This is a genomic window from Ideonella sp. sgz306126 (assembly GCF_056032705.1).
This window is the reverse complement of sequence record NZ_JBVYWP010000002.1, coordinates 555996-612362: the sequence shown is the minus strand read 5'-3', so window position 1 is coordinate 612362 and position 56367 is coordinate 555996. Positions and strand designations below refer to the sequence as shown.

The 56367-nt window shown below is 71.3% G+C and carries 51 protein-coding genes (2 of these 51 running past the window's edge); 27 read left to right on the top strand and 24 right to left on the bottom strand.

Going from position 1 to position 56367, the window contains the following annotated elements:
• From AC0N04_RS07300 to AC0N04_RS07245, 12 genes are all read right to left on the bottom strand, one after another.
• Positions 1-561: the 5' portion of a Gfo/Idh/MocA family protein gene (locus AC0N04_RS07300; protein WP_474280019.1), read on the bottom strand. It extends 480 nt beyond the left edge of the window; 561 of the gene's 1041 nt are visible here — the first part of the coding sequence; the start codon lies at positions 559-561; its stop codon lies off the left edge, out of view.
• An 11-nt stretch (positions 562-572) separates the two neighbouring features.
• Positions 573-1982, bottom strand: a complete 1410-nt coding sequence (locus tag AC0N04_RS07295) for an MFS transporter (RefSeq protein WP_474280017.1) — start codon at positions 1980-1982, stop codon at positions 573-575.
• Positions 1983-2027: 45 nt separating this feature from the next.
• Complete coding sequence (locus tag AC0N04_RS07290) at positions 2028-2939, bottom strand: sugar phosphate isomerase/epimerase family protein (protein ID WP_474280015.1); 912 nt, start codon at positions 2937-2939, stop codon at positions 2028-2030.
• Positions 2940-2952: 13 nt separating this feature from the next.
• The gene (locus AC0N04_RS07285; protein WP_474280013.1) at positions 2953-3852 is read right to left on the bottom strand and encodes a 4-hydroxyphenylpyruvate dioxygenase; all 900 of its coding nucleotides are present in this window, start codon (positions 3850-3852) and stop codon (positions 2953-2955) included.
• On the bottom strand, positions 3849-4937 hold the full coding sequence (locus tag AC0N04_RS07280) for a Gfo/Idh/MocA family protein (RefSeq protein ID WP_474280010.1): 1089 nt from the start codon (positions 4935-4937) through the stop codon (positions 3849-3851). The genes AC0N04_RS07285 and AC0N04_RS07280 overlap by 4 nt, the downstream gene beginning before the upstream one ends.
• Positions 4938-5107: 170 nt before the next feature.
• Positions 5108-6238, bottom strand: a complete 1131-nt coding sequence (locus tag AC0N04_RS07275; protein WP_474280008.1) for a porin — start codon at positions 6236-6238, stop codon at positions 5108-5110.
• Positions 6239-6376: 138 nt separating this feature from the next.
• The gene (locus AC0N04_RS07270; RefSeq protein ID WP_474280006.1) at positions 6377-7129 is read right to left on the bottom strand and encodes an ABC transporter ATP-binding protein; all 753 of its coding nucleotides are present in this window, start codon (positions 7127-7129) and stop codon (positions 6377-6379) included.
• 4 nt (positions 7130-7133) lie between these two features.
• A complete protein-coding gene (locus AC0N04_RS07265; RefSeq protein WP_474280004.1) occupies positions 7134-7895 on the bottom strand; it encodes an ABC transporter ATP-binding protein in 762 nt (253 codons plus the stop codon).
• A 2-nt stretch (positions 7896-7897) separates the two neighbouring features.
• A complete protein-coding gene (locus AC0N04_RS07260) occupies positions 7898-8878 on the bottom strand; it encodes a branched-chain amino acid ABC transporter permease (RefSeq protein ID WP_474280002.1) in 981 nt (326 codons plus the stop codon).
• A gap of 4 nt (positions 8879-8882) precedes the next feature.
• Complete coding sequence (locus AC0N04_RS07255; protein WP_474280000.1) at positions 8883-9758, bottom strand: branched-chain amino acid ABC transporter permease; 876 nt, start codon at positions 9756-9758, stop codon at positions 8883-8885.
• Positions 9759-9846: 88 nt separating this feature from the next.
• Positions 9847-10998, bottom strand: a complete 1152-nt coding sequence (locus AC0N04_RS07250; RefSeq protein WP_474279998.1) for an ABC transporter substrate-binding protein — start codon at positions 10996-10998, stop codon at positions 9847-9849.
• Between the two features lie 42 nt (positions 10999-11040).
• Positions 11041-11895, bottom strand: coding sequence for a shikimate dehydrogenase family protein (locus AC0N04_RS07245; protein WP_474279996.1), 855 nt, complete (start codon positions 11893-11895; stop codon positions 11041-11043).
• Between the two features lie 184 nt (positions 11896-12079).
• Here AC0N04_RS07245 and AC0N04_RS07240 point away from each other — a divergent pair, with 184 nt between their 5' ends.
• From AC0N04_RS07240 to fae (AC0N04_RS07205), 8 genes are all read left to right on the top strand, one after another.
• Positions 12080-12838: an IclR family transcriptional regulator domain-containing protein gene (locus AC0N04_RS07240; RefSeq protein WP_474279994.1), complete on the top strand. Its 759-nt coding sequence runs from the start codon at positions 12080-12082 to the stop codon at positions 12836-12838.
• A gap of 191 nt (positions 12839-13029) precedes the next feature.
• Positions 13030-14157 (top strand): beta-ribofuranosylaminobenzene 5'-phosphate synthase family protein, encoded by a 1128-nt coding sequence (locus AC0N04_RS07235; RefSeq protein ID WP_474279992.1) that lies wholly within the window; start codon positions 13030-13032, stop codon positions 14155-14157.
• Between the two features lie 31 nt (positions 14158-14188).
• Positions 14189-15094: an NAD(P)-dependent methylenetetrahydromethanopterin dehydrogenase gene (locus AC0N04_RS07230; protein ID WP_474279990.1), complete on the top strand. Its 906-nt coding sequence runs from the start codon at positions 14189-14191 to the stop codon at positions 15092-15094.
• Between the two features lie 7 nt (positions 15095-15101).
• Positions 15102-16277, top strand: coding sequence for an ATP-grasp domain-containing protein (locus AC0N04_RS07225; RefSeq protein ID WP_474279988.1), 1176 nt, complete (start codon positions 15102-15104; stop codon positions 16275-16277).
• A complete protein-coding gene (mch, locus tag AC0N04_RS07220) occupies positions 16274-17272 on the top strand; it encodes a methenyltetrahydromethanopterin cyclohydrolase (protein WP_474279986.1) in 999 nt (332 codons plus the stop codon). The genes AC0N04_RS07225 and mch overlap by 4 nt, the downstream gene beginning before the upstream one ends.
• Positions 17269-18219: an ATP-grasp domain-containing protein gene (locus tag AC0N04_RS07215; protein ID WP_474279984.1), complete on the top strand. Its 951-nt coding sequence runs from the start codon at positions 17269-17271 to the stop codon at positions 18217-18219. The genes mch and AC0N04_RS07215 overlap by 4 nt, the downstream gene beginning before the upstream one ends.
• A gap of 5 nt (positions 18220-18224) precedes the next feature.
• Entirely contained in the window at positions 18225-19130 is a 906-nt protein-coding gene (locus AC0N04_RS07210; protein WP_474279982.1) for a triphosphoribosyl-dephospho-CoA synthase, read from the top strand.
• A gap of 132 nt (positions 19131-19262) precedes the next feature.
• Entirely contained in the window at positions 19263-19772 is a 510-nt protein-coding gene (gene fae / locus AC0N04_RS07205; RefSeq protein WP_474279980.1) for a formaldehyde-activating enzyme, read from the top strand.
• 121 nt (positions 19773-19893) lie between these two features.
• Here the strand turns inward: fae (AC0N04_RS07205) and AC0N04_RS07200 are convergent, their stop codons facing one another.
• On the bottom strand, positions 19894-20328 hold the full coding sequence (locus AC0N04_RS07200) for a dihydroneopterin aldolase (RefSeq protein WP_474280520.1): 435 nt from the start codon (positions 20326-20328) through the stop codon (positions 19894-19896).
• Between the two features lie 261 nt (positions 20329-20589).
• Between AC0N04_RS07200 and AC0N04_RS07195 the strand changes: the two genes are divergently transcribed.
• From AC0N04_RS07195 to AC0N04_RS07175, 5 genes are all read left to right on the top strand, one after another.
• Positions 20590-22578, top strand: coding sequence for a sigma-54-dependent Fis family transcriptional regulator (locus AC0N04_RS07195; protein ID WP_474279978.1), 1989 nt, complete (start codon positions 20590-20592; stop codon positions 22576-22578).
• A 14-nt stretch (positions 22579-22592) separates the two neighbouring features.
• Positions 22593-23216 (top strand): flavoprotein, encoded by a 624-nt coding sequence (locus AC0N04_RS07190; protein WP_474279976.1) that lies wholly within the window; start codon positions 22593-22595, stop codon positions 23214-23216.
• Entirely contained in the window at positions 23195-24601 is a 1407-nt protein-coding gene (locus AC0N04_RS07185) for a DUF6513 domain-containing protein (protein WP_474280518.1), read from the top strand. The genes AC0N04_RS07190 and AC0N04_RS07185 overlap by 22 nt, the downstream gene beginning before the upstream one ends.
• Before the next feature lie 94 nt (positions 24602-24695).
• Positions 24696-25298, top strand: a complete 603-nt coding sequence (locus AC0N04_RS07180) for a DUF447 domain-containing protein (RefSeq protein WP_474280516.1) — start codon at positions 24696-24698, stop codon at positions 25296-25298.
• Complete coding sequence (locus AC0N04_RS07175; protein ID WP_474279974.1) at positions 25295-26005, top strand: (5-formylfuran-3-yl)methyl phosphate synthase; 711 nt, start codon at positions 25295-25297, stop codon at positions 26003-26005. Before AC0N04_RS07180 ends, AC0N04_RS07175 begins: the two co-directional genes overlap by 4 nt.
• A gap of 46 nt (positions 26006-26051) precedes the next feature.
• On the opposite strand, the gene AC0N04_RS07170 is transcribed toward AC0N04_RS07175, so the two are convergent.
• From AC0N04_RS07170 to AC0N04_RS07160, 3 genes are read right to left on the bottom strand one after another with little or no spacing between them, the layout of a single operon-like run.
• Entirely contained in the window at positions 26052-26645 is a 594-nt protein-coding gene (locus tag AC0N04_RS07170) for an amino acid kinase family protein (protein ID WP_474279972.1), read from the bottom strand.
• Positions 26646-27770 carry a hydantoinase/oxoprolinase family protein gene (locus AC0N04_RS07165; RefSeq protein ID WP_474279970.1) on the bottom strand — a complete coding sequence of 375 codons (1125 nt, stop codon included), beginning with the start codon at positions 27768-27770 and terminating at the stop codon, positions 26646-26648.
• Positions 27757-28734 carry an ATP-grasp domain-containing protein gene (locus AC0N04_RS07160; protein WP_474279968.1) on the bottom strand — a complete coding sequence of 326 codons (978 nt, stop codon included), beginning with the start codon at positions 28732-28734 and terminating at the stop codon, positions 27757-27759. The genes AC0N04_RS07165 and AC0N04_RS07160 overlap by 14 nt, the downstream gene beginning before the upstream one ends.
• 30 nt (positions 28735-28764) lie before the next feature.
• Between AC0N04_RS07160 and AC0N04_RS07155 the strand changes: the two genes are divergently transcribed.
• The 8 genes from AC0N04_RS07155 to AC0N04_RS07120 all read left to right on the top strand — a co-directional run bounded on the left by AC0N04_RS07155 (position 28765) and on the right by AC0N04_RS07120 (position 37630).
• On the top strand, positions 28765-29481 hold the full coding sequence (locus AC0N04_RS07155) for a HisA/HisF-related TIM barrel protein (protein ID WP_474279966.1): 717 nt from the start codon (positions 28765-28767) through the stop codon (positions 29479-29481).
• Positions 29482-29724: 243 nt separating this feature from the next.
• Positions 29725-31008, top strand: a complete 1284-nt coding sequence (locus AC0N04_RS07150; protein WP_474279964.1) for a molybdopterin-binding domain-containing protein — start codon at positions 29725-29727, stop codon at positions 31006-31008.
• Between the two features lie 185 nt (positions 31009-31193).
• The gene (locus AC0N04_RS07145) at positions 31194-32894 is read left to right on the top strand and encodes a formylmethanofuran dehydrogenase subunit A (protein WP_474279962.1); all 1701 of its coding nucleotides are present in this window, start codon (positions 31194-31196) and stop codon (positions 32892-32894) included.
• On the top strand, positions 32894-33838 hold the full coding sequence (fhcD, locus tag AC0N04_RS07140; RefSeq protein ID WP_474279960.1) for a formylmethanofuran--tetrahydromethanopterin N-formyltransferase: 945 nt from the start codon (positions 32894-32896) through the stop codon (positions 33836-33838). Before AC0N04_RS07145 ends, fhcD begins: the two co-directional genes overlap by 1 nt.
• 16 nt (positions 33839-33854) lie before the next feature.
• Positions 33855-34670: a formylmethanofuran dehydrogenase subunit C gene (locus AC0N04_RS07135; protein WP_474279958.1), complete on the top strand. Its 816-nt coding sequence runs from the start codon at positions 33855-33857 to the stop codon at positions 34668-34670.
• A 30-nt stretch (positions 34671-34700) separates the two neighbouring features.
• Positions 34701-35234, top strand: coding sequence for a formaldehyde-activating enzyme (gene fae, locus AC0N04_RS07130; RefSeq protein WP_474280514.1), 534 nt, complete (start codon positions 34701-34703; stop codon positions 35232-35234).
• On the top strand, positions 35221-37173 hold the full coding sequence (pabB, locus tag AC0N04_RS07125) for an aminodeoxychorismate synthase component I (protein ID WP_474279956.1): 1953 nt from the start codon (positions 35221-35223) through the stop codon (positions 37171-37173). The genes fae (AC0N04_RS07130) and pabB overlap by 14 nt, the downstream gene beginning before the upstream one ends.
• Before the next feature lie 136 nt (positions 37174-37309).
• Positions 37310-37630 carry an EthD family reductase gene (locus AC0N04_RS07120; RefSeq protein WP_474279954.1) on the top strand — a complete coding sequence of 107 codons (321 nt, stop codon included), beginning with the start codon at positions 37310-37312 and terminating at the stop codon, positions 37628-37630.
• 112 nt (positions 37631-37742) lie between these two features.
• Here AC0N04_RS07120 and AC0N04_RS07115 read toward each other — a convergent pair whose 3' ends face one another.
• The 4 genes from AC0N04_RS07115 to dnaA form a co-directional block, all read right to left on the bottom strand.
• Complete coding sequence (locus AC0N04_RS07115) at positions 37743-39113, bottom strand: MATE family efflux transporter (protein WP_474279952.1); 1371 nt, start codon at positions 39111-39113, stop codon at positions 37743-37745.
• Between the two features lie 245 nt (positions 39114-39358).
• Positions 39359-41941: a DNA topoisomerase (ATP-hydrolyzing) subunit B gene (gene gyrB / locus AC0N04_RS07110; RefSeq protein WP_474279950.1), complete on the bottom strand. Its 2583-nt coding sequence runs from the start codon at positions 41939-41941 to the stop codon at positions 39359-39361.
• A gap of 123 nt (positions 41942-42064) precedes the next feature.
• The gene (gene dnaN / locus AC0N04_RS07105; RefSeq protein WP_474279948.1) at positions 42065-43201 is read right to left on the bottom strand and encodes a DNA polymerase III subunit beta; all 1137 of its coding nucleotides are present in this window, start codon (positions 43199-43201) and stop codon (positions 42065-42067) included.
• A gap of 143 nt (positions 43202-43344) precedes the next feature.
• On the bottom strand, positions 43345-44856 hold the full coding sequence (dnaA, locus tag AC0N04_RS07100) for a chromosomal replication initiator protein DnaA (RefSeq protein ID WP_474279947.1): 1512 nt from the start codon (positions 44854-44856) through the stop codon (positions 43345-43347).
• 343 nt (positions 44857-45199) lie between these two features.
• On the opposite strand from dnaA, the gene rpmH reads away from it, so the two are divergent.
• Genes rpmH through yidC form a run of 4 tightly spaced genes read left to right on the top strand, consistent with a single transcriptional unit; the run spans position 45200 to position 47924 of the window.
• Complete coding sequence (gene rpmH / locus AC0N04_RS07095; protein WP_439387549.1) at positions 45200-45337, top strand: 50S ribosomal protein L34; 138 nt, start codon at positions 45200-45202, stop codon at positions 45335-45337.
• 26 nt (positions 45338-45363) lie between these two features.
• Positions 45364-45903, top strand: a complete 540-nt coding sequence (gene rnpA, locus AC0N04_RS07090) for a ribonuclease P protein component (protein WP_474279946.1) — start codon at positions 45364-45366, stop codon at positions 45901-45903.
• A 33-nt stretch (positions 45904-45936) separates the two neighbouring features.
• Positions 45937-46269: a membrane protein insertion efficiency factor YidD gene (gene yidD, locus AC0N04_RS07085; protein ID WP_474279944.1), complete on the top strand. Its 333-nt coding sequence runs from the start codon at positions 45937-45939 to the stop codon at positions 46267-46269.
• Positions 46266-47924: a membrane protein insertase YidC gene (gene yidC / locus AC0N04_RS07080; RefSeq protein WP_474279943.1), complete on the top strand. Its 1659-nt coding sequence runs from the start codon at positions 46266-46268 to the stop codon at positions 47922-47924. The genes yidD and yidC overlap by 4 nt, the downstream gene beginning before the upstream one ends.
• A gap of 112 nt (positions 47925-48036) precedes the next feature.
• Here yidC and AC0N04_RS07075 read toward each other — a convergent pair whose 3' ends face one another.
• From AC0N04_RS07075 to AC0N04_RS07065, 3 genes are all read right to left on the bottom strand, one after another.
• Entirely contained in the window at positions 48037-49227 is a 1191-nt protein-coding gene (locus tag AC0N04_RS07075) for a hypothetical protein (protein WP_474279941.1), read from the bottom strand.
• A gap of 108 nt (positions 49228-49335) precedes the next feature.
• On the bottom strand, positions 49336-52044 hold the full coding sequence (locus AC0N04_RS07070) for a serine/threonine-protein kinase (RefSeq protein ID WP_474279940.1): 2709 nt from the start codon (positions 52042-52044) through the stop codon (positions 49336-49338).
• A 30-nt stretch (positions 52045-52074) separates the two neighbouring features.
• Positions 52075-52563: an ECF-type sigma factor gene (locus AC0N04_RS07065; protein ID WP_474279939.1), complete on the bottom strand. Its 489-nt coding sequence runs from the start codon at positions 52561-52563 to the stop codon at positions 52075-52077.
• A gap of 155 nt (positions 52564-52718) precedes the next feature.
• Between AC0N04_RS07065 and mnmE the strand changes: the two genes are divergently transcribed.
• Together mnmE and AC0N04_RS07055 are read left to right on the top strand one after the other, a co-directional pair.
• The gene (mnmE, locus tag AC0N04_RS07060) at positions 52719-54104 is read left to right on the top strand and encodes a tRNA uridine-5-carboxymethylaminomethyl(34) synthesis GTPase MnmE (protein ID WP_474279938.1); all 1386 of its coding nucleotides are present in this window, start codon (positions 52719-52721) and stop codon (positions 54102-54104) included.
• 164 nt (positions 54105-54268) lie between these two features.
• Positions 54269-54736 carry a cyclic nucleotide-binding domain-containing protein gene (locus AC0N04_RS07055; RefSeq protein ID WP_474279937.1) on the top strand — a complete coding sequence of 156 codons (468 nt, stop codon included), beginning with the start codon at positions 54269-54271 and terminating at the stop codon, positions 54734-54736.
• 27 nt (positions 54737-54763) lie between these two features.
• Here the strand turns inward: AC0N04_RS07055 and AC0N04_RS07050 are convergent, their stop codons facing one another.
• Positions 54764-56367: the 3' portion of a monovalent cation:proton antiporter family protein gene (locus AC0N04_RS07050; RefSeq protein ID WP_474279936.1), read on the bottom strand. It continues 397 nt past the right edge of the window; only the last 1604 of its 2001 coding nucleotides appear in the window; its start codon lies beyond the right edge, outside the window; it ends in the stop codon at positions 54764-54766.

Below are 56367 nucleotides of genomic sequence, written 5' to 3'. Positions count from 1 at the left end.
CAGCGGGTAGCTGCCGGCGTCCAGCAGCGCGCCGCCGCCCAGCTCGGGCTGCAGGCGGATGTTGCCCTGCGGCCGGGCCAGCGTGAAGCCGAAGCTGGCCTGCACCGAGCGCACGCGACCGATCGCACCGCCGTGCAGCAGGGCCAGCAGGTCGCCGGTCTGCGGCTGGAAATAGTAGGGGAAGGATTCGAGCAGCATCACGCCATGCCGTTCGGCGGCGGCGAACATCGCCTGGGCCTGCTCGCGGCCCAGTGCCAGCGGCTTCTCGCACAGCACGTGCTTGCCGTGGCGCGCCGCCTCGATCGCCCATTCGGCGTGCAGGCTGTTGGGCAGCGGCAGGTAGATCGCATCGACCTCGGGATCGGCCAGCAAGGCCTCGTAGCTGCCGTGCGCGCGGGCGATGCCCAGCGCCGCGGCGAAGGCCTGGACGGTGGCGAGCTGGCGGCTGGCCGCCGCCACCACCCGCACCGCCGGGCTGGGCGCGACGTCGCGGACGAACTGGCGCGCGATGTGGGCGCAGCCGAGGATGCCGATGCGCAGGGCGGGGCGTGAGGCGGCCATGCGGGCGGCCCTCAGGTGAACAGCTTCGAGCCGTTGCCGTCGAGCAGCGAGCGGGCGCGCAGGCGGTCGTATTCGGCCTTGGGCACCGGCACGGCGCCGAGCCGGCCCAGGTCGTTCATGTGGATGCGGTAGGTCTCGCGCGCCGACCAGGCGGCGGCGGCGGCCACGATCGTCACCAGCAGCGTGATCGCGCCGACGACGAACGGGATGTTGGCGGCCCCCGGCGGCGCGACGGCGGCGAACATCGCCGGCATCAGCGCCGTGATCAGGGTGCCGACGTTCTGCGAGATCGCCATCGCCGAGACCCGGCTGCGGGTCGGGAACAGCTCGGGGTAGAAGCTCGGGAAGATCGCGTTGTAGCCCTGGTAGACCACGCCCCACATCAGCAGCGACATGACGATGGCCAGCCCGACGCTGTGGATGCTGATGGCATACAGGTAGCCGAAGGACAGCAGGCCCGAACCCAGCGCGCCGGCGATCATCGGCTTGCGCCGGCCGATCTTGTCGGACCAGTTGCCGACGAACGGGATCACCACCACCGCCAGCAGGTTGCCCAGCACCGGGATCCACAGGTAGACCGCCTTGTCGAAGCCGATGCCGTAGCCCGGCTGCACCGCATAGGCGGCGCCGAAGATCGTCGCCACCACCGGGATGACGTTCATCAGCGACATGCAGACCACGCGCAGCATGTCGGGGCCGCTTTCGGTGAAGGCCTGCACCACCGGCGCGCGCGGCAGCTTGCCCTGCTCGTCCTCCTCGGCGAAGGCGGGGGTCTCCTCGACCTCGCGGCGAATGTAGTAGCCAATCAGGATGACCACGAAGCTGAGCAGGAACGGCACGCGCCAGCCCCAGCTGTTGAACGCGTCCTTGGGCAGCCAGGCGGCCAGCGGCAGGAACACCGCGGCAGCCAGGATCTGGCCGGCCTGCACGCCTTGCAGCGTGAAGCTGGCGAAGAAGCCGCGCCGGCCGAACGGGGCGTGCTCCAGGATCATCGAGCTGGCGCCCGAGATCTCGCCCGCAACCGCGAAGCCCTGCACCAGACGCAACACCACCAGCAGCGCCGGCGCCAGCATGCCGACCTGGGCGTAGGTGGGCAGCAGGCCCACCGCCATGGTCGATGCACCCATCATGAACATGCACAGGATCAGCACGTTCTTGCGGCCGTGCGTGTCGCCCCAGTGGCCCAGCACGAAGGCGCCGATCGGCCGCGCGACATAGCCGACGCCGTAGGTCGCCAGCGACGCGATGATCGCCAGCTTGGGATCGCCCGCCGGGAAGAACAGCTGCGGGAAGATCAGCGACGCGGCGGTGGCGTAGATGAAGAAGTCGTAATACTCGAGCACCGAACCGATCCAGCCACTGGCCGTGGCTTTCCTGGCTTGATGGGTGCCGTGGGGTTCGGCGTGGTCGGTCGTGTTCATGAGGGTCTCTCCTGGTTTGGGGGCGGTGCGGGCAGGGGCCCGGACTCAACCCACGGCGCGCAGCCGCATCGCGCCCGGCAGGGGCACCGAGCGGCGCAGCACGCCTTCGGCCAGCCACAGCGCGCTGGCGTGCGCCCGCTCGGCCACGTAGGGCAGCGGCAGTTGCTGGTAGTCGTCGTTGAAGACTTCGAAGCTGTAGTCGCCGCGGTAGCCCAGCGCGTCGAGCTTGCGCACCAGCGCAGCCAGCGCCTGGCTGTGCACGCCCTCGCCGGGGAAGACGCGGAAGTGGCGCGCGGTGTCCATGCGCTCCTGCGGCGTGCGGGTCTCCTGCCACATGAAGTCGGCCAGCTGCACCAGGTAGATCTTGGCCGGATCGATGTCGTCCAGCAGTTCCAGCGCGGTGTTGGTGGCGAAGATGTGGTACGAGTCGATGCCCAGCCCGAGGTTGGGGCAGTCGGCCAGCTCGACCGCTTCCCAGGCCTGGTGCACCTCGTTGATGTGGCGGCCCCAGGACAGGCCTTCGAACGCCACCTTGATGCCGTGCGGCAGCGCCAGCATCGCCAGCTTGCGCAGATCGCGCGCGATCGCGTCCAGGTCGCCGGCGGCGTGTTGCGAGGTCGAGCTGCAGGCCAGCAGCACCTTGGCGCCGAGCGCGCGCGCCATCAGGATCATCTGCTTGGCGACGTCGACCTTGTAGGCGTGCAGGTGGCCGTCCAGGCCCTCGAAATCGCGCAACACCTGGAAGCCGGTGACGCGCAGCCCGCTGGCCTTGACGGCGGCCACGGCGGCTTCGATGCCCTGCGGATGGCCGACGAGGTCGCGCGCCGCCAGCATGATCTGGCCGAAGCCGGCCTGCTTCACCGCCTGCAGCCTGGCCTCCAGCGGGCCGGCCAGGGTGATGGTGTCCATGCCGAAATCGGCGACGTGCGCGCTGGTTTTCATGGCGGAAGGGTTCATGGCAAGGTCCGGTTCAACGCGGGTCCAGCACCAGCTCGAAGCTGACGCCGCCGGGCTCGGCGCGGGTCAGCGCGCCGCGCTGGTCGCTGTGCACGCCGCTGTTCGATTCGACGAATTCGACGCCGCGCGCGCGCAGCAGCGTCACGGTGCCCAGCACGTCGGCGGTGCCGAAGGCCACGCGTTCCAGCAGCTCCTCGGTGTCCACGTCCAGCGCGTCGGGCGCCGGCTCGATCAGCTGCCAGTACAGCGTGCCGCACGGGCTGGCCAGGATGCGGCCTTCGGTGAGCACGCCGAAGCTCTGGTCGGCCGGCAATTCGGAGAAGCCGAACAGCTCGCCGTAGAACGCGACCCAGTCGGCCAGGCGCTCGAAACCGATGTACTGCACCAGGCCGAACAGGTGCAGGCCGGCGAGCGCGGGCGGGCGGGTGTCGACCGTGGGGATGGGCACGAAGTCGACGTCGTAGATCGAGAACTCGCGCCAGCGGTCGACGAAGTAGATCCGGCTGTTGCCCACGCCGTGGATGGCCGGGATGTTCAGCTCCATCACCTCGACCCGCGTCGGCACCGCCCAGGCGCCGAGCGACAGCACGCGCTGGTAGGCGTCGGCCGCGTCGCGCACCCGGAAGGCCACCGCCGCGATCGCCGGCGCATCGCCCAGCGCCGGCAGGCCGGCCCGTGCCTGGCCGTCCTGCTCGCGGTGGGCGTTGACGATGATGTTCATCTCGCCCTGGCGGTAGAGCAGCACTTCGCGCGAGCGGTGGCGGGCCACCGGCCGGAACCCCATGCGTTCGAGCTGCTGGCCCAGGGCCTGCGGCCGGGCGGTCGTGTATTCGATGAATTCGACGCCTTGCAGCCCGAGCGGGTTGGGCATCTCGCCGAGGGTTTCGCGGGCAAGCGGAGAAGACTGGCTCATGGGGGGGTCTCGTCGGTTGGGGGTTCCAGCACCGCGCGTTGCGCACGGTCGAGTGCCGGGATGGTGATTCTGCGTCCGCTGCGGGCAGCGTCGCGCACCGCGAGGGTGACGCGCAGGCTGGCCAGCGCATCGGCCGCGCTGACCAGGGGCACGGCGCGGCCGCCGACCACGTCGCAGAAATGGTCGATCTGCCGCTGCAGCGGGTCCAGCGGCGGGGTCGGCAGCACCTCCTTGCGCATCGGCACGGTCCACGAGGCGGGCCCCTGGGCGCGCCACTGGGTCATCGTGGGCACCGCCAGCGAGCCCTCGGTGCCCGCCAGGAACAGGCAGTCCTGGCTGGCGTCGCGGGCGTAGGCCGGGTTCTCGCCGCCGGTCTGCTCCCAGCTGCGCACCGCGGCGGCGGTGTCGGACAGCACCAGCGTGCCGAGCGCGCCGCTGGCGAATTCGAGCACGATGGCGGCGGTGTCCTCGACCTCGTGGCCGCGCACCGCGCTCGACGCGCGCGCCTGCACCGCCACCACGTCGCCCGCCAGCCAGCGCAGGGTGTCGATCTCGTGGACCAGGTTGATCAGGATCGGCCCGCCACCGGCACGCCGGCGCCAGTCGACCTCGAAGTAGGCGGCGGGCTTGTGGAACAGCACGGTGGCGCTGACCGCCACCAGGCGGCCCAGCGCGCCGGCCTGGATGCGCTGATGGGCGAGGTGCAGGGCCGCGCTGTGGCGGCGGTGGTGCCCCACCAGCACCGGCACGCCGGTGGTGTCCACGGCGTCCACCAGCGCCTGCCCGGCCGCCAGCGTGTGGGCCACCGGCTTCTCGACCAGCACCGGCACGCCGCGGCGGATCAGCGCCAGCGCATGGTCGACGTGCAGGTCGTTGGGGGTCGCGATGATGGCGGCATCGGGCAGCGGCCCGGCCAGCAAGCCGTCCAGCGAGCGGTGCGTCGGCACGCCATGCTCGGCGGCCAAGGTGTCGGCGGCCGGGCCTGGGTCGACCACGCTGTGCAGGCCGCAGTTCGGCGACGCGGCGATGCGGCGGGCATGCTCGATGCCGATCAGGCCGGCCCCCAGCAGGGCGATGTGGATCATGGACGGGAGGCTTGCAATGAATGCTGAAAAAGGGTGGCGCAGCCGGGTGACCGCGCCACCGCAAACGGAACCTGCCGGGCAGGTTCACGGGCTCTCCAAGCGGTCATGCTTCGGTGCCGGCCCGCCGCGCCGGCTTCGCCGCGGCGGGCTCGCGCAGGAAGCGTCGTGCTTCAGAAGCGATGGACGATGCCGGTCTGGACGCCGGTGATGGTGCGGCCGTTGACGTCGGCGGCATTGCCGAACTGCGGGTTCAGCGCGGCCGAGCCGGCCAGGCGGAAGCCGGCGTTGGTGCCGTTGCGCAAAGTGTCGACCAGGGCCAGCAGCGTGGTGCGCTTGGACAGGTCGTAGTACGCGCCGATCGAACCGCCCGAGGCATCATGGCCGGCCCCCGAGGTGTCGGTGATGTGGCCCCACAGCGTGCCCACGCGCAGCTGCGGCGAGACGCGGTAGTCCACCGAGGCCTGCACGATGTGGTACATCGTGTTGACCGCCGGATTGGTCCCGGCCACCACGCCGCCGACGTTGCCCAGCACCGTGCCGCCGTTGTTGATCAGCGTGGCACCGCTGCCCGACGGCGCGCTGTTGTTGCTGCGGATGTAGACCAGGTAGACCTTGCCCCGGCCGTAGTCGTAGTTGGCGTACAGGTTGTCGTAGACCACGCTGGCGCCGTAGGTCGCCGCCGACGGGGCCTTGCCGCGCAGGCCGGCGTAGCCGACGCGGAACGGTCCGGTCAGGTAGTCGACACTGCCTTGATAGACCGCCTGGCTGAGCAGGCCGGCGGGGGTGCCGGCCAGCGCCACGTGGGCGTCGACCTGCACGCCGGCGATGCGCGGCGACTGGTAGGACAGATCGCTGTCGTAGCGCGACGGCACGCCGAAGCTGTTGACGATCGAGCCCAGCGTGCGGCTGGTGTAGTCGATGTAGTCGCCCTTGAAGAAGATCGAGCCGTTCTGGCGGCCGGCGCGGAATTCGCCGTACGGCGTGGCCATGCCGACCCAGGCCTGGCGGTCCCAGGCGCGCGAGCCGTCGGCGGCGGCGCCCGAGGTGCCGTACAGGCCGGCTTCGAGGTTGAACTTGGCCGCGTAGCCGGCGCCCAGGTCCTCGACGCCGCGGAAGCCCAGGCGGCTGCGCAGCAGCGCGCCGTCCTCGAGCGCCTTGACCGATGCGCCCGAGGTGCTGTGCATGTAGTTCAGGTATTCGTCGAACGAGCCGTAGACGGTCACGCTGCTTTGCGCTTGTGCGACACCGGCGCAGCACAGGGCGGCGGCGGCGAGGGCCAGGTGGGTGGGTTTGATCGACATGTCTGTCTCCGTTTCTCTGGGTTGGGCTGCGGTGCAGCAGGGTGGGGAACTCGGGGACGCCCGGGCGGCGGCAAGGCTGCGCCGGCACCGGCGACCACGGAGGGTCGCCGGCGGCACGGCGGGGCAGAAGGATTCAGGTCAGGGCGGTGCGGTGGCCGGTTGCGCCGCGGCGTGCGCGCCGCCCAGGAAAAGGCGCTCGATGTGGGGGTCGTTGAGCAATTCGTCGGCCGGCTTCTGCAGCACGCGGCGGCCCGATTCGAGCGCGATCGCCTCGTCGGCGATCTTCAGCGCGCTCTTGACGTTCTGTTCCACCATCAGCACGGTGGTGCCCTGCTGGGCCAGCTGGCGCAGCAGGCGGAAGACGTCGGCCACCACCAGCGGACTCAGGCCGATCGAGGGTTCGTCGATCAGCACCACCTTGGGCCGGATCAGCAGCGCGCGGGCGATCTCCAGCTGCTTCTGCTCGCCGCCCGACAGCGCCGACGCCTGGCTGTGCAGGCGTTCCTTGACGCGCGGAAACTGGTCCAGCACGCCGGGGATGCGCTCGTGGGTCGTCTTCATGCCCAGCGTGACGCCGCCGAGTTCCAGGTTCTGGTAGACCGTGAGCTGGCCGAACAGGTTGCGGCCCTGGGGCACGAACGCGATGCCGTGCTTGACCAGCAGGTCCTTGGCCGGCGCACCGGTGATGTCCTGGCCGTCGAGCCGGATCTGGCCCTGGCGCACCCGCAGCAGGCCGAACAAGGTCTTCAGCACGGTCGACTTGCCGGCGCCGTTCGGGCCCAGCAGCAGCGTGATCGCGCCGCGCCGGGCCTTGAAGCTCAGGTTGTTGAGAATCATGAAGTCGCCGTAGCCGGCGACGACATCGTCGAATTCGATCGCGTGGTCGCTCATCGCACTAGTTCCCCAGATAGGCGTCCAGCACCTGTTTGTTGGCGCGAATCTCGGCCGGCGTACCGACCGCCATCACCTGTCCCTCGACCATCACCAGGATGCGGTGGCACAGCTCCATCACGAAGTCCATGTTGTGTTCGATCACCACGAACGAGCTGGCCTTGCCGTCCGAGCGCGGGGTCTGGTTCAGGGTCTTGAGCAAGGTGCTGATGCCGCCCACCAGGCTGGGATTGACCCCGGCGCAGGGCTCGTCGAGCAGCACCAGGTCGGGGTCGCTCATGAAGGCCATCGCGATGTCGACCAGCTTCTGCTGGCCATAGCTCAGCTCGCCAGCCTTCTTGTGCGCCACGTGGCGGATGCGGAACAGGTCGATCAGCTCGTCGGCCTTCGCGCCCAGGCCCGAATCGCCGGGCGCGAACATGCGGCTGAACATCGAGCCGTGGTGTTCCTGGGCGGCGACGATCAGGTTGTCGCGCACCGTCATCTTGCCGAACACCTGCAGCGTCTGGAAGGTGCGGCCGACGCCGCGGTGGTTGAGCTGCAGCGGCGACAGGCCGGTGATGTCGCGGCCATTGAGTTCGATGCGGCCGGCGTCGGGCGTGATCTGGCCCAGCACGCTGTTGAACATCGTCGTCTTGCCCGAGCCGTTGGGCCCGATGACGCCGAAGATCTCGCCGGGCATCACCTCGAACGACACGCCGCCCACCGCCAGGATGGCGCCGTAGGACTTTTTCAGGTCAGTGACTTTGAGCAAAGGCGCAGTCATGGTCAGCCTTTCTGGAGCGAAGCGGCCGTCCGGCGCGCGGCCGAGGCCTCGCGGGCGTGGCGGCGGGCGGCGATGCGGCTGGGCAGGCTCAGCAGGCCGTCGGGCAGCCACAGCATCAGCAGCACCACGGCCGAGCCGAAGGCGAACAGGTACCAGGCCTGGGCGAAGCGCAGCCATTCGGGCAGCAGCACGCCGACCGCCGAGCCCAGCAGCGGGCCCAGGAAGTAGCCGGGCCCGCCGACCACCACCATCAGGTACATCATGATCGAGCCGCTGATCGCGAACGGCGCCGGCTCGATGAACTGCACCAGCGACGCGAACAAGGCCCCGGCGACGCCGGCATAGACCGCGCCGATCGCGAAGGACAGCAGCGTGTAGCGCCGGATGTTCAGCCCCAGGCTCTCGGCGCGAATCGGGTTGTCGCGCAGCGCGGTGAAGGCTTTGCCCCAGGGCGAGCGCAGCAGGCCCCACAGCAGCAGTCCCATCACCAGCGCGACGCCGAGCACGAAGTAGTAGTAGGCCAGCGCGTCGTCCAGCGCGAAGCCGAACAGCGACGGACGCGCGATGTCGTTGATGCCGAAGCTGCCGCCGGTCAGCCACTCTTCGTTGCGCATCACCAGCCAGACGGCGGTGTTGAAGCCCAGCGTGGCGAAGGCCAGGTAGATCGTCTGCACCCGCAGCGCCGGAAAGCCCAGCAGCAGGCCGATGACGAAGCACAGCAGCATCGCCACCGGCAGGCCGAGCCAGAAGCTGACGCCGGCGTGCATCAGGATGGCCACCGTGTAGGCGCCGATGCCCAGGAAGGCGGCGTGGCCGAGCGACTTCTGGCCGGCGTAGCCGACGGTGAGGTTCAGGCCCATCGTGGCGATGGTGAACACCACCCAGTAGGTGAACAGGTACACGCCGTAGCTCTTGAGCAGGGGCGGCGCACCCAGCATCAGCAGCACGGTGGCTGCGATCGCGATCTTGGGGAGCATCTTCATGGCATCAGACCTTGCGAATCTCTTTCTTGCCCATCAGCCCTTCGGGCTTGAACAGGATCACCACCATGAACAGCACCAGCGCCACCGCGTCCTTGTAGGCGGGCGACACATAGGCTGCGGCCAGGTTCTCGGCCACGCCGACGATCACGCCGCCGAGCAGCGCGCCGCGGGAGTTGTTGAAGCCGCCGATGATCGCGGCGAAGAAGGCCTTGTTGCCCAGGCTCTCGCCCATGTCGAATTTGGCCAGGTAGGTGGGCGTGATCAGCAGCGCGGTGGCGCAGGCCAGCAGCGCGTTGACGGCGAAGGTGTAGAACACCATGCGCGGCACGTTGATGCCCAGCACGGTGGCGCTCTCGGTGTTCTGGGCCACCGCCTGCATCGCGCGGCCGGTGACCGTGCGCGACAGGAACGCCTGGGTGCCCAGCACCAGCGCCAGCGACAGCGCGAGCGTGCCGATGTCGCTCATCGACACGGTGACGCCGCCCACATGGAACAGCCGCTCCGAGAACATCGAAGGGAAGGGAAAGGCCTCGGCGCTGTAGGCGGCGCGCACGCCGCTGCGCATCGCGATGGCCAATCCGATGGTCGCGACCACGATCGGCATCAAGCCGTGCTTGAGCAGCGGGTCGGCGATGCCGCGCTTGAAGCCCCAGCCCAGCACCAGCACCGCCACCGCGCAGGTCGCCACGAAGGCGGCCCACAGCGGCAGCCCCAGCGCGCCGAAGCCCAGCATGATGAAGGCCGGCAGCATCACGAACTCGCCCTGGGCGAAGTTCACCGTGCCCGAGGCCTGCCACAGCAGCGTGAAGCCCAGCGCGGCCAGCGCATAGATGCTGCCGGTGGCCATGCCGGAGATCAGCAGTTGAAAGAAATCGGTCATCGCGAGAACGGTCCAGGAGAGAGGGCGTGTCGGCCGGGGCGTGCGGCGGGACCGGCCCGCCGCACGCCCCGCGCCAGCGGGCGAGCGATTACTTGGAGGCGCCCAGCGGCGGCAGCGTGGCGAGGATCACCTGCTTGCCGTCCTTCACGCCGACGATGTAGCTCTCGCGGTCGAGGTCGCCCTTGTTGTCGAAGCTGACGTCCATCAGCACGCCCGGGTTCTTGGCGGCCGAGATCTTCATGCCGTGCAGCGCCTTGGCCACGGCCACGCGGTCGAGCTTGCCGACCTTCTCGATCGCCGCCTTCAGGATGTACACGCCGGTGTAGCCCTTGATGCCGTTGTGGTCCGAGATCGAGTGGTAGGCGCGGTAGTAGTCGGCCTTGAACTTCAGCATCAGCGGGTTCGGCGCGTCGACGGTCAGGCCCACGTGGGCGATGGCGCCGTTGGCGGCGTCGCCGGCCAGCTCGATCACCTTCTGGCCGGTCAGCGTGGTCTCGCCCACCATCGGCTTGGTCCAGCCCTGTTTGCGCAGCTCGCGCAGCACGTGGGCCGATTCTTCCTCGTTGGTGTAGAGGAAGGCCACGTCCGGGTTGGCCTGCTTGATCTTGAGCACCGGCGCCGAGAAGTCGACCTGGCCGGAGTCGGTCGAGATGTCGGCCAGCACTTTCACGCCGTTGGCCGCCAGCGCCTTGTCGATCGCGGCGCGGCCGTCCTTGCCGAAGTCGTTGTTGACGTACAGCACCGTGGCCGTCTTGGCCTTCATCGTGCCGCCGATGTAGCGCGCCACCTTGGGCATCGCGGTGTCCTGCGTGAAGCTGGTGCGGAAGATGTACGGGTCGCCGCGCTGGGTGATCGCCGCGGCCTCGCCGCCGGTGAAGTTCGGGATCTCGGCGCGCTGGGTCTCGGCCATGCTGACCAGGATCGATCCGGAGAACACCGGGCCGAAGACCGCGAACACGTTGTCGTCGACCGCCTTCTGGGCCAGGCCCTTGGCGATGCCGGGGTTCGATTGCGTGTCGGAGGTGCTGACCTCGATCTTGTGGCCGAGGATGCCGCCGGCGGCGTTGATCTCCTTGACGGCCATGTCCACGCCATTGCGGAAGTTCGTACCCGAGGTCGTGCCGGGGCCCGACAGTTCGACCAGGTCGGCGATCTTGATCGCCTGGGCCTGGGCGGCCGAGGCGGTGGCCAGGGTGGCCAGGGTGGCCAGGGCGAGCAGGTGGCGGCGGGGCAGGGTCATGGTGTCTCCTTGTGGTTTGACGGGGGAAAGGCGGGGTCCGGCTCAGGCCAGCGCGATCAGGTGCTGGCGGACGGGCTCCAGGTCAGCGGCGACGGCGCCGGCGAGGGCCTCGTAGCCGAAGAATCGAAGGTATTCGGGCACCTGCTGCGCCAGCATCTCGAAGCCCGGGTGCACGGTGACGCCCTGGCGGCGGCACGCGGCCTGCAAGGGCGTGCCGGCGGGCTTCATCAGGATGTCGACCACCGTGGCGGCGGGCGAGACCCGGTTCACGTCGAACGGCAACGGGTCGTCGGCGTTCAGGCCCAGCGAAGTCGCGTGCACGATCAGGTCGAAGCCGGCCGGGTCGGCCGAGGCCAGGGCGCGCAGCGGCGCCTGCGCACCGGCCTGGAGGGTCGCCGCCACCGCGGCCGCGCGGCCCGGGCAGCGGTCGTGCAGGGCCAGCTCGGCCAGCGGCCGCTCGGACAGGCTGGCGGCGATCGCCACGCCGGCGCCGCCCAGGCCCACCAGCAGCACGCGGCGGCCGTCCGGCGTGGCGCCGAGATGGTCCAGCGCGCGCGACAGGCCCAGGCCGTCGAACAGCGCGCCGCTGAGCCAGCCGTCGGCGTCGCGGCGCACCGCGTTGACCGCGCCGGCGCGCCGGCCCAGGCGGTCGGCCCGGCCGAGCAGCGGCATCACCGCGGCCTTGTGCGGGATCGTCAGCCAGAGGCCGCCGAAGTTGGCCGCCTCCATCGCGCCGTGGACGAAATGGGCCAGGTGCTGCGGCGCGACCTCGGCCGGCAGCAGCACCGCGTTGACGCCGTGGACCTCGAAGATGCGGTTGAACACGGCCGGCGCCCGCACCTGGGACACGGGGTGGCCCAGCACGAAGTGGACACGGGTCTGGCCGTCGATGAACATGGTGGTTGGCGCGGTGACGCGGCGGGATCCGGGGGGAGTCGAGGGCTCGCAGCGTAGGCGCCGGCCCGGGGAGTCACAAGCTCCAAAACCGCTGTTTGGGCGATAATCGCGCATCGCGAGCGATCATCGATCGTTTTCCGGGATTGTCCTAGGTCCACCTCGCACCGGCAGGGAACGCAATGCCATGGAAATACAACGCAAGGACTTGATCGATGGCCTGGGCAAGGGCCTGCGGGTCATCGAAGCCTTCGACGAGGACCACCCGCGGCTGACGCCGTCCGAGGCGGCCTCGCGCGCCGGGTTGACCCGCACGGCGGCGCGCCGCTACCTGCTAAGCCTGGTGCATTTCGGTTACGCCGACAGCGACGGCAAGCAGTTCTGGCTGGCGCCGCGCATCCTGCGCCTGGGCCAGAGCTACCTGGGCGCGGCGCGCCTGCCGCGGCTGGTGCAGCCCTTCGTGCAGCGCCTGGCGCTGGAGTGCAGCGAGACCTTCAACTTCAGCATCCTGGACGGCCACGAAGTGGTCTACGTCGCGCGCAGCAACAGCCCGCGGCTGATCTCGATCGGCTTTCCGGTCGGCTCGCGCGTGCCGGCCCACGTGGTGACGCCGGGACCGGCCATCCTGTCGACCTTCAGCGAAGACCGCCTGGTGGCCTGGGCCGAACGGCACGAATTCAGCGCCTTCACGCCCTCCACCACCAGCACGGCCGCCGCCTTCCTGCGCGACGTGCACGGCGCCCGCGACCTGGGCTACTGGGTCACCGAGCAGCAGCTCAGCCCCGGCCTGCGCGGCATCGCCGTGCCGGTGAAGGACCGCAAGGGCGACTGCGTCGGCGCGGTGGGCTCGACGGTGTCGATGCAGCCGATGAGCCGCGAAGAGACGATCGCCCGGCTGCTGCCGCACCTGAACAACGCGGTCCAGACGCTGCGCGAGATCCTCTGACGCGGGCCGGCCGTCCCGCCTGACGGGGCGCACAGGGTGACAGTCTGTCCCCCGCCGAGCGCGGCGCGGGCCGCCCGGGACGCACGGAGCGCGCTCGAGGGGCCGGGCGACGAACCCGCTTTCCCTCGCGGGCGAGGGCGGCTCAGGGTTCGCCACGGGGCCATGGGAACAGCGATTGCTTCGTTGACCCCATGCCTTCTTCCCCGATCCGTCCCGGCGAGCACGCCACCGAACCCGAGCGGGTCGTCCGCGTCGAGGCCCCCGGGCGCCTGCACCTGGGCTTTCTGGACCCGGCCGCCACCTCGGGCCGGCGCTTCGGCAGCCTGGGCCTGGTGCTGGAGGGCTGGTCGACCCAGGTCGAGATCTCCGCGGCCGCGGGCGACGAGGACGAGCTGAGCGCCGCCACACCCCAGGCGCGCAGCGAGTTGCCGCGCGTCCAGGCCCACCTGCGCTCGCTCAAGCAGCGCACCGGGCAGCCCGCTGCGGTGCGACTGCATCTGGCCGAGTGCCTGCCGGCCCACGCCGGGCTGGGCTCGGGCACCCAGCTCGCGCTGGCGGTCGGGCACGCCTTCGCGCGCTGGCACCGGCTGGCGCTGTCCAGCGCCACGCTGGCTCAGGGGCTGGGCCGGGGTCTGCGCTCGGGCGTCGGCATCGCGGGCTTCGATCAGGGCGGCCTGCTGGTCGACGGCGGCCCGGGCCCGGACGGCCGACCCGCCCCGTTGCTGGCGCGGCTGGCGCTGCCCCCGGAGTGGCGCGTGCTGCTGGTGATGGACCCGGCACGGCGCGGCCTGTCGGGCGCCGAGGAACGCGCGGCGCTGGCCCGCCTGGCGCCGCTCGATGCCGCGCACTCGGCCGAGATCTGCCAGCAGACGCTGATGCAGGTGCTGCCCGGCGCGGCGAGCCAGGATTTCCCGGCCTTCGCGCGGGGCATCAGCCGCATCCAGACCGTGCTGGGCGAGCATTTCGCGCCGGCCCAGCAGGGCGAGTCCTACACCAGCGCCGAGGTCGGCGAACTGATGCGCTGGTGGGCCCGCCAGGGCCCGGCGATCACCGGCTTGCCGGCCGGCATCGGCCAGAGCTCGTGGGGCCCCACCGCCTTCGCCATCGTCTCGTCGCCAGGCCACGGCGAGGCCTTGCTGAGCGCGGCCCGCCAGGCCGGCGTGCTGTCGCCGGACCTTCGCTTCAGCCTGGTGGCCGCGCGCAACGAAGGCGCCGCCGTGACCGATTCGGAACGGCCGGGCCAGGCCCGGCTGCACGCCAGCGCCGACAGCCTGTGGCGCTGGCACCAGCCCAGCCAGGCGCCCTGGCGCATCCATTGACCCGGCCCCGCGGCCCGATCCGGAGACCCTTTTGGAACGACCCTACATCCTGCACATGTTCACGCCGGGCCGGCAGATGAGCCCGTTCGACATCAACATGGCCGCCGATGCCGGCTACCAGGTGCTGGCGCCGTACAGCGAGGTCACGCTGGCGGCGGTCGCCGGCCTGACCCAGGACGCGATCTTCTCGCGCGGGCCCAAGGGCCTGGCGCGCACCGCCTTGTTCATCGGCGGGCGCGACGCCCTGCTGGCGGCCGACATGCTGGAGCGCGCGCGCCAGGCGATGGTGCCGCCGTTCGAGGTCTCGCTGATGGCCGACCCCAGCGGCGCCTACACCACGGCCGCCGCGATGGTGGCCTGCGTCGAGGCGGCGCTGCAGCGGCAGCAGGGCCACGGCCTGGCGGGCCAGCACGTGGTGGTGCTGGGCGGCACCGGCCCGGTCGGCCGGATCGCCGGCGTGCTGGCGGCGCTGGCCGGTGCCGAGGTCGAGCTGTCCAGCCGCAACGGCATCGACGTGGCCGAAGAGGCGGCCTCGCTCACCGCGACCCGCTTCGGCGTCGCCCTGCGCGGGGTGTCGGGCGGCGACCGGGCGGCGGTGCGCCATTCGATCGCCGGTGCCGACGTGCTGCTGTCCTGCGCGGCGGCGGGCGTGCAGGTGGTGTCGGCCGAGGATCTGTCGGTCGCCGCGCGCCTGAAGGTTGCGGCCGACGTCAACGCCGTGCCGCCCGAGGGCGTCGCCGGCATCGGCGTGATGGACAACGGCCAGCCGCTGGCGGGCACCCGGGCGGTGGGCATCGGCGCACTGGCGATCGGCAACGTCAAGTACCAGACCCAGCAACAGCTTCTGCTCGCGATGCACGATGCCCCGAAGCCCCTGGTGCTGAGCTTCGAGCAGGCCTTCGACACCGCACGCCGCCACCTGGCCAGGTCGGCCTGAGGCCGCGATGGGCCCCGCCACCGTTCCCCGTCTGCTGGTCGCCGGCCTGTCGGTGCGCGCGATGGCCGAAGCCGCCCGGCGCGACGGCTTCGAGGTGATCGCGCTGGACCTGTTCGGCGATGCCGACACCCGCGCCGCCAGCGCGCAATGGCATCCGATCGGGCACGGCGCCGCGCTGCAGATCGACCCCGCGCCCTGCCTGGCCGCGCTCGCCCGTGCCGCGGCCGAGGCCCCGACGCTGGGCTGGATCTGCGGCAGCGGCTTCGAGGCCCTGCCCGACCTGCTGGCCGCCGGCGCCGAGGTCTTGCCGCTGATCGGCTGCTCGCCCGCCGAGCAGGCCGGCGTGCGCGATCCGGCGCGATTTTTCTCGGCGCTGGCGGCCTACGGCATCGCCCACCCCGAGGTGGCCTGGCGGCGACCCGCCTCGGTGACCGGCTGGCTGCGCAAGGACGCGGGGAGCTGCGGCGGCCGGCAGGTCCGCCCGGCGCGTCCGGACGATGCCGATCCTCCTCCGTCCGGACATTACTGGCAGCGCCAGGCCGACGGCCAGCCGATGTCGATGACGCTGCTGGCCGCCGGCCAGGGTCACGCCAGCCGGACGGCCGTGCTCGGCGTCAACCTGCAGCTGGTCGAAGCCCGGCCCGACCAGCCTTACGGTTTCGCCGGCGTGGTGGGGCCGCTGACGCTGCCCGGCCGCCTGCCGACGGCCTTGCAAGGCTTGGCCGAGCGGCTGGTGGCCCGCTTCGGCCTGGCGGGGCTGTGCGGCGTCGACTTCCTGTTGCAGCCCGGCGGCACGGTGCAGGTGCTGGAAGTCAACCCCCGGCCCCCGGCCAGCCTCGCGCTGTACGGCCCCGCGGGCGGCCTGATGCGCGCCCACGTCGACGCCTGCCTGCACGGCCGCCTGCCCACGCCCGCCGCGCTGGCGCGCCTGCGGCCCGCGTCGCCGCAGGGATGGAAGGTCTTGTTCGCGCCGCGCGCGCTGCCCTTGGGGCCGGCCGCGCTGGCCTGGCTGGCCGGCGACCCCGGCGTCCACGATCGGCCTGCGGCGCCGCTGCGGGTGGCCGTCGGCGAGCCGCTGTGCAGCCTCAGCGCCGGGGACCTGGGCCCGGCACCGGAGGCCGTGCGGCAGGCCTTGATGCAGAACGGCCGCACGCTGTGGACCCACCTGGAGGCGCTGGCATGACGAATCCTTCCCGCAGTCCCCTGAGCGTCAACGCGCGCGCCGCGCCGCTGGTGGCCGAACTGCTGGCCGACGCCGACGCGCTGGGCGTGGCGGTGAGCCGCGATGCCACCGGGGTCTGCCTGGTCGATGCCGGCATCGACGCGCCGGGCAGCGTGGACGCCGGCCTGCTGGTGGCCCGCATCTGCCTGGGCGGCCTGGGCCAGGTGCGGCGCAGCGCCCACGGCCCTGGCGGCTGGCCGACCTGGCTGGAGGTCAGCAGCGCGCAACCGGTGCTCGCCTGCCTGGGCAGCCAGTACGCCGGCTGGAGCCTGGCCGCCAGCAAGGAGGAGACCGGTGGCAAGAAGTTCTTCGCGCTCGGGTCGGGGCCGGCGCGCGCGCTGGCCGCCAAGGAGGACTTGTTCGAGGAACTGGGCTACCGCGACCGCAGCGCCAGCGGCGTGATCGTGCTGGAGGTGGACCGCCCGCCCCCGCCGGTCGTGATCGACAAGCTGTTGCGCGATTGCGCGCTGGCGCCGGACGGCCTGACCGTCGTGCTCACGCCCACCCGCAGCCCGGCCGGCACCACCCAGGTGGTGGCGCGGGTGCTGGAGGTGGCGCTGCACCGCGCCCACGCGCTGGGCTTTGCGCTGCACGACATCGTCGACGGCACCGCCACCGCGCCGCTGCCCTCGCCCATCGCCGACGGCGTGCAGGCGATGGGCCGCACCAACGACGCGATCCTGTACGGCGGCCGGGTCCACCTGGGCGTGCGCGGCAGCGAAGCGGCCGCGCGCGAGCTCGCGAGGCAGCTGCCCTCGTCGAATTCGCGCGACTATGGGCGGCCGTTCGCCGAGCTGTTCAAGGACGCCGAATTCGACTTCTACCGTCTCGACCCCGGCCTGTTCGCACCGGCCGAGGTCGTGGTCAGCCACCTGGACAGCGGCCGCAGCTTCCACGCCGGCGGCCTGAACATGGCCTTGCTGAACGGCCTGTGGCAGGCGGAGGCGACGGCATGACGCGGCCCGGCGCCGTCGGCCTGAAGGTGGCCATCATGGCCGACGAGACCGGCTGGCACACGCGCCAGCTGCAGGCCGCGCTCAGGACCCGGGGCGCCACCGGACGCTGCATCGACCTGGCCGATTGCGAGATCGATACCCAGGCCAGCTGGCACGGCCTGGCGCTGCCGGGCTTCGGCAAGACGCTGCCGGACGCGGTGCTGGTGCGCGGCGTCGCGGGCGGCAGCTTCGAGCAGGTGACCAAGCGGCTCGGCGTGCTGCATGCGCTGAGCGCGCTGGGCGTGCCGGTGTACAACGACGCACGGGCGATCGAGCGCAGCGTCGACAAGGGCATGACCAGCCTGCTGCTGCGCGCCGCCGGCATCGCGTCGCCGCCGACCTGGGTCACCGAGGATGCGGCGCACGCGCGCCGCCTGCTGATGCGCGAGGCCGCCGCCGGCCATTCGCTGGTGCTCAAGCCCCTGTTCGGCTCGCAGGGCAAGGGCCTGCAGCGCGTGGGCTGGGTCGACGGCGTGCTGCGGCCGCTGCCCGCGCTGGCGCCGGGCCTGGGCGGCCTGGCCTATCTGCAGCGCTTCGTGCCGTCGCTGGCGCAGCCCGGGCACGACTGGCGGGTGATGGTGATCGGCGGGCGGGCGGTCGCGGCGATGCGCCGCGTCAGCGCGCACTGGGTGCACAACGTGGCCCAGGGCGCGCGCTGCGAACGCGCCGAGCTGACGCCGGCACTGGCCGGCCTGGCCGAGGCGGCCAGCGCCGCGCTGGCGATGGACTATGCCGGCGTCGACCTGATGCCTTGCGACGGACCGCAGCCCGTCGTCGTGCTGGAGGTCAACGGCGTCGCCGCCTGGCGCGGCCTGCAGCGGGTCACCCCGTTCAACATCGCGCAGGCCCTGGTCGACGACCTGATCGACCGCAAGCTGGCCGCGGCCGGCGTGGCGCGGCGCGCCTGAGGATCGTGGCGGACACCGCCGACCCGGTCAGAGCGCGGCTGCGCCGCGCCTACCTGAGCGCCTGCGCCTGGGATGTCGCGGTGCCCAAGCCCGGCAACGTGAGCTGGCGCGCGGCCGGACACCGCATGCAGGCGTCGATGTTCATCGCCAGCGCCGAGGCCAGCGCCGCCGCGCTGACCGAGCCCGGCGCCGGCGTCGGCGCGCGCATCCTGGCGGCGGTCACCGCGACGCAGGCCCGGGTGGGCTGCAACACCAACCTCGGCATCGTGCTGCTGTGCGCGCCGACCGCCGCGGCCTTCGAGCGGGCGGCCCGCGCCGGCCCCCCGGTGGACGAAGCGGCGCTGCGGTCCGCCTGGCGCGACGTGCGGGACGCCTTGACGGTGGACGATGCCCGGCAGGCCCACGCGGCGATCGCGCTGGCCCGGCCGGCCGGCCTGGGCCGGCTGCCCGAGCACGACGTCGCGCAGCCGCCCCGCCTCGACCTGCGGGCGTCGATGGCGCTGGCGGCCGAGCGCGACCGCGTCGCGCGGCAGTACCGCGACGCCGCCGAGGAACTCTTCGACTTCGGTCAAGCGGTGCTGCGGGCGCCCGCCGGCCAGCGCGGCGCACTCGCCCGCGAACCGGAGCACCCCGCCGATGCCGGCGCCGCACGCTGCGTGCGCGACCTCTACCTCGCCTTCCTGGCCAGCGCGCCGGATTCACACATTGTTCGCAAGCACGGCCCGGAGCTGGCACACAGTGTCCTGCGCCAGGCGGCCAGTTGGCGCCTGGCGCTCGCCGAGGGCGATGGCCCGGCCGCCGAACAGGGCTTGGCCGATTGGGACGACGCGCTGAAGCGCCAGGCCATCAACCCCGGCACCAGCGCCGATCTGACGGTGGCGACCTTGATGCTGACCTCGCTGCTGGCCTGAGCCGGGCCGGCACCTCGGGAAACTCCCGAGCGGCCCGCCAGGCGCGTGGCACGAAACGTGATTCGTTTCCCGCAGCGCCGGCGCAATCAGCTGGTGTGGTTTGACAAACACCTCTTTTGGAGAGAGACGAACATGGCAAAAGTCGATCGCATGATGGTGGGCGAGTCCCTGGTGGGCGATGGCAACGAAGTGGCGCACATCGACCTGATCATCGGACCGCGCGGCAGCGCCGCGGAGACCGCCTTCGCCAACGCGCTGACCAACAACAAGGACGGCTTCACGTCCCTGCTGGCCGTCGTGGCACCCAACCTGTTGACCAAGCCGGCGACGGTGATGTTCAACAAGGTCACGATCAAGGGCGCCAAGCAGGCGGTGCAGATGTTCGGTCCGGCGCAGCGCGGCGTCGCGATGGCGGTGGCCGATTGCGTCGAGGACGGCACCATTCCCGCGGCCGAGGCCGACAACCTGTTCATCGCGGTCGGCGTCTTCATCCACTGGCTGGCCGAGGACGACAAGAAGATCCAGGACTACAACTACGCGGCGACCAAGGAATCGATCCAGCGCGCGGTCGCTGGCTATCCGTCGGCCGCCGAGGTGGTGGCCAAGAAGGGCGGCGCAGCGCATCCCTTCGCCGCCCACTGATTGCATCTCCAGGAGCGGGGGCTCCTTTTCATTCCGTCCGGCTTGTCCGGATGAATGAACCGGTCGGTCGTCCTTGCCGACCGGTTTCTTTTTGCCGCGAGAGACGGGACGTCCAGGGGGATCAGGGGCGGTCCGGCACCATGCCCGAACCGATCCAGCGCAGCACCTGGGCGCTGGGGCCCGCAGGCTGCACCGTCGTGTCGACGGACGCGCTGCGCTCGATCTGGACGCCCACCTGGACCACGTCATCGAACTTTCTCGGCTTGACCACCTTGACCCGCACCCAGGCCGCGCCGAAGTCGATCAACAGCATCTGCGCAATCTGCTCCGCCAACGCCTCCAGCAACGTGACACCATGCGACTGCATCAGGCCCCGCAAGCGTTCCAGCACCACGCCGTAGTCGATGGTGTCGTGGATGCGATCGCTGCCGCAGGCCCGCGCCCGCGGCACGCCGGCGTGCAGGTCGATCAGCAGCGGCTGCGGGTGATGCAACTCGCTGGCGTGGATGCCGATCACCGTCTCGCCGCGAAAGCCCTCGATGAAGATCTGGTCCATGGCCGGCACATCGTGCGGCACGGGGTCGGACGCACGGTGTGCGGCGGCGGCGCGGGTGGACATCACGGCGGACTCCCTCGGTTGACGGGTTTGAAACGGCCTGTGAAACGCAAATCCCGCGCCAGCCGCCGGTGCACCGCGCCGCGCGGGCCGAAGGGCCGCGGCGCATGGGGTAGTTATCCCCATGTCGGCATCGCCGGAGGCGGCGCAGAATCGAAGGCCGCCTGTCGCGCGACGACGTCCTTTCCGCTGGAGTGACCGATGTCCCTGACCGTACCGCGCCCCGATCGTCACGCCGACCATGTCTTCGACGTCGTCCGCAGCGGCTTCCGCGACGAGAGCAACGACATGGTGGCGCGCTCCTGGAGCCGCTGCCTGAACGATTACCGGCTGCATCCGGACCGCCCGCGCGCCCTGCCGATGATCGAGGCCGGGCAGCTCGAAGAGCGGCTCGCCCGCATGGCCGACATCGTCGAGTGCGCCCGCTACGAGATGACCACGCTGTACCAGCAGCTGGCCGACGGCGAGACCGCGGTGGTGCTGACCGACACCGAGGGCGTGATCCTGCACATGGTGACCTCGGCGGAGTTCGCCGCGCAGGTCGGGCCGATGGGCCTGCGCGCCGGCGCGGTGTGGAGCGAGACCGCGGCCGGCACCAACGGCATGGGCACCTGCCTGGCGGCGGCCAGCCCGGTGGCGGTGCGGCGCGAGGACCACTTCTTCACCCAGTTCACCGGCCTGACCTGCTCGGCGGTGCCGGTCTACGACCCGGCCGGCGAGATGTGCGCCGTGCTCGACGTCTCCAGCCGCAGCAGCCTGATGCAGCAACACCTGCTGGTGCTGCTGGGCATGACCGCGCGCATGATCGAGAACCGCCTGATCGACCAGCGCTTTCGCACCGCCCATCCGCTGCATTTCCACAGCCGGCCCGAGTTCGTCTACACCTTGCACGAGGGCAAGCTGGCGGTCTCGGAGGAAGGCCTGATCCTCGCGGCCAACCGCAGCGCGCTGTTCCAGCTGGGCCTGACCTCGGTGGCCGAGATCCGCTCGCGGCGGGTCGAAGACCTGTTCCAGTCCACGCTGGAAGACATGGTCGCGCGCAGCAGCTCGTCGTCGTTCCACCCCATCGTCACCTACCGCGCCAACGCGGCCCATCGCTTCTTCGCGGTCGCGCGCCGTCCGGCCGAGGACGCCCGCGCCGGCACGGCCGCAGCGGCCGGCGCGCCGCCGCGCGTCGCGGCCAGCCGTGCCATCGCACCCCCCGTGCGCGCCGGCAGCACGGCCTCGACCTTCACCGACGCGCGGCTGGCCGCCCATCTCCAGACCGGCCGGCGCGTGATCGCGCGGCAGACGCCGGTGCTGCTGTGCGGCGAGACCGGCTCCGGCAAGGAGGTGTTCGCCCGCGCGGTGCACGAGGGCAGCCCGCACGCCAGCGGCGCTTTCGTGGCGATCAACTGCGCCAGCCTGCCCGAGAGCCTGATCGAGGCCGAGCTGTTCGGCTACCGCGCCGGCGCCTTCACCGGCGCCCAGCGCAACGGCCGGCGCGGCAAGATCCTGCAGGCCGACGGCGGCACCTTGTTCCTCGACGAGATCGGCGACATGCCGCTGGACCTGCAGGCCCGCCTGCTGCGCGTGCTGGAAGAGCGCCAGGTCACGCCGCTGGGCACCGAGGACACCCACGACGTGGACTTCCAGCTCATCAGCGCCAGCCACCGCGACCTGCTGCAGCTGGTGGCCGACGGGCAGTTCCGGGAAGACCTGTACTACCGCCTGGCCGGCGTCGAACTGGCGCTGCCGCCGCTGCGCGAGCGCAGCGACAAGCGCGAGCTGATCCGCAACCTGCTGGCCGCCGAGGGTGGCGGCCAGGCCAGCCTGAGCGCCGAGGCCGAGCGCATGCTGATGAACCACGCCTGGCCGGGCAACGTGCGCCAACTGCGCCACGTGCTGCGTTCGGCCGCGGCCCTGGCCGACGGCGAGGCGATCGGCGTCGATCACCTGCCGATGCTGCGCGCCGCGGCCGACCGTGGTGCGCCGGCGGCGACCGGCGCGCCGGAGCCCGAGGCCTCGCCGCCCAGCGCCTCGCTGCCCAGGCTCAACCCGATCCAGGCCAACGAGCGCCAGGTGCTGCTGCAGATGCTGGAGCGACACCACTGGAACGTGAGCAACGTGGCCAAGGCGCTGGACGTCAGCCGCAACACGCTCTACCGCAAGCTGCACAAGCTGCACATCCAGATCTCCCACGCCGAGTGACCGCCGCCGCGCCCATGCCGCCGGCTGCGCCGGAAGACTCCGCCGACCTCGCCGACGCCGCCTCGCTGGCGGGCGCGCCACCGCGCTCGCGCTTCGCGTGGTGCGTCACCGGCTCGGGGCATTTCCTGGACGAGTCGCTGGCGCTGGCGGCCCGCCTGCCGCAGGTCGACCTGTTCCTGTCGGCCGCGGCCGAAGAGGTGCTGGCGATCTACCAGCACAGCCTGGCCTCGCTGCGCGAGCGCTTCCGCCTGGTGCGAGACAAGACCGCCAGCGCGGTGCCGGTGGGGCAGCTCTACAGCGAGGTCTACCACACGGTGGTGCTGGCGCCGGCCACCAGCAACACCGTGGCCAAGTGCGCCTGCGGCATCAGCGACACCTTGCCCACCAACATGTTCGCCCAGGCCGGCAAGCTGCGCCTGCCCGGCATCGTGTTTGCTTGCGACACCGAACCGGTGGTGGTGACGCGGGCGCCGCATGACTGGGTGACGCTGCACCCCCGCCGGATCGAGCTGGCCAACGTGGCCCGTCTGCGCGACATCGACCATGCCCGCGTCGTCAGCTCGCCCGCCGAACTGGAACAGGCGCTGAGCGCCCGCCTGAATGAACTGAAGCTGTGCTGGAACACATCCTCTTCCTGACCGGCCGCCTGGCCCAGCCCGCGCTGGAACGCGTGCTGACCGGCCTGCAGCCGGCCGAGGACGGCGCTGCCGCCTTCACCTGGGAGACCCGCGAGATCGGCCTGCAGGTGGCCGCGCTGATGACCGCCGACATGATCCGCCGCCGCGTCGCGCGGCCGGTGAACGCGCAGCGCATCATCGTGCCCGGCCGCTGCCGGGGCGACGTGGCCGCGCTCGGCGAGCACTTCGGCATCCCGGTGCAGCGCGGCCCCGACGAGCTGAAGGACCTGCCGCAGTTCTTCCAGCGCGCGGCCCAGCCGGTGGCGCTCGATGACTACGACGTGGCGATCTTCGCCGAGATCGTCGACGCACCTCGCCTGAGCGTCGCTCAGATCGTCGCGCGCGCCGGCGTGCTGGTGGCCGACGGCGCCGATGTGATCGACCTGGGCGGCCTGCCCGCCACCCCCTTCGAGCACCTGGAGGCGGCCGTGCAGGCGTTGAAGGCGCAGGGCTGGCAGGTCAGCGTGGACAGCCAGAACCCGGACGAATTGCTGCGCGGCGGCCGCGCCGGGGCCGATTACCTGCTGAGCCTGCACGAAGACACGCTCTGGATCGCCGACGAGGTGGCCGGCACGCCGGTGCTGATCCCGCGCGAGCCGGGCGACGAGGCCTCGCTGCACCGCGCCATCGAAGCCTTGCGGCGGCGTGGCAGGGCATTCCTCGCCGACCCCGTCCTGGACCCGATTCCGTTCGGCTTCACCGCCTCCATCGTGCGCTACCACGCGCTGCGCCAGCGCTACCCCGACGTGGCGCTGATGATGGGCGTGGGCAACCTCACCGAACTGGTGGAGGCCGACACCACCGGCATCAACGCCGTGCTGTTCGGCGTCGCCGCCGAACTCAAGGCCAGCGCGGTGCTGACCACCCAGGTCAGCCCGCACGCCCGCCGCGCGGTACGCGAGGCCGATCTGGCGCGGCGCATCATGCACGCCGCGGTGCAACAGCAATGCCTGCCCAAGGGGCTGGGGTCCGGCCTCGCGACGGTGCACGACCGCCACCCGGTGACCGACACGCCCGACGAGATCGCCGCCACCGCCGCGCAGGTGAAGGACCCGAACTTCCGCATCCAGGTCAGCGAGCAAGGCCTGCACGTCTACAACCGCGACGGCTTGCGCCTGGCGGGCGACGCCTTCAGCCTGTGGCCCCGGTTGGGTCTGGAACACGACGCCGCCCACGCCTTCTACATGGGCGTCGAACTCGGCCGCGCCGAGATCGCCCTCCAGCTCGGCAAGCGCTACGTGCAGGACCAGCCGCTGGACTGGGGCGTGGCCGGGCCGCGGCCGGCCGCGCAGGCCGACGACGCCTGGTGCGCACCGGGCCCGACCCGCCGCAGCGTGCCCTCATGAACGCACCGAGCCGCTCCCCAACACGACTCCTACAGCCCGTGGCGCGGAAGGCAGACCCGTGAACGCCGCCCAGCTGTCCGCACAAGCCCAGGCCCTGCCGCAAGAAGCGCACGGCGCCGCCCTCGCCAACGACGTCATCTACGAGTGCGTGGTGAGCACGGTGGACGGCGCCGGCCTGCCGCACGTCGCGCCGATGGGCGCGCGCTACCTGGCCGACGGCCGGGTGCTGCTGATGCCCTTCAAGCCCTCCACCACGCTGAACAACATCCTGGCCACCGGCCACGCCGCGCTGAACATCGTCACCGACACGCGGGTGTTCGCCGGCTGCGTCACCGGCCGCAAGGCCTGGCCGCTGCTGGCGATGGTGCGGGCCCCCGGCCTGCGCCTGGCCTGCGCGCAGCGGCATCTGGAGCTGCGCCTGCAGGCGCTGGCGGACGACCCGCAGCGGCCGGTGCTTCGCTTCGCGCCGCTGCACGACGAAACCCATGCGCCGTTCAACGGCCACAACCGCGCCCAGGCGGCGGTCATCGAGGGCGCGGTGCTGGTGAGCCGACTGCACCTGCTGCCGGCCGACAAGGTGGACCGCGAGATGGCCTACCTGCAGATCGCGATCGACAAGACCGCCAGTGCCGCCGAACACGAGGCCTGGGCCTGGCTGCGGCAGGCCGTGGCCGAGCACCGGACCCACACCCCATGAAACTCCTGGTCAGCGTGCGCACCCTGCGCGAAGCCCACCTGGCCGCCGCCGCCGGCATCCACTTCATCGACCTGAAGGAACCCGCGCTGGGCGCACTCGGCGGCCTGCCGCCCGAGCTGATCGCCGACGTGGTGGCCGCGCTGCGCCGGGACGCCCCGGCGGCCCGCATCAGCGCCACCATCGGCGACTGGCCGGCCGATGCGCTGGCCGGCATCGCCGCGCGCGTGCAGGCCGTGGCGGCCAGCGGCGTGGACTACGTGAAGGTGGGGGTGCCGCCGCGCGCCGCCGCCGCCGGCGCGCTGGTGCAGCGACTGGCGCTGCTGCGCCGCCAGGGCATCCCGCTGGTGCCAGTGCTGCTGGCCGACGACGGCGTGCCACCGGCGCTGGTCGACGCCGCGTGCAGCGCGGGTTTCCCGGCGCTGATGCTGGACACCCAGGCCAAGCGCGCCGGCAGCCTGCTGGCGCTGCGGCCCGAGACCGAGCTGCGGCGCTTCGTGCAGCAGGTGCAGGCCAGCGGCGCCCTGGCCGGGCTGGCCGGCGCGCTGCGCGCGTCCGACGGGCCCGCGCTGGCCGCGCTGGCGCCCGACTTCGCGGGCTTCCGCTCGGCGGTCTGCGCGGGCGACCGGGCCGGGGAGCTGCAGCCCGGGCTGCTGGCGCAGCTGGTGGCGCGGTCGGTGCCGGACGCGGCGCCGGCGCCGGTCGCCTGAACCGCCGCGGGCGGGCGCGCGGTCGCACGCTCGTGGCCGGCGCTCGTCAGCTGCGCACGTCCGGCCCCAGCAGCATCGTGCGGGCCGCGTCGACGGCGTCGCAGCGCATCACCGTGATCGGGAATGCCGCCTGGCGCGCGAAGGTGTCGAACTGGCGGTCCAGCACGCCGGCCGCGACCAGCTCGGGCAGCGGCCGATCGACGTCCACGTCGCAGTGCTTGACCACCAGCAGCCGCTCGGCGTTCAGGCGCAGCGCCAGGCCCAGCGCGATGCTGTCGCCGGTGAGATCCCAGGTGGTGTGCGGGGTGGGACGCTCGCTGACCACGTCCAGCGGCGCCCAGACCAGGGCCTTGCCGCTGCGCAGCGCGCGCGGGATGTCGGCCTCGGCGCTGACCAGCTGCAGCTTGGGCTGCAGGCCGCACATCATCCAGGCGTTCTGGACCATCGCCAGCACCGCCATGTTGTGGGCATGCAGGTCGTCGAACTGCCAGTGGGCCTGCAGGCGCCGCACCTCGTCGGCCAGGCCACCGCCGCCCGGCACGATGATGACCCGCCCGCCGCCCAGCAGCGCCAGCATCGTGAGCCAGTGCCGCAGCTCCGGCGCCAGGGCCAGGCTGCCGCCGAGTTTGACGATCCACATTCAGCGGTGCTCCGCATGGAACAGCGAGGCCACGGCCACGCTGGGCGCGCAGACCTGGGCCCAGGCCGCCACCTCAGCGCGGCGCGGCGGCGCCAGGGCGCTGGCGATGCGGGCCACGTCGCGGCCGTAGCGCCGCAGGCCGGCGCGCCGGCGCCGCGGCTCGGGCAGGGCCTGCTCGATCAGCTCGGGCACCAGGAAATCGCCGCAGCCGGCGCTGACCACGGTGAACGCCTCGGCGCCGCGGGCGGCATCGGCGGCCAGCGCCCGCTGCAGCGACGCCGCCATCTCGGCGAGTTGCGCGCTGCGCCAGGCCCGGGCGAACGCCAGCCATTCGGCGTCGCTGGCGTCGCGCACGTCGCAGCCCACCATGCGGGCCAGGCGCTGGCGGGTGGCCGGCAGGGACTTGGCGGCGTGGTCGGCAGCGGGATGGAGGTCGTGCTCGGGATCCAGCTCGCCGGTCAGGCGGTACACGTCGGCGGTGGTGGCGAAGAACTCGTTCATCACGTTCAGCGCCTGGCCCTGCAACTCGATGCGGCGGGCCAGCGCGCACAGCGGCGTGCGGACCACGCCGTGGTAGCTCAGTTCGCCGCGGGCCAGCCGCTCGCGGTCGCTGCGGCTGGGCGTGGGCACGCGGCCATCGGCGAACGCGATCAGGTCGGTGGTGGTGCTGCCGATGTCGATCAGCACGCCGCTGCCGGTCACCGCGGCCGCATGCTGCGCGGTGGCCAGCCAGTTGGCCGACGCGATCTGGGCCCAGCGGGCGCCGGCCTCGTGCGGCTCGGCCCAGCGGCAGCCGGGCCCGCGGTCGGCCGGGCCGGCGTAGACGCGCACCGGGCCGGGCAGGGCGGTCTGCAGGCGGTCGGTGATGCGTTGCACGCCGTCCTCGCGGTCGGCGAAGAGGTCGGTCATCTCGCCGGTCATCGTCACCGCCTGCGGCGCGGCCAGGGCGTGCGGCCAGCGTTCGCGCGCCTGGGCCAGCGCGGCCGCCAGGTGCTGCAGCCCCTGCCACAGCGGGCAGGCCCATTGCGCCACGTCCACCACCTGACCGTCTTCGAGCAGGCAGGCCTTGAGGTGGGCGCCGCCGACGTCCCAGCCGATCACGCGGTCCGGCTCAGGCGGGCGCATGGACGGCCTCCGGCACCGCGTCGCGCCCGGCGTGCAGGCGCAGCATCTCGGCCGCCAGGTTGCGGCCCAGGCGGGCCGACAGGCCCACGTAGGCGCAGCTGACGCGCGGGTTGACCTCGATCGCCACCGGCCCGCGCGCGGCGTGCCAGACCAGGTCGATGCCGGCGAAGCCGTGCAGGCCGGGCAGCGCGTCGGCCACTTGTCCGGCCAGCGTGCGCAAGGCGGCGAGGCGGGGGTCGGCCGAATCCACGCCGCCGGTCGTCACCCCGTCGTAGCTCACCCGGCCCTGCGCGTCCAGCCGCACCGCCTGCCGGTTCACGCTCAGCAATTCGGGCGGGCCGCCGCCGCAGAGCAGGGACAGGCTCATCGCCTCGCCGTCCACCCAGGGCTCCAGGGTCACGTCTTCGCCCGCGGCCCGGCGCTCCTCCGCGGCGCGCCGGGCGTCGGCCAGCGCGGCGTAGGTGTGGGTCGCCACGGCGCCGGCGCCGTCGTCGGGCTTGACCACCCAGCGGCGGGTTTCGCGGGCGTCGGAGAAATCGAGCGGCGTGCACACGCCGGCGGCCTGCAGCGCGGCCAGGGTGCGGCGCTTGCTGCTGGCGGTGGCGATCGCCGCGGCGCTGCAGCCCAGCCAGCGCGCCGCGCCCACCACCGCCTGGCAGCCGGCGAGCAGGCCGCCGCTCTCGGGAGCGACGATCCAGGCCAGGTCGTGCGCGGCCATCTGGCGTGCGATGAACCTGAACGGCGCTTCGCCGGGCCGCGGGCGCAGCACCTGCGCCGCCCCCTCGCGCAGCGGCGCCGCGGCGCAGTCGGCCACGCCGATCCGCAGGCCGGGCAGGGCCAGCAGGTCGGCCAGCATCGCGTCGCGCATCGACCTGCCCAGCGGCATCAGCGTGGCCTGCAGGGCCGGGTCGGCATCGGCCAGGCCGCCGCCGCTGAGAAATTCGTAGACCAGAATGCGCTTCATGGCGATGACTTCGACGGACCGGGACGGCCCATGCAATTGATTCCGGTGATGGACCTGCTCCAGGGCCAGGTGGTGCGCGCGGTCCGCGGCGAGCGGGGCGCGTACCAGCCGGTGCGGTCGCTGCTGTGCGCGTCGTCCGACCCGGTGGCGGTGGCACGGGCCCTGACCCGGCACTGCGCCAGCCCGCTGCTGTACCTGGCCGACCTGGACGCCTTGCTGGGCGGCGCCGCGCAGACCGCCTTGCTGCACGCCTTGCTGGCCGCGCTGCCCGACCTCGAGCTGTGGGTCGACGCCGGCTTCGCCGACCGCGCGGCGGCCGCGCGCTGGGGCGCCGCGCTGGGGCCGCTGGCGGCCCGCGTCACGCCGGTGTTCGCCAGCGAGACGCTGCGCGACGCCGACGCCTTGCACGGGCTGTGCGCGGGCGACGACGCGGCCCGCGCCGGCTGCATCCTGTCGCTGGACCGGCGCCAGGGCCGGCGGATGGACACCGCGGGCTGCTGGGACACGCCGTCCGCCTGGCCCACCCGGGTGATCGTGATGACGCTGGAGCGCGTCGGCGCCGGTGCCGGGCCCGACCTGCAGACGCTGGCCGCGGTCCGGCGCAGCGCGCCGGGCGTGGCCCTGATCGGCGCGGGCGGCATCCGCGACGAGGCCGACCTCGCCGCCGCCGCCGCCGCCGGCGCCAGTGCCTGGCTGGTGGCCAGCGCCCTGCACGACGGCGCGATCGGACCGCAGGCCCGGCGCTGACCGCGCCTGCCGCACGGCTGGGTGGCGAAGAGGGCCCGGGGCCTGACGGTCTGCATGGCGAGTCCGCATTCAGGATTCGTGCCACGTCGGCGGCCGGCGCAAATCGCGGGCGGACGGCCGGACGGCCCCCGAAACGGCACACTTTGTCGCGCTCCTGACCGTCGTCGTTCGCAGCGCGGCCGCCCGACACCCGGTGCCGCCGCCCGCCGGCGAGGTGGCACACCGATTGCGTGAATCCGGGGCATGAGCCCAAGCGCCCCCTCCGACCTGCCGCCGCCGCAGGCCGTCTGGACCTGCCCGTTTTGCCCTTTGCTGTGCGATCGCTGGGGGGTCGAGACCAACGGCCAGGGCCTGCTGCAGCTCACCGGCAGCACCTGCCCGCTGGCGCGCGAGCGCCTGGCCGGCTGCGGCCCGGCGGGAGGGGACGCGTCGCCTCGCTGCGAGGGTCGGGCCGCGACGCTGCCCGACGCCCTGGCCACCGCCGGCGCCTGGTTGCGCGGCGCCCGCCAACCCTTGTTCGGCGGCCTGGGGACCGACGTGGCCGGGGCGCGCGCGCTGCATGCGCTGGCCCGCGCCAGCGGCGCCATCAGCGATGCCGCCGGCGGAGCCGCGCTGACCCAGGCCTTGCGCGCGCAGCAAGACCGCGGCGGCTACACCACCACGCTGGCCGAAGTGCACGAGCGGGCCGACCTGATCGTCTTCGTCGGCTCCTGGCCGCTGCCGCGCGCGCCCGAGCTGCTGTCGCGCTGGTGGGTCGGCCGCACGACGCCGCCCCCGGCGCTGCTGGCCTGGGCCGCGCCCCAGGCGCCCGCCGAGCTCGTGCTGCCCGGCCTGCCGGCGGCGCCGGTGGCGGCGGTGGCCGGACCGGCCGACCTGTTCGACGGCGTGGCCCAGTTGACCGCGCTGGTGGCCGGCCGCGCGCTGCGCGACCCGGATGCGGCGCTGGTGGCGCTGGCCGCCCGACTGCGCGCGGCGCGCTACGCGGTGCTGGTCTGGGAGCCGGCGCAGCTGGGGCCGCAGGCCGGCCTGCTGATCGAGCGCCTGCAGCAGCTGATCGGGCTGTTGAACGCCGACACCCGCGCCGCCGCGTTCCCGATCGGCGGCGGCGACGGCGCGGCCACGGTGAACCAGGTCTACACCTGGCGCAGCGCCCTGCCGCTGCGCAGCCGGGTCGGCCCGCTGGGGCCCGAGCACGAGCCGCTGCGCTTCGACGCCGCGCGGCTGCTCGGCCGCGGCGAGGTCGACCTGCTGCTGTGGATCGACAGCTTCGGCCGCGGCGCGGCGCCGGCCTTCGACGGCCCGCGCATCGTGCTCGGGCCCGTGGCGCTGGCGGCGCGGCTGGGCGAGGCGCAGCGCACCGTGTTCATCCCGGTGGCGACGCCCGGCATCGACCGCGCCGGCCATCTGATCCGCGCCGATGGCGTCGTGATGCTGCCCCTGCATGCCGCACGCGCCAGCACCCTGCCGGCGGCGGCCGAGGTGCTCGCCGGCCTGCACGCAGCGCTGACCGCACAGGAGCTGGCATGAACCCCGCCCGGCCGCCCGAAGGGGTTCATTCCCTCCTGGAGGGAAAGGGCCGCAGGCCCCAGGGTGCGCCGGCCATCCCCGCCCGGCCGCCCGAAGGGGTTCATTCCCTCCTGGAGGGAGAGGGCCGCAGGCCCCAGGGTGCACCGGTCATCCCCGCCCGGCCGCCCGAAGGGGTTCATTCCCTCATGGACGACCCGCGCTCCGCGGGCCGGACCGTGCTGCTGGCGGGGGGCCGCGTCGTCGATCCGGCGCAGCCGGGCTCGGGCGCCGTGCGCGACTTGGCGATGCGCGGCGGCCGCATCGTGGCGCTGGCGCCGGGCGAGACCGCCGACGAGGTGCTGGACTGCCGCGGCCACACCGTGATGGCCGGCGGCATCGACCTGCACAGCCACATCGGCGGCGGCAAGGTCAACCTGGCGCGCCTGCTGCTGCCCGAGCTGCAGCGCGACGGCGCCGACCCGCTGGCCCGCGATCCGGCCGCCGCCTTCGATGCCTGCAGCCACGTGACCCCCGGCACGCTGGCCACCGGCTACCGCTACGCGCAGATGGGCTACACGGCCGCGTTCGAGCCGGCGATGGTGCCGGCCAACGCGCGCCACGCCCACATGGAGATGGGCGACACCCCCATCCTCGACCACGGCGCCTATGTGATGCTGGGCAACGACGAGCTGTTCCTGCGCCTGGTCGCCGAAGGCGCACCGATCGAGCAGCTGCGCGACCTGATGGGCTGGACGATGCACGCCACCAAGGCGATGGGCGTGAAGGTGGTGAACCCGGGCGGCATCTCGGCCTTCAAGTTCAACCAGCGCCGCCTCGACGTCGACGAGCGCCACGTGCACTGGCAGATCACGCCGCGGCAGATCGTGCACGCACTGGCTCAGTCGCTGAGCCTGCTGGGCGTGCCGCACCCGCTGCACATCCATGGCAGCAACCTGGGCGCGGCCGGCAACATCCAGAGCACGCTGGACACCATCGCCGCGCTCGAAGGCCTGCCTGCCCACCTGACCCACATCCAGTTCCACGCCTACGGCACCGACGGGCCGAAGAAGTTCTCGTCCGCCGCGCTGCAGCTGGCCGAGGCGGTCAACGCGCATCCCAACGTGTCGATCGACGTGGGCCAGATCATGTTCGGCCAGACCGTCACCGCCTCGGGCGACACGATGCGCCAGCACGCCAATGCCGGCCTGGCCAGCCCGCGCAAATGGATCGGCGCCGACATCGAATGCGATGCCGGCTGCGGCGTCGTGCCGTTCCGCTACCGCGAGGCCAGCTACGTCAACGCGCTGCAATGGGCGATCGGGCTGGAGATCTTCCTGCTGGTGGCGGACCCGTGGCGCGTGGTGCTGACCACCGACCACCCGAACGGCGGCCCGTTCACCAGCTACCCGCACCTGATCCGCCTGCTGATGGATCGCAGCTTCCGCAACGAGCAGCTGGCCCGCCTGCACCCCGACGTCGCCGCCCACAGCGCGCTCAAGGACATCGCCCGCGAACTGACGCTGGACGAGATCGCGATCATGACCCGCGCCGGGCCGGCCCGCCTGCTGGGCCTGCGCGACCGCGGCCACCTGGGCGTGGGCGCCGCCGCCGACGTGGCGGTGTACCGGGACGACGCCAACGCCGAAGCCATGTTCACCGACCCGGCCTGGGTCTTCAAGGACGGGCAGTTGGTGGCGCGCGCGGGCCGGATCGTCGCCAGCCCGGTGGGCGGCACGCACTTCGTCGAGCCGGCCTACGACACCGCGATCGAGCGGACGCTGCGCAAGCACTTCGACCGCCACGCCGCGGTGAATTTCGCCCACCAGGTGATCAGCCACGACGAGCTGTGCAGCTGCTGCCACGGCGGGCGCCTGCTGCCCGCGGCCTGCTTCGAAGGAGGCGCGTGATGGCCGCCGCGCTGCAACGCAACGGCACGCTGATCGACGACAGCTTTGCCGAAGCCTTCCCGATGAAGTGCACCCGCATCGTCATCACCGCCCACACGCTGGACTGGGCGCGCCACGCGGCGCTGGCCGCCAGCGGCTTCGCGACCTCGGTGATCGGCTGCGGCTGCGAGGCCGGCATCGAAGGCGAGCTGGCCCCCGCACAGACCCCCGACGGCCGGCCCGGCGTCAGCGTGCTGCTGTTCGCGATGAGCGGCAAGGAACTCGCCAAGCAGCTGGAGCGCCGGGTCGGCCAGTGCGTGCTGACCTGCCCGACCACCGCGGTGTTCGCCGGCCTCGACCCGGGCGCACCGGCCGGCGGGGCGGGCGAGGCGATCGCGCTGGGCAAGAACCTGCGCTTCTTCGGCGACGGCTGGCAGACCTCCAAGCTGATCGACGGCCAACGCTACTGGCGCGTGCCGGTGATGGACGGCGAGTTCGTGGCCCAGGAGACCACGCCGGTGATCAAGGGCGTGGGCGGCGGCAACCTGCTGCTGCTGGCGCGCGACACCGACGCCGCGCTGGCGGCGGCCGAGGCCGCGGTGGCGGCGATGCGCCGCCTGCCGGACGTGATCCTGCCCTTTCCCGGCGGCGTGGTGCGTTCGGGCTCCAAGGTGGGCAGCAAGTACCCGGCGCTGATGGCCTCGACCAACGACTCGTTCTGCCCCGGGCTGCGGGGCCTGGTCCGCCACAGCGAGCTGGATGCCCGCGTGCGCTGCGTGATGGAGATCGTGATCGACGGCCTGAGCGAAGCCGCCGTGGCCGCCGCCATGCGGGCCGGCATCGCCGCCGGCGTGGCCCTCGGCGCGCCGGGCGGTCTGCTGCGCATCTCGGCCGGCAACTACGGCGGCAAGCTGGGGCCGTTCCACTTCCACCTGCACCCGCTGAGCCCGGAGATCGCGGCATGAACCGGAAGGCTGTCCCGTGAGCACCTGGCAACTGACGCTGCGTCGGTCCGCCGCGCTGCGGCTGGACCTGCGCAGCCTGTCGCCGCAGCGCCTGGCGCCGCTGAGCGCGGCCGAGATCGAACGGCTGCCGCTGCCCCATGGCAACGCGTTCGCGCCGCTGGGCGAATGGTTCGGCGTGCAGCCCTTGGCCGACGACGCGGCCGACCTGCGCCTGGTGGGCGACCTGTCGCGCTGCGACCGCATCGGCTGGCAGCTCGACCAGGGCCGCGTGCAGGTCGACGGCCCGACCGGCGACTACCTGGGCGCCGCGATGCGGGGCGGCGCCGTCAGCGCCAGCGGCGACGCCGGCGACCTGGCCGGCTGCGAGATGGCCGGCGGCTGCCTGCGCGTGGCCGGCAGCGTGGGCGACTTCGCTGCCGCCACCCTGCCCGGCAGCATGGACGGCATGCGCGGCGGCCTGTTCGTGGTGCAGGGCCGCGCCGGCCACCGGCTGGCCGACCGCATGCGCCGCGGCACGCTGGTGGTTCACGGCGACGCGGGCGATTTCGCCGCCTCGCGCCTGGTGGCCGGCACCGTGGCGCTGGGCGGCGCGGTCGGCGCCCACCCCGGCTGGGGCATGCGGCGCGGAACGCTGCTGCTGGCCAGCGCCCGCTTCGAACCGGCGCCGACCTTCGTGCCGGCCGGCGCCGACGCCGCGGTGTTCTGGCAGCTGCTGGCGCGCGACCTGGCCCGCCACGGCGGTGCCTGGGCCGACCTGGCCCGCCGCCCGCCGCGGCGCTGGCTGGGCGACCTGGCCGCCGACGGCAAGGGCGAACTGATCTTTCCCGAGTGAGCTTTGCGACGACACGACTGCTACGACACCATGACCCAGCCCTACACCTTCCATGCCGGCGAAGCCACCGTGCTCGCTGCCGACGGCCAATTCACCGACGCGATGCCGGAGCTGCTGATCGGCCGCGTCGACGGCCCGGTGGGCCAGGCCTTCGCCAACCTGATGGCGCAGAGCAAGGGCCACACCGCGATGTTCGCGATCCGGGCCTGCAACCAGATGGTGCGGCCGGCGACGCTGACCGTGCCCAAGGTCACGCTCAGGGACATGGCCAACATCGAGCTGTTCGGCGGCGTGGTGCAAAGCGCCACCGCCGACGCGGTGCTGGACTGCGTGATCGACGGCACGATCCCGAAGGACGTGGTCAACGAGCTGTGCATCATCAGCCTGGTCTGGATCGACCCGCGCTGCGCGACCGATCCCCATCTCGACAAGAAAGACATGTACCGTACGAACCACGAGGCGACCCGGCTGGCCATCCGTCGGGCGCTGAACAACGAACCGACGCTGGACGAGCTGATCGCCAACCGCCACAAGATCAAGCACGACATGGATGACTGGTCCTGATCCCGACCCCCTGAACCAAGACGCCGCGGTCTTCGCCCTGCTGGACGACAGCCGCGCCGGACCCGCGCGCAGCAGCCGGCTCTACACCGGCTTTTCCCACCAGCACCGCTGCCAGGACCCGGCGACGCTGGACGCCTGGTGGGCCGCGGTGGCCGCCGACCAGCAGCGCGGCCTGCACGCCGTGCTGCTGGCCGATTACGAATGGGGCGCCGAACTGCTGGGCGCGGGCCGGCGCAGCGGGCCGGGCGAGGCGCCGGCCCACCTGCGGGTGCTGATGTTCCGCCGCTTGCAGCACCTGCCCGCCGAGGCCGTGGCCGCGTGGCTGCAGGCGCAGGACGACGGCGCCGAGGCCCCCACGCCGGCGGGCGTGCTGGACCTGCAGGCCAGCGTCGACGAGGCCGAGTTCCACGCCGCGATCGACGCGATCCATGAGGCCATCCGCGCAGGCGAGACCTACCAGGTCAACTACACCTACCGACTGAACGGCGCGGCCTACGGCTCGCCCGCGGCGCTCTACCGCCGGCTGCGCGCGCGCCAGCCGGTGGCCTTCGGCGCCTTCATCGCGCTGCCCCCCGACCGCGAGCCGGGCGCGGCCACCCATGTGCTGTCGCTTTCGCCCGAATTGTTCCTGCGCCACGAGGCCGGCGGGGTGACCGCGCGGCCGATGAAGGGCACCGCCGGCCGCGTGGCCGGTCCCGAGGGCGACAGCGAGACCGCCCGGGCCCTGCAGCAGGACGTGAAGAACCGGGCCGAGAACCTGATGATCGTGGACCTGCTGCGCAACGACCTGGGCCGCATCGCCCGGATCGGCAGCGTCAGCGTGCCGGCGCTGTTCGAGGTCGAGCCCTATGCCACGGTGTTCCAGATGACCTCCACCGTGCAGGCGGAACTGCGCCCCGGCATCACGCTGCCGGCGCTGCTGCGGGCCACCTTCCCCTGCGGCTCGATCACCGGCGCGCCCAAGCACCACACGATGACGCTGATCCGCCGCCTCGAGAGCACGCCGCGCGGCCTGTACTGCGGCGCGATCGGCTGGATCGACGCCGCCCGGCCCGGCGGCGCGTATTCGTCGATCGGCGACTTCTGCTTCTCGGTCGCGATCCGCACGCTGACGCTGGGCGCGCCCGATGCCGCCGCTGCGACCCGTCCGCTGACCCTGGGCGTGGGCGCCGGCATCGTGCAGGACAGCGTGGCCGCGGACGAGTTCGACGAATGCCGGCTCAAGGCCCGCTTCCTCAGCGCGATGGACCCGGGCTTCGAGCTGTTCGAGACGCTGGCGGTGGCCCGCCGCGCCGACGGCCCCACGGTGCTGCAATGGCATCGCCACCGCGCCCGCCTGGGCCGCAGCGCCCGCGCGCTGGGCTTCGCATGGGACGAGGCCGCGGCGCGCCGCGCGGTGGACGACGCGCTGGCCGACCTCGCCGCGCGCGACCCGCGTCCGGCCGCCGACGATGCCGCCCCCGCGGCCTGGCGCCTGCGGCTGCAGCTGTGCCACGACGGCCGCCTGCAGGTCCGCTGGGCCGCGCTGGCGCCGCTGGCGCGGGATGCGCGGGGCCGCGTCGGCGTGGCGCTGAGCCCGCAGCGCCTGCCCAACGCCGACCCGCTGCGCGCCCACAAGACCACGCACCGCGCGGTCTACGACCCGGCCGTGCTGGCGGCTGAGTCCCAGGGCGCCTTCGACCTGCTGTTCGCCACCGAGGACGGCCGCCTGGCCGAAGGCGCGCGCAGCAATGTCTTCGTGCGGCTGGACGGCCACTGGTACACCCCGCCGGTCGGCGACGGCGCGCTGCCCGGCGTGTGCCGCGCGACGGTGCTGGAAGAGGGCCTGGACGGCCAGCCCGTGCGGGAACGCACGCTGACGCTGGACGAGCTGGCGCGCGCCGACGAGCTGCGGGTGGGCAACGCCTTGCGCGGGGTGATGGCGGCGACGCTGCGATAAGGCCTGCCGGCGCCGATGGCAGGCCACATCGTGTACAAGCCGATGGGCGGCTTGGGCGCGTGCGCCCAAGCACCGCCCGGCGGCAGCGGCGTCCGCCCTGCCGATCCCCTCGACACGTCCCTCCAGGAGACCCGCCATGATCAAGGTCAGCGTGATGTACCCGAACCAGCCCGGGGCCCGATTCGATCATTCGTACTATCGCGACAAGCACATGCCGCTGGTCAAGGCGCGCATGGGCGACGCGTGCCTGTTCTACACGGTGGACAAAGGGCTGGCCGGCGGCGCCCCCGGAGAGCCGGCGACCTACGTCGGCATGTGCCACCTCTATTGCGACTCGGTCGCGTCGTTCCAGGCCGGCTTCGGGCCGCACGCCAAGGAGATCCTGGCAGACATCCCGAACTACACCGACCTGGCGCCGGTGCTGCAAATCAGCGAGGTGGTGGTCGGCCAGCCGTAGGACGCCGAAGACCTGCGGTCGCGCCGCCGCGCCACCGGCGCAGCAAGGTCACCCGTCCCACTGGGTAGACGCCGGATGGCGTGGCATGGCGGGACCGGTCCGCCGGGCCTGCTTACCGGGCTTGCGCCCGCACCGCCGAGTCGGCGACCTGGCGCAAACCGGCGGCCAGGCCCAGCGACACCAGAACCAAGCCGATCACGAGCCCGACCCAGAAGCCGTAGACCTTCATCGGCGCACCGGCCGACAGGCCGTGATACGCCAGCCAGGTGCCCACCGGCACGCCGAGCACCCAGAACGCCGTCAGCATCAGCACCATCGGCATCAGCGTGATCTTGTAGCCGCGCAACGCGCCGATCGCCGTGACCTGCGTCGCGTCGAACAGTTGCCAGAACGCGGCGAACAGCAGCAGGTTGGCCGCCAGCGCCCGCACCGCGGCATCACTGCTGTAGAGCGCCGCGGCCTCGTGGCGCAGCAGGATGATCGGCCCCATCGCCAGCGCCCCGAACACCAGCCCCGCACCGATGCCGCTCCACGCGATCGCGCGCGCCGCGCCCGCGTTGCCCGCACCCAGCGCCTGCCCGACGCGAATCGTGCTCGCCGTGGAAATGCCCATCGGGATCATGAAGATCAGCGCCGAGAAGTTCAGCGCGATCTGGTTGGCCGCGATCTGCGCTTCGCCGAAGCGCCCCACGAGCACGGCCACGCTGCAGAACGCCGCCACCTCCGCGAACCCGGCGCCGCCCATCGGCAGCCCCAGCCGCAGCAGCCGCTTCTGCGCCGGCCAGGTGGGCCAGGGCCAGGACGTCCACAGCGCATACGGCCGATAGGCCGGCGCCCACGCGATCCACGCCGCCAGGCTGGCCAACGAAGCCCACATCCCGATGCCGGTGGCCCAGCCGCAGCCCGCCCCACCCATCGCGGGCAGGCCGAAGTGGCCGTAGATCAGCAACCAGTTCAACACCCCGTTGATCGCCAGGCCGACGAACGCCAGCACCATGATCGGCCGGGTCCGGTTGATGCTGGACGAAAAGAACCCCAGCGCGCGGTACACCAGCGCCGCCGGCAAGCCCATCGCGATGCCCCAGAGGAACACCCCGGTGCGATGCGCCAGCGGCGGCTCGATGTGGAACGCCATCAACAGGTCGGGCGCCCACGGCACCAGGAGCAAGGGCAGCAGCCCCACGCTGGTGGCCAGCCACACCCCCTCGCGGGCTTCCCGGGCAACCGCGGGGTGATCGCCGGCGCCGAAGTGATGCGCGATGATCGGCGACACCGCCTGCACGACGCTCATCAACGCGATGAAGACGGGGATCCACAGCGCCACGCCGAGCCCGACCACGGCCTGATCGAAGGCACCGGCGTGGCCGGACATGACGGTGTCGAGCAGCCCCATCAGCACCTGGGCGATCTGCGACAGGATGATGGGCGTGGCGAGACGGAGGAGCGCGCGGACTTCTTGCCTGAACCGCTGGAGGACGATCATCGATAGGGCGGCCGCGTTGGCGGGCGTTTCAAGGGAGGGGTGTCTTGTGGACGGTCGGCGGCCAGGACAGGTGGACAACGGCGGCAGCCCAACCGGCCGTTCCTGCTCCCCAGATGCGGCGACCAAGACTCGTCGCTGACGTTGGAGCCGGATGCCGGTCCACGATGACAGCGGGTCTCCGGCGCGCCGCTTTGAAACCCAAGTCTGATGTCAGCGCGGAAACGAGCCCCGCGCAACCCAACACCTCACGCGTCGATATTCGCCGCCCTCAGCGCGTTCGTCTCGATGAAATCGCGCCGCGGTTCCACCTCGTCGCCCATCAGCATCGTGAAGACCTTGTCGGCCTCGATGGCGTCTTCGATCTGCACGCGCAGCAGGCGGCGCACGGTCGGGTCCATGGTGGTTTCCCAGAGCTGGCTGGGGTTCATTTCGCCCAGGCCCTTGTAGCGCTGGCGGCCGACGGCGTTCTCGGCTTGTTGCATCAGCCAGGCCATCGCGGCACGGAAGTCGCTGGCCTTGCTTTCCTTCTGCTTCTCGCCTTCGCCGCGCAGGACCCGCGCGTCGTCGGCCAGCAGGCCCTTGAAGGTGCGGCCGGCGGTGGCCAGGGCTTCGTAGTCGGCGCCGTGGACGAAATCGGGGCCGATGGTGCTGCTCTTGATGTTGCCGTGCAGGCGGCGGCTGATGCGCAGCAGGTGCTTGTCGGTGCGCTCGTCGAACACGGCGTCCACCTCGGCATCGTGCAGCATGGCCTTGAGCGCGGCGGCGCTGGTTTCGGCGCCGGCCATGTCGTCCAGGCTCAGCACCAGGCCGTCGCTGATGGCGCGCAGCGCTTCCACGTCCATCCAGTTGCTGAGGCGGTTGATCACGTTGGTGGCCAGCACGTACTGGCGGGCCAGTTCGGCCAGGGCCTCGCCGCGGATGGTGGGGCGGCCGGCGCCGGGCTCGACCACGGCGCCGTCCAGCGCCACCTTGAGCAGGTAGACGTCGAGCTCGCTGCCGTCCTTCAGGTATTGCTCGTGCTTGCCGTGCTTGACCTTGTAGAGCGGCGGCTGGGCGATGTAGATGTGGCCGCGCTCGACCAGGTCGGGCATCTGGCGGTAGAAGAAGGTCAGCAGCAGGGTGCGGATGTGGGCGCCGTCCACGTCCGCGTCGGTCATGATGATGATGCGGTGGTAGCGCAGCTTGTCGGGGTTGAAGTCGTCGCCGCCCATGCCCTTGCCGATGCCGGTGCCCAGCGCGGTGATGAGGGTGAGGATTTCGTTGCTGGTCAGCAGCTTCTCGTAGCGTGCCTTCTCGACGTTCAGGATCTTGCCGCGCAGCGGCAGGATGGCCTGGAACTTACGGTCGCGGCCCTGCTTGGCGGAGCCGCCGGCGGAGTCGCCCTCGACGATGTAGATCTCGCACAGCGCGGGGTCCTTTTCCTGGCAGTCCGCCAGCTTGCCGGGCAGGCCCATGCCGTCGAGCACGCCCTTGCGGCGCGTCATCTCGCGGGCCTTGCGGGCGGCGTCGCGGGCGCGCGCGGCGTCGACGATCTTGCCGCAGATGGTCTTGGCGTCGATCGGGTTTTCGAGCAGCCAGTCGGTCAGCAGTCGGCTGACGATGTCTTCCACCGGGGCGCGCACTTCGGAGCTGACCAGCTTGTCCTTGGTCTGGCTGCTGAACTTGGGCTCGGGCACCTTGACGCTGACCACGCAGGCCAGGCCTTCGCGCATGTCGTCGCCGGTGATCTCGACCTTGGCCTTCTTGGCGATCTCGTTGTCGTCGATGTACTTGTTGATGACGCGGGTCATCGCGGCGCGCAGGCCGGTGAGGTGGGTGCCGCCGTCACGCTGGGGGATGTTGTTGGTGAAGCAGAGCACGTTCTCGTTGTAGCTCTCGTTCCACTGCATCGCCACTTCGACGCCGACGTTGGTGTTGTTGTCGCTGAGCTTGTCGCCGCGGGCGTGGAAGATGTTGGCGTGCAGCACCTTCTTGCCCTTGTTGACGAACTCGACGAAGCCCTTGACGCCGCCGGCGTAGGCGAAGTTGTCTTCCTTGTTGTTGCGCTCGTCGACCAGGCGGATCTTGACGCCGTTGTTCAGGAACGAGAGCTCGCGCAGGCGCTTGGCCAGCACGTCGTAATGGAAGTCGATGTTGCTGAAGATGGTGTGGTCGGGCAGGAAGTGCACTTCGGTGCCGCGCTTGTCGGTCGGGCCGATGATCTTCATCGGGCTCACTTCGAAGCCGTCGCGCTGCTCCAGCAGGCGGTCTTGCGGAATGCCCTGGCGGAATTCCATGAAGTGGGCCTGGCCGTCGCGCCGCACCGTCAGGCGCAGCCACGTGGACAGGCCGTTCACGCAGGAGACGCCCACGCCGTGCAGGCCGCCCGAGACCTTGTAGCTGTTCTGGTTGAACTTGCCTCCGGCGTGCAGCTCGGTCAGCGCGATTTCGGCGGCCGAGCGCTTGGGCTCGTGCTTGTCGTCCATCTTCACGCCGGTGGGGATGCCGCGGCCGTTGTCGGTGACGCTGATCGAGTTGTCGGTGTGGATGGTGACGGTGATGTCGTCGCAGTGGCCGGCCAGGGCTTCGTCGATGGAGTTGTCCACCACCTCGAACACCAGGTGGTGCAGGCCGGTGCCGTCGCTGGTGTCGCCGATGTACATGCCGGGGCGCTTGCGCACGGCTTCCAGGCCTTCGAGGATCTGGATGCTGCCCTCGCCATAGGCGGCCGAGGCCTCCGCACCGGTGGACACGGCCTCGCCTTCCGCCGACGGGATCTCGCGGCGGGTCACGCCATCGTCACCGGGGGTGCCGGCGGTGTTCTCGGAGGGGTTCTTGGCGTCGGTCATGGCTTTTGAAATCAAGAGGGCCGGTGGACCGGCCCGGGCAACCTTCAACCTGGAACCCCCGCTTGGCGGGGGGCAGGGGGTGCAAACAGTTGGCGCGCAGCGGATCTGAGGCCGCTTGCGGCATCAGATCCGCATGGGCATCACGACATACTTGAAGCCGCTTTGCTCGGGCACGGTGATCAGCGCGGCGGAGCTGCCGTCGTGCATCTCCAGGCGCACCATGTCTTGCGGGATGTTGGCCAGCGCGTCCATCAGGTAGGTCACGTTGAAGCCGATCTCGATGGCCGGGCCGTCGTAGTCGATCTCCAGCTCTTCCTTGGCCTCTTCCTGCTCGGCGTTGCTGGAGGCGATGCGCAGGCTGCCCGGGTCGATGTTGACGCGCACGCCCTTGAACTTGTCGCTGGTCAGGATGGCGGCGCGCTGCAGGCTGGCGAGCAGCGGGGCCCGGCCCAGCGTGATGATGTTCTTGTGGTTCTTCGGGATGACGCGGTTGTAGTCCGGGTACTTGCCCTCGACCAGCTTGGTGACGAACTCCATGCCGCTGAAACTGAACTTGGCCTGGTTGCCGGCGAAGCGCATCTCGATCAGATCGGCGGCAGCGGCGGCGTCCTTGCCGTCCGATTTGCCATCCTTCAGCAGCCGCATCAGTTCGAGCACCGTCTTGCGCGGCAGGATGACTTCCTGCTTCGGGATGTCGCTTTCCAGCTCGGCCTGGGCCAGCGCCAGGCGGCTGCCGTCGGTGGCCACCAGGGTCAGCGTCCGGCCCTCGGCAACGAACAGGATGCCGTTGAGGTAGTAGCGGATGTCGTGCACCGCCATCGCGAAGTGGACCTGGTCGATCAGGCTCTTGAGCGTCTTCTGCGGCACGCTGAAGGCCGGGCCGAAATCGACCGCCTCGTTGACCAGCGGGAAGTCCTCGGCCGGCAGCGTCTGCAGCGTGAAGCGGCTCTTGCCGCCCTGCAGCGTCAGCTTGTTGGCGTTGGCCGTCAGGCTGACGACCTGGTCGGCCGGCATGCTGCGCAGGATGTCGATCAGCTTGCGCGCGCCCACGGTGGTGCTGAAGCTGCCGGCATCGCCGCCCAGTTCGGCGGTGGTGCGGACCTGGATCTCCAGGTCGGAGGTGGTGAACTCGATGCTCTCGCCAGTCTTGCGCAGCAGCACGTTGGCGAGCACGGGCAAGGTGTGCCGCCGCTCGACGATGCCGGCCACCGATTGCAGGGCACCCAGCAGGTTTTGTTGCGCGGCCTTCAGAACAATCATGTCTTCCTCTTTCAGCGTTACCTTCTTGGGGGCGTGGACGCCTGCCGGGTTGCGCAGATCCAACACGCCATTTTCGCCTGATTTTCCAGGCCTTCAGCCGGCGACCTCGCCAGGACGTTGCGGACCGGGCGCCGCGGCGGCCTTCACCCCTTCAGCGTCTGCTCCAGCACGTGCAATTGCTGGTTCAGTTCGGTGTTCTTCTGGCGCTCGCCACCGATCTTGCGAACGGCGTGCAGCACGGTGGTGTGGTCGCGCCCGCCGAAGAGCTCGCCGATCTCGGGCAGGCTCTTCTGGGTCAGTTCCTTGGCGATGTACATGGCGATCTGGCGCGGCCGGGCGATGCTGGCCGGGCGCTTCTTGCTGTACATGTCGGCGATCTTGATCTTGTAGAAGTCGGCCACGGTCTTCTGGATGTTCTCCACCGAGATCTGCCGGTTCTGGATCGACAGCAGGTCCTTCAGCGCCTCGCGGGCGAGGTTGATGCTGATCTCCTTGTGTGAAAACTTCGCGTAGGCCAGCACCTTGCGCAGCGCGCCTTCGAGTTCGCGCACGTTGGCGCGCACGTTCTTGGCGACGAAGAAGGCGACGTCCTCGGGCATGGGTGCGCCCTCGGCCCGGGACTTGGCCAGCAGGATGGCCACGCGCATTTCCAGCTCCGGCGGCTCGATGGCCACGGTCAGCCCGGAGTCGAAGCGGCTGGTCAACCGCTCGTCGATGTCCACCAGCCCCTTGGGGTAGGTGTCACTGGTCATGATGATGTGGGCGCGCTTGGCCAGCAGCGCCTCGAAGGCGTTGAAGAACTCCTCCTGCGTGCGCTCCTTGCCGGCGAAGAACTGCACGTCGTCGATCAGCAGCAGGTCGAGCTGGTGGTACTTGGCCTTCAGCTCGTCGAAGGTCTTGCGCTGGTAGTTCTTCACGACGTCGGTGATGAACTGCTCGGCATGCAGGTACAGCACGCGGGCGTTGGGGTTGTCCTTCAGCAACTGGTTGCCCACCGCGTGCACCAGGTGGGTCTTGCCCAGGCCGACACCGCCGTAGATGAACAGCGGGTTGTACATCTGGCCCGGCGCGCCGGCCACGTGCAGCGCGGCGGTGCGGGCCATCTGGTTGGCCCGGCCGGCCACCAGCGAATCGAAGGTCAACGCCGGATTCAGCCGGTGCCGGTTGACCACCGGCGCCCCCGGCAGCGTGCCGGTGCGCGCCGGCGCGTCGCCCCGCTCCGCCAGCGCCTGGGCGCCGGGCGCGTTGGCCGGGCCGGCGTCGGCGATCAGGCCTTGCTGCTGCACTTCGGCCGTGCGTATGCTGGCCTGGGCCCCGGCCATCGCGTGCGCCAGCACCCGGCCGGCGCTGTTCGGGCGGCTGGGCAGCGGCCGCGCCGCCGCAGGCGCCACGGTTTCGCGCGGGGCCAGGCTGAGGCTGAGCTGCACCGGCTCGCCCGCCAGCTCGCTGAGCACGGTTTCGATGCGGGCGCTGTACTGCGAGCGGATCCAGTCGAGCTTGAAGCGGTTGGGCACGCGCAGCGACGCCACCGCGCCCTGCGCGCCGTCATCGCTGATGTCGGCGGGCGGCAGGGGACGGATCCAGGTGTTGAATTGCTGTTCGGGCAGTTCGCTGGCGAGACGTTCGCAAGCGCGTTGCCACAGGTCTGGGCTCATTGTGGACAAGTTCTTCTAGAGCGGGCGGATTCTACGCACGCTTTGGCCTTCCCGATCGGGGTTATCCACAGTTTTTCGACCCGGGTCAAGGGCGCCGGGCGCCGCAGCCTGTGGTGCAAGTGTTTGACCCCACTGGGGTTTTTTGCTCTAATCGTGGGTTTCCCGGATGACCCGGGCGGCGGCGGCGTGTGCGTGCATCGAGGCGATGCACGCCGCGCGGCGGCGGCCCAGCAGACACGGGCAGGGTGCGGGCTTTCCATGTGAAGCCAAGCGCGCATCCCGGCCAGGTCGGGCGCAGGTTGCGCCAGCGGGTTTCAGACACCATTGCCAAGGTATTTACACCATGAAGCGCACCTACCAGCCTTCCAAGGTCCGCCGCGCCCGCACGCACGGCTTTCTCGTCCGCATGAAGAGCCGCGGCGGCCGTGCCGTGATCAACGCTCGCCGCGCCAAGGGCCGCAAGAAGCTGTCCCAGGTCTGAGCGGCCAGCGAGGCCACCCGCTGCCCATGATCGGCCGCATCGTGCGTCCGGCCGATTTCGAAACGGTGCTCGCCGCGCCCCAGCGTTCGCGCAGCCCGCATTTCGCCGTGCATTACGTGTCCGGCGTGCCGGCCCGTGCCGTCGCGTCTCGGGAGTCGGCCGGGTGTGAACCGGTTGTCCCACCGTTGTCACCAGAGTTATCCACAGACGCTGCACCACCTTCGGGCGTGCTTGTGGATGAATGCCGGCACTGGCTCGGTTTGGTGGTGCCCAAGCGACATGCTCGCCGGGCGGTGACCCGCAACCTGATCAAGCGCCAGCTGCGCGCCGCGATGCAGCGCCACGCCGCCACCCTGCCTGCGGGCCTGTGGGTGGTGCGGTTGCGTTCGCCGTTCGACCGCGCGCAGTTCACGAGCCCGGCATCCGACCTGCTGCGCGACACGGCCCGCAGCGAGATCGAGCAGCTGTTCCACCAGGCGGCGACGCAGCCCTTGCCGCCCCAGGCGTCGCGGCGCTTTGCCGGCGGGCCCCGCCGGGGTCGGGGTGCGGCTCCGGCCGCGGCCTGATCGGCCGCGCCACCGCCGGATCGCGTGTCCACCATGCCTTCGCCCCTGCCCGCCTCGATCGTCGCCGCACCGCGTGCGCTGCTGATCGCGCTGGTGCGCGGCTACCGCCTGCTGCTGAGCCCCTGGCTGGGCGGCAGCTGCCGTTTCGAGCCCACCTGCTCGCGCTACGCCATCGAGGCGCTGGAACGCCACGGCGCGGCCGCGGGCAGCTACCTGGCGGCCGGACGCATCCTGCGCTGCCAGCCGTGGTGCGAAGGCGGCTGCGACCCGGTGCCGGCCGCCCGCCCGCGCTTGTTTTCGCATTTGTTTGCCTCCGCCACCGTGGCGGAGCCCGAGTCTTTGAGTTCTCCGAGGCCTTTGCCATGATGGATATGCGTCGCACCGTTCTGTGGGTGGTGTTCACGATGTCGCTCGTTCTGCTGTGGGATGCATGGAACAAGCACAACGGTCAGCCCACGCTGTTCGGTGCGCCGATCGCCACCGCAACCGCGCCGGCGTCGGCCCCCCCGGGCGGCGTGCCATCGCCCGTGGCGGCGCCAGGCGCCATCGCCGCGGCCGCGCCTGCAGCCAGCGCCGTCGCGCCGAGCGAGATCGTCCAGATCAGCACCGACGTGATGAAGGTGGCGCTCGATTCGCGCGGCGGCACCATCTCGCGGCTGGAGTTGCTGAAGTACCCCGAGGCGACCGACAAGAGCCAGTCGGTGCTGCTGATGGATTCGACCAGCGGCCACACCTACCTGGCCCAGACGGGCTTCATCGGTGCCAACGGCGGCGCGCTGCCGAACCATTTCACCGCGATGACCGCCGAGCCCGGAGAACGCACGCTGAAGGACGGCCAGAACGAGCTGAGCGTGCGCTTCGACTCGGCCGAGGTCGGCGGTGCCAAGTGGGTCAAGACGCTGACCTTCCACCGCGGCGCCTACACCATCGACGTGAAGGACGAGCTGATCAACGTCGGCAGCGCGCCGCTGCAGCCGCAGATCTACCTGCAATTGCAGCGCGACGACAACCCGGCGCCCGGCGGGGCCGCGTTCTACAAGACCTTCACCGGCCCGGCGATCTACACCGACGCCAAGAAGTACCAGAAGGTGGCGTTCACCGACATCGACAAGCAGGCCGCAGGCGAAGCGCCGTCCCATGCCACCGAGGCCAAGGACGGCTGGGTGGCGATGGTGCAGCACTATTTCGCCAGCGCCTGGCTGGTGCCGGCCGGCACCCCGCGCGATTTCGTGACCAAGCGCGACAAGGCGCATCTCTATTCGGTGGCCGAGGTGCAGCCGCTGGGCACGCTGGCGCCCGGTGCGCAGCTGGTGCACGACGCCACGCTGTACGCCGGCCCACAGGAGGAAACCAAGCTGGCGGCGCTGGCGCCGGGACTGGAGCTGGTCAAGGACTACGGCTGGGCGACGATCATCTCCAAGCCGCTGTTCTGGGTCCTCGATCACCTGCACACCTATCTCGGCAACTGGGGCTGGGCGATCGTCGCGCTGGTGGTGCTGCTGAAGCTGGCGCTGTTCGGCCTGAACGCCAAGGCCTACAAGTCGGCGGCCAAGATGCGCGCGATCACGCCGCGCATGAACGAGATGCGCGAGCGCATGAAGGACAAGCCGCAGGAGATGCAGCAGGAGATGATGCGCATCTACCGCGAGGAGAAGGTCAACCCGCTGGGCGGCTGCCTGCCGGTGGTGGTGCAGATGCCGATCTTCCTGGCGCTGTATTACGTGCTGCTGTCGACGGTGGAAATGCGCGGCGCGCCGTGGATGGGCTGGATCCACGACCTGTCCAGCAAGGATCCGCTCTACATCCTGCCGCTGCTGATGATGGGTTCGTCGCTGGTGCAGGTGGCGCTGGGCGCCAAGCCGCCCGATCCGACCCAGGCCAAGATGATGTGGCTGATGCCGCTGATGTTCAGCTTCATGTTCTTCAGCTTCCCGTCGGGCCTGGTGCTGTACTACCTCACCAACAACCTGCTGTCGATCCTGCAGCAGTGGATCATCAACAAGCGCATGGGCGTCGCCTGATCGGCGCCCCTTGCCCAGGGACGAAGCCCCCGCCAGCGCTGGCTGTGGGGGCTTTTCATTTTTTGTCAACGATGGGCCGCAGCGAGCCGTGCCGCATCGTCCCTGCGCGCCATCAGGCGCCTGTCTTGACGCAGTAGTTCAGCGAGTTGGCGCTGTTCTGGAAGGCGAAGAAGCCAGACGACAGCACCAGCCCCTGGCGCAGGTGGTCGAGCTCGATCGCGTCATTGGCCGCCGTCACGCCATCCGCCAGCAGATTCAGGGCGTAGGTGCCGCTGTAGGTATCCTGGACATAGGTGCCGGTCGCGCTGTTGAACGTCACGGACACCGGCCCGCTGGATCCGGGCACGTTCAGGCAGGCGTAGGTGCCGCTCACGGCCGCTGCCGCCAGCGCCTTTTGGGGTGCGGCCAAGAAGACCCCGGTGCGGCGAACGCCCCCGCTGTTGAGCCAGTTCTGGTCGATCACCAGCACCGGGCCCAGGTCACCGGTCTGCACGGTCAGCATCAGGGTGGCGCTCTGGGGACCCGGTGCCAGCGTCAGCGTCAGGTGGCCGTCGGCAGCGTCCTTGGCAAGGGTGAACGGCACCACTGGATCCGTCCCGCCCGTGCAGGCCGCGCCGTCGGCGCTCATCTGGCCGCCAGGGCAGATGGCACCGCCGCTGCCGTCCGATTTGATGAACAGCGTGCCCATGGCCGAGCCCGGGTTGGAGCCGTCGAGATCGTGAGCGTCATTGGCGAACAGGTAAGTCCCGGCCAGCCCCGGCAGGTTAACGGCCAGATTGGCAGACCCCATCACCGTCGACGATACCGGCGCATTGGAACCATCGGTCAGCGTCACGTAGCCGGTCACTGAACCGTCGCTGCCATCGATGGCGATGGTGAAGCTGCGCGTGCCATCGGTCCCGCTGTAGGTCGTGAGGCTGCCGCTCGTGGTCGCTGTGTAGCTCGCCGCCGGCGCCCAGCTCTGCAGGCCATAGGCTGAATTCAAAACGCGGATGGCAAATTTGTGGTTCTTGGTGTCGAGCAGAACGCGCCAGGCATCCCCCACGGTCGCCGTCACATCAAAGGCGGTGTCGGCCGTCACGAGCAGCGCCGTGTCCGCTGCAGCCGGCGTGATCGCCACCGCCGCCAATTGCCTGGCCGTGGCCTGGGCGGCCGCAGCCGTACCGACCGGACTCGACGTGACGCCACCACCGCCGTCGGCGCCGCCGGCACCACCACCACCACCACCACCGCATGCGCCCAATGCCAGGCAGGCCGCTACCGCGACCGACAGCGCGGTGCGCGCCGAGTTCCATTTCTTCATCACTGCAATTCCCTTCAAGGAGTGAAGTGCCCCTGTCGGATTGGCAGGGACCTCGACAGCCTTGACGAGAAGCGCGGTCGTCAAGCGCCACCCTGCGCAAAGAAATCTTCAGCGGCCGACAGTCGGGGCTTGCAAGGCGTCGCGCAGCTGGCGCAGATATTCGGAGTAATAGCGGTCTCCGCCGGTCCGCTCCAGGGTCTGCCGGAACTGCTGGAGCCGTTCTCGCTCGGCGCCCTCCAAGTGCGTGTGGTGGGCGATCAGCCACCAGGCCCGGGTCTGCGCCGCCAATTGCGAGGTGTTGGCCAAAGCCAGGCAACGGCGCCACCGCTGCAGCGCGCTCGCGGTGTTCCCCTGGGCCAGCGCCAACTCGCCCTGGCGCAGCTCCAGACCCAAGGTCCAGACCGGGCCGGTTGCGAAGTAACGGTAGACCGGCTGGGTCGCATTCAGCCAAGCCTGCGCGGCCTGCAGGTCGCCGTCTTGCAGCGCACTGGCGGCGCACACCTGGATCACCAGCGAGGTGTAGTACGGCGTGCTTGCCTGGAAAGCATGCTCGCGGTAGGGCTGGCAACCCCGGCGCACCACATCGGTTTCACCGTCCCGCCACTCCAGGCCCAGAGCGTAGACCTGGACCTGATCCCGTACGCCGCCGAACCCGGCGTTGGCGGGCAGCGCCACGATGCGCTGGGCGTCACGCATCAGTTGCAGCGCTTCGTCGTGCCCGCGGCCTGCCAGCAGCACATTGGCCAGGCCGATCTCATTGCGTGCCAATCCGATGTTGTCCGGACCCAATGCCTTGCGGGTCGCCGAAATGCTGTGGCGAAGCAGGGCCTCCGCCTCGGCCGGTCGTTCACTCAGGTCAGCCAAGGTGCCCAGGAAAGCCTCCAGCGAGGCCGTCTGCCAGGCCTCGGGGCCGAAATCGCGGCGGTTGGCCACGACGCCTTTCTGCACCGCCGCGTAGGCCCCCGCGACATCGCCCATGTAGTGTCTGAGCACCCCCAGCAGCAGCGCAAATTCGCTGGCGTTCACGTCTTTCAGCGGCTCGGCCAATGCGATGGCGAGCTCCAGGTGTGCGGCGTCGCCGGGATCGGGGGTGTCATGGATGCGAAAGCCGAAGCCGCCCAGCTTTTCATGCACCGCAGCCAAGCGGTACGGGTCACGAACGCCGTTGGCTTCATAGATGGCTAGAACCTGTCGGGCCTCGGCGTAGCCTTGCTGGAATTGCCCCGCACTTTCACGGATGTGCAGTCTACCGCTCAGGGCGTCGGCATAGTCCAGGCTGCGCGGGCCATGGTCCCGCAAGGCGTCGTCCACCCGAGCCTGGGCGAGCTCTGTCGCCAGGTCGATCAGGCCCAGTTGCTCCGTCAAGGGCGCCAAGTCGTGAAGCAGGCGAGCCCGCGCGTCGGGCTGATCCTTGAGGGAAGTGAGCATGCGCCTTGCGCCCCGCTCGATCACCGTCTTCAGGGGTAAATCGGGCGTCTTGACCTGCGCTGCAGTGTCGTGGTCGGGGTTGAACAGGCCCAGCACAAAGTCATACATGGCTTGTGCGCGTTGCGCTTCGCTCCGTGCCTCGCGCGCCGACCCCAGCGCCCAGCTGGTGACGCCAAGAAGGGCCAAAGCCGCCAGCGTGCCGGCGACCACGGCCATCCGGTGGCGTCGGACAAAGCGCCCCGCCAGATAAGGCCAGGACGGCCGGCGCGCCAGCACCGGCTCACCAGCCAGGTGGCGGCGCAAATCGGCGGCGAATGCGTCCACGGTGATGTAGCGCTGACTCGGCTCTTTGGCGAGTGCCTTCAGAAGGATGGTGTCCAGGTCGCCGCGCAGCGCACGCCGTGCGGCCGGAGCCACCGCCTGGACCGAAGGCGGCGGCGGCTGGACCTCCAGCACGGCGCGCTCCAACGCATGGCGGCTTTGCGGCGCGGCAGCGGCGTAAGGACTGGCGCCGCAAAGCAACCGATAGGCCAGCACACCGAGACCGTAGATGTCGCTGGCGATGCCGGGCTCTTCGTTGCGCACTTGCTCGGGCGACGCGTACTCCGGCGTCATGGGCCTTTGCCCCACCTGGGTGAGCGCGAGACTTTGCTCGTCGGCCGCCAGCAGGCGGGCGATGCCAAAGTCCAGCAACCTCACCTGGCCGTCGGGTTGCACCAGCACGTTGGCCGGCTTGATGTCGCGATGGACCACCAGGTGGCTGTGCGCGTACTGCAGCGCGTCTGCAATCTGCAGCAGCAGGTGTAGGCGCTGGCGGGTGTCGGCATCGTGGGCGCTGCACCAGTCCAGCAGGTCCTGGCCCTGCACAAGCTCCATCGCCAACCAGGGCAGGCCGGTGTCGCTGACGCCGGCGTCGTACAGGCGCGCGATGCCAGGGTGGCTCAGGCGGGCAAGTATGTCGCGCTCGCGGCGAAAGCGCTGAGTCCAACTGGATCCCGGGCTGTGTGGCAGCTTGAGGGCGACCTCGCGCTGAAAGTCTCCCAGACGGGGCCGGGCCAGCCAGACACTGGCCATGCCGCCGCGCCCCAATTCATCGACCAGCTGCCACGGACCGACGACCTGGCCGGCTCGCAGCGGCGGCCGGACCGCGCCGGCATCGCTGGCAGTGTCGCCGTCGTCAGCGTCGGGCAGACTCGCCGCCAGGCTCAGAAAGCCCACGTGCGCTGCTTCGCTCTCTGCCGCCAGCAGCCGCAGCAGCGTGTCGCGCCAGCGTTGTTGGGCGGGAGAAAGGGTATCGAGAAAGCCTGGGCGCTCGGCCGGGGGCAGCGCAAACATGCGGTCGAGCAAGGGCTCGATCTCGGACCAATGGGTCAGGTGCAACGAACTCAACGAAACTCCCAGGTGCCTCTTCGCGAGGTCTCATGCTGATTTCAGCAACTCCCACAACACAGCTCTGGCCTTTTGCCAGTCGCGTTGAACGGTGCGCCGGGCAACACCCAGCAGGTCGGCACACTCGGTTTCCTCCAAGCCAACGAAGAAACGCAACTCCACCAGTTTGGCCAGCTGCGGATCATGGCGCGCGAGATCGGTGAGCGCGTCATGTACTTGCACGTATTCCTCATCGCGTCGGGCAAGCGTCGGCAATTCGTCCAGCGGCACGTGGGGAGCGTCGCCGCCGCGCTGCTGCGCCATGCGGGCACGCGCGTAGTCGACCACGATGGAGCGCATCGCGGTGGCCGCATAGGCCATGAAATGACCATAACCCAACGCCGCCAGGCCGGGCTGCCTCGACAGCTTGAGCCAACTCTCGTGCACCAGCGCGGTGGTATCCAGCAGGGTCAGCGGGCCGGCGCGGCGCAGCCGGCTGCGGGCCAGGGCCTTGAGCTCCCGGTACAGCAGGCCGGGCATCGCATCGAGGGGAAGGCCGTCATGGGCCGCAGGAACGGCTTCAGTCACGAGTCAAATGGAGTGCGCAGCGGGTCTGCTTGCCATGATGCCTCATCATGGCCCGTCGGCCGGCCCGCAACGCGCGGGGCAGGACCGATGTGGCCGACAATCGCGGCATGTCGCTCGGCCGTCTGCAGGACCCCATTGTCGCCATCGCCACCGCCCCGGGCCGCGGCGCGGTGGGCATCGTGCGCGCCTCCGGGCCCCGTCTCGGGACCCTGATCGACGCGCTGACCGGCACGGCGCTGGTGCCGCGCCAGGCCCGTTTCGGCCCGTTTCTGGCGGCCGACGGCCAGGCCATCGACCACGGCCTGGCCTTGTATTTTCCGGCGCCGAACAGCTACACCGGCGAGGACGTGCTGGAGTTGCAGGCCCACGGCGGCCCGGTGGTGCTGCAACTGCTGCTGGCGCGCTGCCTGGAAGCCGGTGCCGACATCGGCCTGCGCGTGGCCGAGCCGGGCGAATTCACCCAGCGGGCGTTCCTGAACGACAAGCTGGATCTGGCCCAGGCCGAGGCCGTGGCCGATCTGATCGACGCCAGCACCGAGGCGGCGGCGCGTTCGGCCAGCCGATCCCTGGGAGGCGCCTTCTCGGCCGAGATCGACGCACTGGCCGAGCGCATCGTGACGCTGCGGATGCTGGTCGAGGCGACGCTGGACTTTCCCGAAGAGGAGATCGACTTCCTCGAAAAGGCCGACGCCCGCGGCAAGCTGGCCGCCATCGAGCACAGCGTCGGCGCGGTGCTGGTACGGGCCCGCCAGGGCGCGCTGCTGCGCGAAGGCCTGCGCGTGGTGCTGGCCGGCCAGCCCAATGTCGGCAAGAGCTCGCTGCTGAACGCGCTGGCCGGGGCCGAGCTGGCGATCGTCACGCCGATCGCCGGCACCACCCGCGACCGCGTCAGCGAAACCATCCAGATCGACGGCGTGCCGGTGCATGTCACCGACACGGCCGGGCTGCGCGACGAGGCCCTGGCCCACGACGAGGTCGAGCGCATCGGCATGGCGCGCAGCTGGGAATCGATCCGGGACGCCGACGCGATCGTCTTCCTGCACGACCTGACCCGCCTCGGCCAAGCCGACTACCAGGCGGCGGACGCCCGGATTTCGCAGCGTCTGGCCGTCGCCGACCCGGCGCGGCTGCTGCAGGTCTTCAACAAGGCCGATGCGCCGTCCGCCGCCGCCGCGCCGCCGGGCGGCCTGTGCCTCAGCGCCAAGACCGGCGCCGGCCTGGAGGACCTGCGCCGCGCCTTGCTGGAGCGGGCGGGCTGGCAGGCGGCCCCGGAGGGCGTCTTCATCGCCCGCACCCGCCATGTCCAGGCGCTGCGCCGCTGCGCCGACCACCTCGCGCGGGCGGCTGGGCATGCGGCGCAGGCCGATGCCGCGCTGGACCTGTTCGCCGAGGAACTGCGGCTGGCGCACGACGCGTTGCAGGAGATCACCGGCCGCTTCAGCGCCGACGATCTGCTGGGCGAGATCTTCGGCCGTTTTTGCATCGGGAAATAGGTCGGGCCCCGCGCTGCACCGGACCGAACCCGACCAACGGCAGGCGGGCGGCGACCGCAGGCAGGGGCGTCGTCTTGCCGAGGTCGGCCCGCACTCGACATAATCAGCGCTTGCCGTGGCCGGGGGAGGCCCGGCCCGCCAGCGTTCCACCGGGGGAGTCCACCGTGAGCATCGACGCACTGACCGCTGCAATCCAGTCGCTGAATGCCGACGATGCGCTGCACCTGAACTTCGGCAAGGAAGACTGGCGCATGCTGGGCAGCTACCTGCAGCGGCACACGCTGCGCGCCGGCGAGGTGCTGATCCTGCACCGCGACATGGACCGCACGCTGTTCCTGCTCGAAAGCGGCACCCTGCAAGTCTTCGTGCCCGAGACCGGGCCGGTGCGCCGGCCGGTGGCGATCCTGCGCGCGGGCTCGGTGGTGGGCGAGCCCTCGCTCTTCGGCGAGACGCCGCGCATGGCGCAAGTCGAAGCGATGTCCAGCTGCGTGGTGTGGGCGCTGACGCGGCCGCGCTTCACCGAGTACGTGGCCCACCAGCCCGAGCAGGCGCTGGAATTCCTGCGCGGCGTGGGTGCGGTGATGGCCGAGCGGATGCGCGCCAACCTGTCGCGCGGGCTGCCGGTGGCCTGACGGCCACGCCCCCCGCGCCGCGCTGCCTCAGCCGCGCCGCAGCAGCGCCTGCTCGGCCAAGGCCAGCGGCTCGGGCCGCCCCGACAGCACCAGCGTGTCGCCCGCGTGCAGCAGGAGGCGCTCGTCGCGCTCCAGCACCCGGCCGCTGGCCTGGCGCACCGACACCACCTGCACCCCGACGGCGTGCAGCGCCAGATCGCCCAGCGGCTGCCCCAGGCAGCCCACTCCCGCCGGTAGCGTGATGCTCTGCAGCCGGGCCTGCTGCAACTCTTCGACGGTGTCGTCATCGGCGCCGTGGAAATAGCCGCGCAGCAGGTTGTAGCGCGCATCGCGGGCGTCGCGGGTGAGTCGGATCACCCGCCGCATCGGCACGCCCACCAGCGCCAGCGCATGGCTGGCCAGCATCAGCGAGCCCTCGATCGCCTCGGGAACGACGCCGGTGGCGCCGGCTTCTCGCAGGCGCTCCAGATCGCTGTCGTCGATGGTGCGCACCACCACCGGGACCTTGGGGGCGTGCGTGGCGACGAGATGCAGGATCTTCAAGGCCGAGGCGGTGTCGGGGTAGGTCACCACCACCGCGCTGGCGCGGGCCAGGCCGGCGGCCATCAGGCTTTGCAGGCGCGCCGCGTCGCCGAAGACCACGCTCTGGCCGGCCGCAGCGGCCTGACGGACCCGGTCGGGGTCGAGGTCCAGCGCCATGTAGGCGATGTGCTCGCCGTCCAGCATCCGTGCCAGGTTCTGGCCGCTGCGCCCGTAGCCGCAGATGATGACGTGGTGCTCGGCGCGGATCGCCTTCTTGGCGATCGAGGTCAGCGCCACCGACTGCATCAGCCAGTCGCTGGACGCCAGGCGCATCGCGATCCGGTCGCTCCGCAGCACGATGAAGGGCGTGGCCAGCATCGACAACACCATCGACGCCAGCACCGGGCTGACCCAGGCGCCGCCGATCAACCCCTCGTCGGCTCCCAGCGTCAGCAGCACGAAGCCGAACTCGCCCGCCTGCGCGAGGTACAGGCCGGTGCGGATCGCCACCCCCGGCGCCGCTCCGAAGCCGCGCGCCAGCGCCGCCACCAGCGCCGCCTTGGCCAGCACCGGCAGGACGGTGAGCAGCAGCACCAGCGGCCATTGCCCTGCCACCGGGCGCCAGTCCAGCTTCATGCCGATGGTGATGAAGAACAGCCCCAGCAGCACGTCGTGGAACGGCCGGATGTCGGTTTCGACCTGGTGCTTGTACTCGGTCTCGGCCACCAGCATGCCGGCGACGAAGGCGCCCAGCGCCAGCGACAGGCCGGCCTGCTCGGTCAGCCAGGCCAGGCCCAGCGTCACCAGCAGCAGGTTCAGCACGAACAACTCTTCGCTCTTGCGCCGCGCCACCTGGGTCAACCACCAGCGCATCACCCGCTGTCCACCGACCAGCAGCAGCGTCAGCAGCACCGCCGCCTTGACCAGGGCCAGCGCCAGCGACCGCGCCATGTCGGCACCGCTGGAATCGAGCGCCGGGATCAGCACCAGCAGCGGCACCACGGCCAGGTCCTGGAACAGCAGCACGCCCATCACCCGCTTGCCGTGGTCGGATTCCAGCTCCAGCCGCTCGGCCATCATCTTGACGACGATGGCGGTCGACGACATGG

What these genes read in the sequence shown, in the direction of transcription:
- AC0N04_RS07295 (WP_474280017.1), bottom strand. Translation starts at nt 1,982, where the DNA reads ATGAACACGACCGACCACGCCGAACCCCACGGCACCCATCAAGCCAGG.
- AC0N04_RS07290 (WP_474280015.1), bottom strand. Translation starts at nt 2,939, where the DNA reads ATGAACCCTTCCGCCATGAAAACCAGCGCGCACGTCGCCGATTTCGGC.
- AC0N04_RS07285 (WP_474280013.1), bottom strand. Translation starts at nt 3,852, where the DNA reads ATGAGCCAGTCTTCTCCGCTTGCCCGCGAAACCCTCGGCGAGATGCCC.
- AC0N04_RS07280 (WP_474280010.1), bottom strand. Translation starts at nt 4,937, where the DNA reads ATGATCCACATCGCCCTGCTGGGGGCCGGCCTGATCGGCATCGAGCAT.
- AC0N04_RS07275 (WP_474280008.1), bottom strand. Translation starts at nt 6,238, where the DNA reads ATGTCGATCAAACCCACCCACCTGGCCCTCGCCGCCGCCGCCCTGTGC.
- AC0N04_RS07270 (WP_474280006.1), bottom strand. Translation starts at nt 7,129, where the DNA reads ATGAGCGACCACGCGATCGAATTCGACGATGTCGTCGCCGGCTACGGC.
- AC0N04_RS07265 (WP_474280004.1), bottom strand. Translation starts at nt 7,895, where the DNA reads ATGACTGCGCCTTTGCTCAAAGTCACTGACCTGAAAAAGTCCTACGGC.
- AC0N04_RS07260 (WP_474280002.1), bottom strand. Translation starts at nt 8,878, where the DNA reads ATGAAGATGCTCCCCAAGATCGCGATCGCAGCCACCGTGCTGCTGATG.
- AC0N04_RS07255 (WP_474280000.1), bottom strand. Translation starts at nt 9,758, where the DNA reads ATGACCGATTTCTTTCAACTGCTGATCTCCGGCATGGCCACCGGCAGC.
- AC0N04_RS07250 (WP_474279998.1), bottom strand. Translation starts at nt 10,998, where the DNA reads ATGACCCTGCCCCGCCGCCACCTGCTCGCCCTGGCCACCCTGGCCACC.
- AC0N04_RS07245 (WP_474279996.1), bottom strand. Translation starts at nt 11,895, where the DNA reads ATGTTCATCGACGGCCAGACCCGTGTCCACTTCGTGCTGGGCCACCCC.
- AC0N04_RS07240 (WP_474279994.1), top strand. Translation starts at nt 12,080, where the DNA reads ATGGAAATACAACGCAAGGACTTGATCGATGGCCTGGGCAAGGGCCTG.
- AC0N04_RS07235 (WP_474279992.1), top strand. Translation starts at nt 13,030, where the DNA reads ATGCCTTCTTCCCCGATCCGTCCCGGCGAGCACGCCACCGAACCCGAG.
- AC0N04_RS07225 (WP_474279988.1), top strand. Translation starts at nt 15,102, where the DNA reads ATGGGCCCCGCCACCGTTCCCCGTCTGCTGGTCGCCGGCCTGTCGGTG.
- mch (WP_474279986.1), top strand. Translation starts at nt 16,274, where the DNA reads ATGACGAATCCTTCCCGCAGTCCCCTGAGCGTCAACGCGCGCGCCGCG.
- AC0N04_RS07215 (WP_474279984.1), top strand. Translation starts at nt 17,269, where the DNA reads ATGACGCGGCCCGGCGCCGTCGGCCTGAAGGTGGCCATCATGGCCGAC.
- fae (WP_474279980.1), top strand. Translation starts at nt 19,263, where the DNA reads ATGGCAAAAGTCGATCGCATGATGGTGGGCGAGTCCCTGGTGGGCGAT.
- AC0N04_RS07200 (WP_474280520.1), bottom strand. Translation starts at nt 20,328, where the DNA reads ATGGACCAGATCTTCATCGAGGGCTTTCGCGGCGAGACGGTGATCGGC.
- AC0N04_RS07195 (WP_474279978.1), top strand. Translation starts at nt 20,590, where the DNA reads ATGTCCCTGACCGTACCGCGCCCCGATCGTCACGCCGACCATGTCTTC.
- AC0N04_RS07190 (WP_474279976.1), top strand. Translation starts at nt 22,593, where the DNA reads ATGCCGCCGGCTGCGCCGGAAGACTCCGCCGACCTCGCCGACGCCGCC.
- AC0N04_RS07175 (WP_474279974.1), top strand. Translation starts at nt 25,295, where the DNA reads ATGAAACTCCTGGTCAGCGTGCGCACCCTGCGCGAAGCCCACCTGGCC.
- AC0N04_RS07170 (WP_474279972.1), bottom strand. Translation starts at nt 26,645, where the DNA reads ATGTGGATCGTCAAACTCGGCGGCAGCCTGGCCCTGGCGCCGGAGCTG.
- AC0N04_RS07165 (WP_474279970.1), bottom strand. Translation starts at nt 27,770, where the DNA reads ATGCGCCCGCCTGAGCCGGACCGCGTGATCGGCTGGGACGTCGGCGGC.
- AC0N04_RS07160 (WP_474279968.1), bottom strand. Translation starts at nt 28,734, where the DNA reads ATGAAGCGCATTCTGGTCTACGAATTTCTCAGCGGCGGCGGCCTGGCC.
- AC0N04_RS07155 (WP_474279966.1), top strand. Translation starts at nt 28,765, where the DNA reads ATGCAATTGATTCCGGTGATGGACCTGCTCCAGGGCCAGGTGGTGCGC.
- AC0N04_RS07150 (WP_474279964.1), top strand. Translation starts at nt 29,725, where the DNA reads ATGAGCCCAAGCGCCCCCTCCGACCTGCCGCCGCCGCAGGCCGTCTGG.
- AC0N04_RS07145 (WP_474279962.1), top strand. Translation starts at nt 31,194, where the DNA reads ATGGACGACCCGCGCTCCGCGGGCCGGACCGTGCTGCTGGCGGGGGGC.
- fhcD (WP_474279960.1), top strand. Translation starts at nt 32,894, where the DNA reads ATGGCCGCCGCGCTGCAACGCAACGGCACGCTGATCGACGACAGCTTT.
- fae (WP_474280514.1), top strand. Translation starts at nt 34,701, where the DNA reads ATGACCCAGCCCTACACCTTCCATGCCGGCGAAGCCACCGTGCTCGCT.
- pabB (WP_474279956.1), top strand. Translation starts at nt 35,221, where the DNA reads ATGACTGGTCCTGATCCCGACCCCCTGAACCAAGACGCCGCGGTCTTC.
- AC0N04_RS07120 (WP_474279954.1), top strand. Translation starts at nt 37,310, where the DNA reads ATGATCAAGGTCAGCGTGATGTACCCGAACCAGCCCGGGGCCCGATTC.
- AC0N04_RS07115 (WP_474279952.1), bottom strand. Translation starts at nt 39,113, where the DNA reads ATGATCGTCCTCCAGCGGTTCAGGCAAGAAGTCCGCGCGCTCCTCCGT.
- gyrB (WP_474279950.1), bottom strand. Translation starts at nt 41,941, where the DNA reads ATGACCGACGCCAAGAACCCCTCCGAGAACACCGCCGGCACCCCCGGT.
- dnaN (WP_474279948.1), bottom strand. Translation starts at nt 43,201, where the DNA reads ATGATTGTTCTGAAGGCCGCGCAACAAAACCTGCTGGGTGCCCTGCAA.
- dnaA (WP_474279947.1), bottom strand. Translation starts at nt 44,856, where the DNA reads ATGAGCCCAGACCTGTGGCAACGCGCTTGCGAACGTCTCGCCAGCGAA.
- rpmH (WP_439387549.1), top strand. Translation starts at nt 45,200, where the DNA reads ATGAAGCGCACCTACCAGCCTTCCAAGGTCCGCCGCGCCCGCACGCAC.
- rnpA (WP_474279946.1), top strand. Translation starts at nt 45,364, where the DNA reads ATGATCGGCCGCATCGTGCGTCCGGCCGATTTCGAAACGGTGCTCGCC.
- yidD (WP_474279944.1), top strand. Translation starts at nt 45,937, where the DNA reads ATGCCTTCGCCCCTGCCCGCCTCGATCGTCGCCGCACCGCGTGCGCTG.
- yidC (WP_474279943.1), top strand. Translation starts at nt 46,266, where the DNA reads ATGATGGATATGCGTCGCACCGTTCTGTGGGTGGTGTTCACGATGTCG.
- AC0N04_RS07075 (WP_474279941.1), bottom strand. Translation starts at nt 49,227, where the DNA reads ATGAAGAAATGGAACTCGGCGCGCACCGCGCTGTCGGTCGCGGTAGCG.
- AC0N04_RS07065 (WP_474279939.1), bottom strand. Translation starts at nt 52,563, where the DNA reads ATGCCCGGCCTGCTGTACCGGGAGCTCAAGGCCCTGGCCCGCAGCCGG.
- mnmE (WP_474279938.1), top strand. Translation starts at nt 52,719, where the DNA reads ATGTCGCTCGGCCGTCTGCAGGACCCCATTGTCGCCATCGCCACCGCC.